This is a genomic window from Planotetraspora sp. GP83, from assembly GCF_041262585.1.
Classification (GTDB): domain Bacteria; phylum Actinomycetota; class Actinomycetes; order Streptosporangiales; family Streptosporangiaceae; genus JAOEGB01.
Genome location: NZ_JBGCBZ010000009.1, coordinates 168,066 through 224,900, shown reverse-complemented (window position 1 = coordinate 224,900; position 56,835 = coordinate 168,066). Strand labels below are relative to the sequence as shown.

Here is a 56,835-nt window from a genome sequence, read left to right as displayed (position 1 = left end):
CCCGGCGCGTGGGTGGCCGAGGCGAGCAGCGCGGGGAGCGTCTCGGCGCTGTCCGCGATGAAGTCGGCCAGTTCCCGCGGGACCAGGTTCAGCTCGCGCACCTTCTCCGGGCGCACCCGCTCGATCACGTGGACGCCGTTGCCGGGCACGAGGAACTCCGGCCCGCTGCGCCGCGTCAGGTCCATCCCGACCAGGCGGCACGCGTACGCGATGAGCTGCCTGCCCGGCTCCACGGCCGTGAACACCCGCAGCGCGGGCCCGGCCGTCGCGCCGAGTTCCTCGTCCAGTTCGCGGCGGAGGGTCATCTCCGGCGAGGTGTCGGTCGGCTCCACGCCGCCTCCCGGCGTGATCCAGTACGGCTCGAGCCCCGGCTTCACCCGTTTGAACAAGACGATGTCCTCGCCGTCGAAGAGGATGGCCCGGACGCTGTGCCGTACAGGATTCATGTGCATCATCCTGCTGTACGCCTTCCTGCCTGGGGGCCACCCTGGCGGCGCCCCTGGAAACAGGGAAAGGACAATGGCCATAGGGGGGTGGCAGATGCGGATAGCGGTGCTCGGGATGGGCCGGATGGGCCGGGCGCTGGCCCAGCGGCTCCTCGGTCAGCACTTCGCGGTCACGGTCTGGAACCGGACACCGGGCAGGGCCGCGGACCTGGTCGGCGACGGGGTCGTCGAGGCGTCCTCGCCCGTCGAGGCCGCGCGTGACGCGGAGGCCGTGCTGCTGTCGCTCGCCGACGACCAGGCCGTCCGCGAGGTCATGGGCCGGCTGGCCGCCCTGGAGCCCACCGGCGACTGGCCCATTGTGGCCGACATGAGCACCGTCTCTCCCGCCGCGTCCCGTGAGCTGCGCGATCTCGTCCCCGGCGGCCGGTTCGTGGCCGCGCCGATCGTCGGCGGGCCGCTTGCCGTCGTGGTCGGGAAGGCCACGGCCCTCCTTGGCGGAGATCGCGGGGCCGTCGAGAGGCTGGAGGCGGTCTGGCGGGACGCGTTCGCCGGCTACTCCTACTGCGGTGAGGATCCCGGCTGCGCCGTGACGTTGAAGCTGCTGAACAACTACCTGCTGATGTCCGGCGTGGCCGTCGTCGCCGAGGCCGTGGCCACGGCGCAGGCGGCCGGGTTCGGCGAGGACACGGTGCGCGACATGCTCTTCGCCTGGCCCACCGTGGCGCCCGCCCTGCACAACCGGCTCGACGACATCATCGGCGGCGATCACGAGGGCTGGTTCACGACCCGGCTCGGGGCCAAGGACGTGCGGCTGGCGCGCGAGGTCGCCGAAGCCGCCGGCCTGGACCTGCCGATCGCCCGTCTCGTCGAGCGGCGCTACGAGGAGGCGGCCGAGCGGGGCTGGGGCGACGCCGATATCGCCGCGATCGTGGAATTGCTCCGCGAGAGACGGCGCTAGCTTTATGCGGCTCGCCGTACGCGCCGAGGAACGGCCGCGGCGTGCCGTACACATGAGGAGCGTTTGACATGGGAGCTGTCGCGGAAGCCGGCACGAGGGTGCCGGGCAGCGCGGAGATGACCTATCGCCGGCTGGGGGACTCGGGGCTCGTCGTCTCGTCCGTCGGCCTGGGTGGCAACCAGTTCGGCCGCGTGATCGACCTGGACGCGACGCGGGCCGTGGTCGACGCCGCCTTCGAGGCCGGGATCACCTTGATCGACACCGCCGACATCTACGGAGAGTCGGAGGCGTTCCTGGGCGAGGTCCTGCGGGGTCGCCGCGACGAGGTGGTCCTGGCCACCAAGTTCGGGGGAGACACAGGCGGGGCCAACGGCCCGGACTGGGGGGCGCGGGGCTCGCGGCGGTACGTCCGCAAGGCCGTCGAGCGGTCGCTGCGCCGCCTGCGGACCGACTGGATCGACCTCTACCAGCTCCACTTCCCCGACCCCTCGACGCCGATCGAGGAGACTCTGTCCACCCTGTCCGACCTGGTCCGCGAGGGGAAGGTCCGCTATGTCGGCTCGTCCAACTTCGCGGGGTGGCAGGTGACCGACGCCGACTGGATCGCCCGGACCGAGGGATACGAGCGCTTCGTCAGCGCGCAGAACGAGTACAGCCTGCTGGACCGGCGGGCCGAGCGCGACCTGACTCCGGCGCTGCTGCACCACGGCATCGGCCTCCTGCCGTACTTCCCGCTGGCCAACGGCCTGCTCACGGGCAAGTATCACCGGGGCGCGGGAGCGCCGGAGGGCACCCGCCTGGCCGGTCGCCCGCAGTACCTCACCGACGAGCGCTTCGACGTGGTGGAGAAGCTGGAGGCGTTCGCCCAGCGCCAGGGCGTCAGCCTGCTCGACGTGGCGATCGGCGGCCTTCTCGCGCAGCCGGCCGTGAGCTCGGTGATCGCCGGCGTGACGCGGCCCGAGCAGGTCAAGGCCAACGCCGCCGCGGCCGCCTGGATCCCGGACGACGCGGCGCTGGCCGAGCTCGACGAGATCGCCCCACGCCCCGCCTGACTCGCGGTGATCACGCTGCCCCCACGCCGTGATCATGCACACACTCCCGAGGTCACATGCTGACCTGCGCGACCTCCATCCGTGATCATGCGCACCTTCCCGAACATCCCGCCTGCCTGCGGCTTCGCCGTACGTGATCATGCACTGGACGCTCGGCGCCGGGCCGGCAGCGGCCGGTCTGAGCAGGTCTGAGCAGGTCGGAGGTCAGCTCAGGGGCGGGGGAGGTTACGGAGGTTGCTGCGGGCCATGTTGACGACCTCGTCGGCCTCCCCCGCCAGGACGAGCTTCGTCATGGCCAGCGCGAACCCCCTGACCTGCTCCCCCTTGATCTTGGGCGGCATGGACAGGGCGTTCGGGTCGGTGAGCACGTCCACGAGCACCGGCCCGTCCGTCGCGAGCGCCTCCCGCAGGCCGTCGCGGACGTCGGCCGGGTCCTCGATCCTGATCCCCTTCACCCCGGCCGCGCTCGCCATGGCGGCGAAGTCGGGGTTCTTCAGGGCGGTCTGGTACGGCGGGTAGCCCGCGACGAGCATCTCCAGCGCGACCATGCCGAGCGAGCCGTTGTTGAAGATGACCACCTTCACCGGCAGGCCGTACTGCAGGAGGGTGAGGAAGTCGCCCATCAGCATGGCGAAGCCGCCGTCCCCGCACATGGCGATGACCTGCCGGTCCGGGTACGCGACCTGCGCGCCGATCGCCTGGGGCAGTGCGTTGGCCATCGAGCCGTGGACGAACGACCCGATCAGGCGCCGCCGCCCGTTGGGGTTGATGAGGCGCGCGGCCCACACGGTGGACATCCCGGTGTCGACGGTGAAGACGGCGTCGCCGGCCGCGAACTCGTCGAGCGTGGCGGCGACGTGCTCGGGGTGGATGGGGCGATGATCGCCCACCTCGGTGGCGTACGTGCGGAGCCGGCCGACGAGATCGTGGTGCCGGCGCAGCATCTTGTCGAGAAAGGCGAAGTCGGTCTTCTCCGCCACTCGCGGCAGCAGCGCCCGCACGGTCTCCCTGGCGTCCCCCCAGACGCCGAGGTCGAGCCGGGAGCGGCGGCCCAGGCGCTCACGGCGCAGATCCACCTGGACGATCTTCGGCTCCGACGGCATGAACTGGACGTACGGAAAGTCCGTCCCGAGCAGCACCAGCAGGTCGCACTCGTGCATGGCCTCGTAGCAGGCGCCGTAGCCGATCAGCCCGGACATCCCGACCTCGTACGGATTGTCATAGGCGACCCAGTCCTTGCCGCGAAGCGCGTACCCGACGGGGGCCTTGAGCCGCGCGGCCAGGGCCACCACCTCGTCGTGCCCCCCGGCGACACCGCGACCGCAGAACAGCGTCACCCGCCTGGCCGCGTCGATCATCTGGACGAGCTCCTCCAGCACGGCGTCGGACGGACGGGCGGTCGGTTGCTGTTCGAGCCGGTAGGAATGCTCCAGGTAGGCGCCGCCGGCCGGGAGGTCGGCCACGTCGCCGGGCAGGACCACGACCGCCACCCCGTCGTTGCCGATCGCCTCCTGGATGGCGATCTGCGTGACCCTCGGCAGCTGCTCGGGCCGGGAGACCAGCTCGCAGAAGTAGCTGCACTCCTGGAAGTAAAGCGTGGGGGTGGTCTCCTGGAAGTAGCTCGTGCCGATCTCGGTGCTCGGGATTTGGGCGGCGAGCGCGATCACCGGCGCCATGCTGCGGTGGGCGTCGTAGAGGCCGTTGATCAGATGGAGGTTCCCCGGGCCGCAGCTGCCCGCGCAGGCCGCGAGCCGGCCGGTGAGCTGGGCCTCCGCGCCCGCGGCGAACGCGCCGGCCTCCTCGTGCCTGACGTGCACCCATTCGATGCCCTCGTGGCGGCGGACGGCGTCCACGACGGGGTTGAGGCTGTCGCCCACCACCCCGTACATGTGCCGCACTCCCGCGGCGAGCAGGATCTCCACGAACTGGTCGGCGACCGTGCGTTTCGCCATCCCCGCGACCTCCCTCTGCGGCCTTCCCTCGCCTGCCGTACCGCGCCCGCCGTATTCCCGCCCGCCGTATTCCCGCCCGCCGTATTCCCGCTTGCCGTACCCCCGCCCGCCGTATGCCGGCGCGCTCGGGTACGGCGTCAGGCTCCGGCCGCCTTGACGTGGCGGTAGACCGGCTCCCACATCGCGTCCCGCACCTGCTGGAGGGTGTCGGGCAACTCGGCCCTGGCCAGCCCCTCCTTGGCCGCCCGGTCGGCGACGTCGGCCGCGACCGCGGCGGACACCGTGCGCAGCTCGTCGACCCGTGGCAGGAGCGACGCCCCGGGCGGGTGCACGTCGACCAGCCCGGCGATGGTCTCGGCGGCGGTCGAGAGCATCCCCGGGCTGATCCGGGTCGCCCGTGACACGATCGCGCCCAGCCCCAGACCGGGGTAGACCAGCGTGTTGTCCGCCTGGCCGATGGCGTAGGCGGCGCCGTCGTGCATGACCGGGCCGGAGGGCACGCCGGTGACGACGAGGGCCCGTCCGCCGGTCCACCGGATGAGGTCGCCGGGCATCGCCTCGATGCGATCGGCCGGATGCGACAGCGGGAAGATGACCGGCCGTTCGACGTGGGCGGCCATCTCGCGGACGATCGGTTCGGTGAAGGCTCCCCGCACGCCGGAGACGCCGATGAGCATGGTGGGCCTGACCCGCGCCACGACCTCGGCGAGGCCGATCCGGCCGTCCTCCTCGCGCCGCCACGACGCGACCTCGGCGGCCGGGCGGGCGTAGGACGCCCGGTCGGGGGGGATCCCGAACGGCGTGTCGTCGGTCAGCAGCCCGAACGCGTCCAGGGCCCAGATCCGCCGGGTCGCGGCCCGCCCGTCCACGCCGTCGCGGACTATCGCGGCGCGGAGCTGGTCGGCGATCCCGACGCCGGCCGTACCCAACCCGAAGATGACGATCCGCTGCTCGTGCAGCGGCGTGCCGGTGACGTGGGTGGCGCTCAGCGCCGACGCGAGCGTGATCGCGCCGGTGGCCTGGATGCCGGCGTCGAAGACGCACACCCGGCCGGCGTGCCGCTCCAGGATCCGCCTGCCGTTCTCCGGCGTGAGGCTCTCCAGGTGCAGCACCGCGTAGGGGAAGATCCGGGAGACGGTGGAGACGAAGGTGTCGATGAAGTCGTCGTAGCGCCGCCCCCGCACCCGCGAATGCCGGTTGCCGACATAGAAGGGGTCCGCGAGCAGCTGCTGGTTGCCGGTGCCGACGTCGAGCGCGACGGGGATGGCGCGCGCGGGGTCGATGCCGGCCGCGGCCGTGTAGAGGGCGATCGTGCTCACCGCGATATCGAGGCCGCCGCCGACGCCCCAGTCGCCGACGCCGAGGATGTCCTCCGCGTCGGAGGCCACGATCAGGTCGAGATCCCCGGCGCCCAGCCCGAGGTTCTCGAAGGTCCGCTGCACACTGTCCGGATGGTCGATCGACAGGGAGGCCCCGCGTGGCCGGCGGTACTCCCGGCTGTACTGCCTGATCGCCTCGCCCTCCGTCGGGTCGTACACGATCGGGAGCATCTCCCCGAGATGCTCGCCGAGCAGGCGGTGGAAGAGCACCTCGTTCCGATCGTGCAGAGCGGTCAGGTAAACGTTCCTGCGCAGGTCGGTGGGCTGGGCGCGATACTGGCCGTAGGCGAGGCGCGCCTGTTCGTCGAGCCCCATGACCAACGGCGGCAGGAGCGAGTCCAGCTCCAGCTCGGCACGTTCCTCGGGGGTGAACGCCGTTCCCTTGTTCAGGACCGGGTCGCGCAGAACGTCCATGCCCCGCGCCGACGTGACGTAGCTGCCGTCCGGTTCTTGCCGGAACTTCCGTCCTTGCTTTACCGCGGACATCTCTGCCCCCAAAGCGGTCGGCAGGCCGTACCGTGATCTCCTTTACAGTCTGCCACTTCTCCTGTTCCAGCACGTCAGTGACCCCGTGTCGTACGGCGGGGCGGCCCGGCCGTACATGAGGGAAACGTGCCGTTTCCTTGGTTCAGGACAGACCGGAAGCGGAATAGCTTGAGGAGATCCTGGGGGAGAGGGCCGACATGACAGGTATCTCGGAAATCAGCGGTATGTGGCCGGAAACTCAGCAATTTGGTCTTTCCGGCACTTCTCGGTATCTGCCGATCGCCGATCACGGATTGATCGGCGACCTCCGCACCGCGGCGCTCGTGGGCGTCGACGGCACGATCGACTGGTACTGCTGTCCGCGCTTCGACGCTCCCAGCGTGTTCGGGGCGATCCTCGACGCCGATCGCGGCGGGTCGTTCCAGCTCACCGCCGACGTGCCGGCGCGGACCAAGCAGTTCTACTTCCCTGACACGAATGTCCTGATCACCCGGTTCTACGCCCCGGACGGCGTGGGGGAGATCCAGGACTTCATGCCCATCATGGATGAGTCGCGCGAGATCGACCGGCACCGGCTGATCAGGCGCGTGCTCTGCGCCCGGGGATCGCTGCCGTTCCGAGCCAGGGTGGCTCCCCGGTTCGGGTACGCGACCGAGCCGCACACCGTGCGGGTCCAGGAGGGTCGGGCGATCTTCACGGCGCCGTCGCTCTCCCTCACCCTGACCGCGAGCGTGCCGCTGGAAGCCGACAACCAGGACGTGTGGTCGCAGTTCAAGCTTCATGAGGGCGAGTCCGCGGTGTTCGCCCTGGACCGGGTCGGCGACGGCGTCGAGATGAGGTCGTGCCCGCTGGCCGAGGCCGAGGAGCAGTTCGCCGCGACCGTGAAGTTCTGGCGGACGTGGCTGTCCTCGTCGCGCTACCGCGGCCGCTGGCGCGAGATGGTCCACCGCTCCGCCCTGACGCTCAAGCTGCTGACCTACGCGCCGACCGGCGGGATCGTGGCCGCTCCGACCACGAGCCTGCCTGAGCAGATCGGCGGGGAGCGCAACTGGGACTACCGCCACGTCTGGATCCGCGACGCCGCCTTCTGCGTGTACGCGCTGCTCAGGCTGGGCTTCACGGGCGAGGCCGAGGCGTTCATGGACTTCCTGTCCAGGCACGTCACGACCTGCGGCGTCGACGAATCGGGCCCACTGCAGATCATGTACGGCATCGACGGCCGGTGCGACCTCCCCGAACGCGAGCTCGGCCACCTGGAGGGCTACCAGGGGTCGGCCCCCGTGCGCACCGGGAACGCCGCGGTCGGCCAGCTCCAGCTCGACATCTACGGCGCGCTCATCGACTCGATCTACCTGTACGACAAGTGGGGGCAGCCGATCTCCAGCGACCAATGGGACCAGGTCTGCGTGCTGGTCGACTGGGTCTGCGACAACTGGGACCAGCCCGATGAGGGAGTCTGGGAGACTCGCGGAGGCCGCAAGGACTTCGTGTACTCCCGGCTGATGTGCTGGGTGGCGATCGAGCGCGCCACGCGGATGGCCATTCATCGTGGCCTCCCGGCGGATCTGTCGCGCTGGCGCGAGAACCGCGACACGATCTACCGGCAGATCATGCGACGTGGCTGGTCACGGGAGCTGCAGGCGTTCGTCCAGCACTACGACGAGGACGTGCTCGACGCCGCCGTCCTGATGATGCCGCTCGCCAAGTTCGTCTCCCCGACCGATCCCAAGTGGCTGTCCACCCTCGACGCCCTCGGCCGGGTGCTGGTGTCGGACTCGCTCGTGTACCGCTACGACCCCCGGACCAGCCCGGACGGGCTGCGCGGCGAGGAGGGCACGTTCTCGATCTGCTCGTTCTGGTACGTCGAGGCGCTGGCCCGCGCCGGCCGGCTCGACGAGGCCCGCCTGGCCTTCGAGAAGATGCTGACCTACGCCAACCACCTCGGCCTGTACGCCGAGGAGATCGGGCACACCGGTGAGCAGCTCGGCAACTTCCCGCAGGCGTTCACCCATCTGGCGTTGATCAGTGCCGCGTTCAAGCTCGACCTCGCCCTCGGTTAGCCGGGGGCATCAGGGGGCATCAGGGGGCCTCAGGGGCAGGGTGTGGGGCCGAGCATCTCCAGCAGGCGGGCCATGTACGGTGGCACGTTCCGCAGACGCATCCGATCTCCCGGCCGGCCGCCTGGCGCCGCCAGGGCACGTAGTCCCGCCAGGTCGATGAATCGCAGGCCCGCCGTGTCGATCTCGATCTCGCCGTGCGAGTCGCGGGCCTGGTTCAGCACGGAGGCGAGGGCGGCGCTGTTGGAGACGTCCACCTCGCCGGTCAGCACCACGGACGAACTGCCTGCCGTACAGCTCACGCGCAGGTGCCGGTCGGCGTAGAGAACCGTGTCCACGCTGTTCGCCGCGCTCGGGGTTGTCGCGGCGTTTCCCGTATTCGCCCTGTTCCCGGTCACGATGCCGAGCCGGTGATCATCGCCACGAGTCGCACCTTTCAACCGGTCAGGATCGAGGCACGCGTCGTGCGCCGCCGCCCACGACCACCCGTGGATCGATTCAAAAACAATGTTCGCCTTAGATTTACCGCATCCCGACCGGCTCAGGATAGGGATCAAAGAGCCGCGCCTCTCCATCTCGCGAGGCGAGTGCCTTACCGGCGTTCCGGCGTCGGCGTTCTCGCGAGCGAGCGCCCTCAGGCGGCCGTGGCATTCGGTCCCGTCAGGCGGCTGGCGGCCGCAGTCTCAGCGGCAGGCTTCCACCCGGGCCTTGGCGACGGTGAAGCCGGCCCAGACCGCCTTACCGAGGGGGCGCAGAGGCGTCCATCCCCACATGCGGCTCACTCCAGCGACCACCTGAAGACCGCGGCCGTTCTCCGCGACGTAGTCGGGCTCGCGCAGCACGGGAGGGTCGCTGCTCGGATCGGTCACCACGCACAGCAGCGAGCGGCGGGAGCGGAACATCAGCAACCGGACCGGATGGGGGCGGATGACCGGATAGCGCAACCCATGCCGCACGGCGTTGGTGACCAGCTCGCAGACCGCGAGAGCCGCGTCGTCGATGAGCTCCGACATCGTCCACGTCCGCAGCACACCGGCTGTGAAACGCCGGGCCGTACGGGCCGCGAGGATGTCGCGGTGGAACTCCTGGATCGCGACCTGAAGCCTGGCGTGTTCCTCGTGCCACTCGTCGTCAGCCCACGGCCAGGCGCAACCGTCCGGGAAGACCTGGTCGAGAGTGGTCAGCCAGCCATCCCAGCCCTCGCTATCGGCTTCTGCCACGGAAGCGCTGTCTGTCCGATAACCAGTCATTTGGGAGCCCTATGAGGTCGATGTCGGCCATGTGATGGGATGACTCGAGTTAGTCATACTGCCGCTAATGATGTTGCTGTGCAAGTACGGATGCACGTGCAAACGCACAACGCCGTAGTGTGACCGGTAAACCGGAAGTGAGGCGCAGATGACCGCCATCTACAACGGAATGCCGTCGTCTCTGCTGGGGCAGGTCGCCTGGCGGAAGAGCCGGCACAGCAATCCGAACGGCAACTGCGTGGAGCTCGCGGAGCTTCCCGACGGCCAGGTGGCCATGCGGAACTCGCGGCATCCCGGCGGTCCCGTGCTCGTCTACGCCCGGCAGGAGTTGGCGGCCTTCGTGCTGTCCACCAAGGACGGCGAGTTCGACGATCTCATCCGCGGCTAGAGGATTTGGTCCTTGACTGATCACGCCACTTGCGTGAAAGAGCCGTGCGAGTATCGTGAACCTGGCGTAAATCGTCGGTGCGCCCCATAAGGACTCATATGACTGCGGCCTCCACAGAGGGCGCGCCACGCCCCCACAATCTCCACACTCAGCCCCGTCGCAGCTCCACAGTCCTCCGGATCCTCCTGGGCACGCAGCTGCGCCGTCTGCGCGAGCACAGGAGCATCACGCTGGAGGAGGCCGGCCGGGCCATCCGCGCGTCGCACAGCAAGATCAGCCGCATGGAGCTGGGCCGCGTCAGCTTCCGCGTACGGGACGTCGCCGATCTCCTGACGTTGTACGGCGTGACCGGCGAGGCCGACTGTGAGGCGCTGCTCTCGCTCGTCTCCCAGGCCAACGCCCAGGGCTGGTGGCACAACTACGACGATGTCCTGCCGTCCTGGTTCGAGACGTATGTCGGTCTTGAGCAGGCCGCCGGAAGCATCCGGAACTACGAGGTCCAGTTCGTCCCGGGCCTCCTCCAGACCGAGGACTACGCGCGTGCGGTCATCCGGCTCGGGCATCCCGCCGCGCCCGCGGACGATGTGGAGCGCCGCGTCCGGCTGCGCATGGCCCGGCAGGAATTGCTGACCCGGCCGGACCCTCCGCACATCTGGGCGGTCGTCGACGAGGCCGTCCTGCGCCGCTCGCTCGGCGGCCCGGACGTGATGCGCCGTCAGATTCAGCGGTTGCTGGAGTTGGTCGCCCTGCCTCACGTGACCCTGCAGGTGGTGCCGTTCAGCGTCGGCGGCCACGCCGCGGCGGGCGGGCCGTTCAGCATCCTGCGCTTCTCCGAGGCCGACCTTCCCGACGTCGTCTACCTCGAACAGCTCACGAGCGCCGTCTACCTGGACAAACGCGAGGACGCCGACCGCTATCTCGCGGTCATGGAGAGCCTGTGCATCGACGCCGAACCGGCACAGGAGACCGGCAGAATCCTCGCCCAGATCATGACGGAGCTCTGACCTGTGTCGTAGCATCCTGACCAGCCTCGTTACCGCATGTCCGTCACCCTGTCGCGCGACTTCGGCGCACGCCGTACCAAAAAGACGTGTCAGGTGCGTATCGGGGGTTAAAGGAGTAGTACCACTGTGGCGAACGCGGGAAGGCGGTGATGACGTTGACGGGCAGCCTGCTGAGCCTGGAGTTCGATCGAAGTTCGATCACCCGGGTGCGGCATCTCGTCACGGAGTCGGCGCAGGACGCTGGGCTGAAGGGCGCCGCCCTCGAGGACTTCGTGCTCGCTGTGCACGAGGCGGTGACGAATGCCGTACGGTATGCCTCGCCGCCGCGCGGCATCGCGATGTGGACGGAGCCGGGGCGGCTCGTATGCGAGATCACGGACACGGGACCCGGCATTCCCACCCAGGTCCTGGAGCGAGAGGAGCCGGCCACCCGGTTCGACTTCGGGGGGCGGGGGCTCTGGCTGATGGAGCGCCTGGCCGGCGCGGTCGTCCGTACCAGCCCTGAAGGCACGACGGTCAACCTAAGCGCGGCTCTGCGCTGATCGCTTGGCGCGGCTTTGTTGACGTGTTTTGATCCGGTTTGATTCGGTTTCAAGGGCTTCCGCTTATAGCGGAGCCGAGGGCCGGGTGTCCGAAACCACGTCCCGCCGTCGGCTCGCCCGCTGCCCGTCCCGAGGGTTAGCGCCGGGCCGACCTGGGCACTTCTGATCTCATCCACCAGCCACGCGAGCCGTGCGGCAGGCCGGACAGGCCAGCCGTATCGGCAGATTCGGTGCGACCGATTTTCGAGCTATCGGGGCCACGCGCCGAACCCTTGCTAGGCTGCAGGGAACCGTAGAACCGGGCGTTGTCTCACCCGGCAGGTGAGACCGTTGAGAAGTGGGGTCACACCGTGAAGAAGCTGCTCGTTCTCGCGCTGGTCGCTCTCGGGGGGCTGCTGGTCTGGCGCAAGGTGCAGGCTGACCGCGCCGAGCTGGACCTGTGGACCGAGGCGACCGGTAGCGAGAACTGACCATCCGGGATGGGTCGTGATCGTGGAGAAGGTACGGGAATGACACCCGTCAAACTGGCCTGCCTGGACCTGGCGGGTACCACGATCGGTGACATCGCCATGGTCGAGAGGGCGTTCGCCGAGGCGATCGCCACGCAGGGCATCGTTCCCGGGACCAGTGCGTATGCACGTGCCATGGTGCATGTGCACAGGTCCCGGGGATTTCCCAAGATCGAGGTGTTCCGCGGCATCTTCCCCGGCAACGAGGCGCAGGCGCAGGCGGCGAACCTGACGTTCGAACGTTCCTATGAGGGAGCGATCGAGCGGGCGGGGCTCATCCCCCTGCCCGGAACCGTCGAGGCGCTCGACAAGCTCCACAGCGCCGGAGTGAAGATCGCCCTGATCACCGGTTTCAGCCGGTCCACTCTGGGCCGGGTCCTGAGCACGCTCCCCTGGGCCGACAAGCTCGATCTCGCCCTGTGTCCCCAGGACGCCGGGCGTGGCCGTCCCTATCCCGACATGGTCCTGACGGCGGGCCTGCGGGCGGGGATCGAGGACGTCCGGCACGTCGCCGTGGCCGGTGACTCGGAGAACGACATGCTCTGCGGCAGCCGCGCCGGCGCATCCATCGTCGCGGGTGTGCTGACCGGAGTCCACAGCCGCGAGCGGCTGCTGAGTGGCGGCGCCACGCACATCCTGGACTCGATCGCGGACTTCCCCACATTGATCCTCAGCAGCGAGCTCAGCACCCAGAAGGTGGCCACCTCCGTCTGGTGACCTCGTCGGGTGACCTCGCACCCCATGCGGCAGTACGGCGGGCCTTTACGGCCGTCGGCTTTCCCGGCGTCGCCGGTGGCCGGAGGGCCGTCACGAACTGGACCGCCGGCACGACATCCCCCGCTCGACGTCGAGCGGGGGACACCACGACCCCGGTCCGGTCGGTTTGCCGCGTGGCTCACCCGCATCCGGCGCGCCGGATGCGCCGAGTGGCGCGGAGACCGGGGGTGTTGCTACGGTGTACGGACCGAACAGCTGGCGATCTGTGCGTTCGCACAGCTCGTGTTCGCTCAGGGGCCTTAGCTCAGCTGGCAGAGCGCCTGCTTTGCAAGCAGGAAGTCAGGGGTTCGAATCCCCTAGGCTCCACCCACTAGAAAGCCCAGGTCAAGGATCGTTTCCCCGCCTGGGCTTTGGTCGTTACTCGGCCTTCTTCTACTTCCGTGCCCGTTGCGTGCCCGATCCACCCGGTCGGCCCAGCCGTCACAGTCGACCCGGACCAGGCGGGGCAGGTAGTCGCGGCCTTGGAGGTGACGGCCGAGGCCGGAGATGACCATGACGGGTTGCCAGTGCCGCCGGTAGGTCCAGAACCGCCGCCAGAAGGCCAGCAGCCGCCAGCCGACCCAGTGGGCGAACGATGCCCGGTCCGCGACCGCCCACCCGGTGAGCAGCGAGCCGGGGACGGTCACGACGGCCACCGCGACGGGCCAGCCGTACCGGACCCAGATCACGCTGGGGACGGCGAGTACGGCCGCGGCGATGGGGTGGACGACGAGGGTACGGATCAGGCCCGTGATGAACGCCGCGCGAGAATCAGCGGCATGATCGCGTGCCAGATCCGTGCCAGATCTCACGGGAAACAGGGGAGAATCACGGTCACTCAGGGGGCAAGAAACGAAGAAGCCCCCGACCCGCATTTCTGCTGGTCAGGGGCTCTTTTAGCTGCTGGTGGCAGGTGCAAGGTTCGAACTTGCGTAGGCTGAGCCGACGGTTTTACAGATCCCCTCCTCCTCGCTCGTCTCGCCCAGCGTGCGGTTCCTGCCACTCAAAAACGCCAGACAAGGGACAACGAGCGCTCACCGGCACAGTGCACAATTGATCAGCCCCAGCTACCTTGCTGTTGTGGCGGATACCTCCGACGAACCCGGGCACAAGCAGGGCCGCTGTGATGACGCATGGACGGGATGGTTCATTCTCATCGGCGGCCCCGTTGTCTTGTTCGTCTGCCTTCACGATCTGCTGGCCGGCGACGACTTCGTGGACGTGTCCAGCGGAGTGATCGGTGGCACCGCCGCCGCCTACATCTGGTGGCATCACTTCAAGATCCTCTGGCGCCATCTCAAGGAGAACCGATCTCGCGACCGCTCGTAGTAGGGCGGCGGCGATCCCGGAGAGGATCGCTGCAGATATCCGAGCGAACAGCTGGTCATGCAGGCACCTCTGCTCACGGGATATCTACGGGATGATCTTCGCTATCGTCTGTCCTTCATCACCCGGCTTGGCAGTTCAGAGGCCCTATGGCCCGCTAGACGAGTCGTTCACTTCTAATCCGATGGTCCTTCGTCCTCCTCGCTGCTCAAGTGTCCCGGCCGTGCCCGCCGAGTCAAGGGCGCCTACGGCGTCGCTTCGCGATCAACTTCGTTGACCCTTGACACGGCGGTCTCGTCCTGGGGGTCGGCAGCTACGAGGAGGACGGGGGAGACCAGGGGACGGGCGTGCTGCACCCTGCATGCCCGTCCCTCGAAGCCGTGCCCGTTGCGTGCCCGATAGGGCGGTGATCAAGGGGGAGTGGCGGGGGGTCACGGGGAACGCCATCGGCGGCGCGAGCAGCAACGACGCGGGCCACCCAAGATCCGCATGCGTCTTTGCAAGCAGGAAGTCAGGGGTTCGAATCCCCTAGGCTCCACCCACTCAGAAGCCCAGGCCAGGGACTGGTTTCCCCGCCTGGGCTTTGATCGTTATTCGGCCTTCTTGCTCTTCCGTGCCCGTTGAATCTTGGGCAGTCCCGCATCGGTGAGCGCCTTACCCCAGAAACGGCGGTTGAAGTTGCTGTTCCACAAGGGGCCGTCATTCGGGCCGACAAAGATCAGCCCGTCGTCTCCGTCCCTGGCGAAGTCCTTGATGTGCGCCCGCAGGTCCTTCGCGATCAGCTTGGGGAAGACGATCGTCCGCTTGCCGGCGGTGACTTGGGTTCAGTGAAGACCAAGCCCTGACCGGTGATCCTGATCAATTGGCGCTCCACCCGCACGGGTCCGGCGTCCAGGTCGACGTCTCGACGTCGCAGCGCGGTCAGTTCGCCCATCGGAGACTGCCGAAAGTTCCAAGGAGCACCAGGGCGCGAAACCGCGGTTCGATCGCATCGGCCAGGGCGTAGACCTGGGCCACGATCAGCACGGGGCGTTCCGGTGACTTCTCCTGGCCCGCTCCCTTGATCCGGCAGGGGTCACACTGTGCCGGCGGCGATGAACGTGCAGGTCGCCGCCGTGAGGATGAGCGAGTGCAAGATCATGTGCTCGAGGTTCGGGCGCGGTCGCTCGCCCCGCGCGGGCAGGACGATGATGGTCTTGGCGTAGGTCCGCGCGTGCAGGCCGGCCCAGCTCTCCCCGGTGCCCGCGGTCGCCCAGGGGACGGTCACCCCGGCCAGATAGGGCAGCCACCACAGCGCCAGGCCGCCCAGGAGGATGAGCAGTTCGAGGCCGGCGCCGGCGTAGGCGAACGCTTCCGTCTGCACGGCACCGGCGATGACGAGGAGCACGGCCGGGAGAAGCATGACCGGTGCGTTGACGGCCACCTCGGTGATCTTCTCCGATCTCTTTGCCTCTCGCACGTTGTTGAAGGGGAAGATGTCTATGAGCGTGGTGAAGACGAAATAGGTGTCGGCAAGGATTAGCAGGACGAGCGCGGTGAGGAACACGTCGCGATTCCTTTCGTTTCGGGGGTCAGTCGGCCGAGCTGTACCGCGCCTCGACTCCAGCGAGGAAAGTCGAGACGGCGATGTCGAACCAGGTGTCGTAGTAAGCGGCAGGCGCGGTGGGCGGCGCGGGAGCGTTGCCGAACTCCGCCAGAGCCAGACCGGTCACGAGGACATAGAGGGACTGCACGAGATGCAGCGCCTCTTCGTCGGTCACGCTCAGGCCCACCCGCATCGAGGACAGCACCAGGGGGACGGCCGGCTCGAACACCTCAGGTGAGGTGTCCTGAACGGCCACGACGGCGGCGGCGCCGGGATGGGTGCGCAGGGTCCCCCGTAGCGCGTGCGCCATGCCGTCCAGCAGTTCGCGCCAGCCCTGCCCGGGGGCCAGGGTCATGATCACCTGCCCAGCGACGCGGTCGGCGACTAGCCGGAGCAGCGCGGCCTTGTTCGGCACGTGGTAGTAGAGCGACGCGGCTTTCACCTGAAGGCGCGCGGCCAATGTGCGCATCGAGAGCCCGGCGTTGCCCTCCTGGTCGAGGACCTCGAACGTGGCGCGAAGGATCGCGTCGGTGTCGAGACGTGCTGCGGGCGACATGGCCGACCTCTTCTCTAACGATGTTAGATGGAATCTAACGCCGTTAGAAAAGAGGTGCAAGCACTCCCGCCCCCAGGCCCGTGGGGGTGGGCCGGTCGCCGCCGAGGTGCCATTCCGCGGCGGTCCGGCCTCACCCCTGTGGGTGAGGATCCCGGAGCAGACCCTGTACATGGCCGTCGTCCTCTGGGCGGTCAGATCGGCGGAAACGCCCCGGGACAGACGCGCGTCGGCCTCGCCGCGGTCACTCACCGGCGGTTTGAGCGCCACGGCGCACCATCAGGCGCCGACAAGGATCGTTGAACTCCGGAGCCAATGAGGGGCGAGATCCAGCCGTGCAGCGCGGGGGCCGCTCGGTCGGCCAGGTCGCCAAAGACTTCGATCTCTCCGAGACCGTGCCCGTTGCGCACCCGTTCGGTCAACGATCGGCGAGAAACAATGGAAGGCAATCGCTGCCAGCGCCGGACCGCCTAACTGATCGACGACAAAGGGAGCCACGGCGACTATGTCCGTCTTGATTGCGTGCCAGAACGGATGCCTGATCGTCGTGCAATCAGCATGCAATTAGACAGGGCGGCGAGGGGGTCCCCCGTGCGGGCCCGGCCCAGATCGCTGGGCCATTAGCGGGCCATTAAGGGCGGTCAACAGGGGTCAGTCACGGTCACTCGCGGGGAGCTCTCCGTCCTGCTCACGGCCCATACGATCCGCGATCGGACCGATTTGCAAGCAGGAAGTCAGGGGTTCGAATCCCCTAGGCTCCACCCACTAGAAAGCCCAGGTCAAGGATCGTTTCCCCGCCTGGGCTTTGGTCGTTACTCGGCCTTCTTCTACTTCCGTGCCCGTTGCGTGCCCGACCCACTCTTGAGTTGTCCTCGTGCCAGGCTGTCGAGCTGCTTGGCCACCTGGTGCCGTCGCTCGTCGGTCGCATGCTGATAGATGATCGCGGCGCGTCTCCGCAGGGCCGTAGATGGCTGGGGTCAGCCCGATCGTCCCGCCCGCCGTCGTCCCGGACAAGTCGAGCAGACAAGGGGCCGGGGGCGAAGGTCGTTCCTCCAGTTGGGGGCCCCACCTTCACCCGTGGCCCCTGGCCCGCTCCCCTACGGGCGGGACGACGGCAGACGGGACGATCAGTAGGGCGTAAGTGCGGGTCGCACGCACTTACGCAGAACCTTGCAGATCCCCTACTCTGACGCAGGCACCAATTGATCGTTGATCCGGCCCGGGAGTCGCAATGGGAGTCTTCTACGACTATTACCGGGCCGCGAGCAGAGACGCCGCCGTCGCGGAGCCGCTGGCCCCTCGTGCCGTACAAGAGCCCGAGCACCCGATGTTCGATGCCGTGGACGCCAAGTGGATTGATCCGCATCTGAAGCTTGGCGCGCTCGTCGCTCTGATCACAGATGTTCCCTACACTGTCGATCTCGTCGATAGCGTGTCCCTCTGCCCGCCTTCGGAAGGTGCTCCCAAAAGTATGGAGGAGTGGGAGTCGCTACCAGAGGATTCGCCATACTCGCAGGGGCCGTGGATCGAGGAGTTGCCCGTGCTGGTGCGCGATGCACTGGCCAACGTCGACGATTCGCGATTGCCGGAGATTGCGAGGCAGTGGGCGCAGGATGATGAGTTCAGGAATTGGAGCCCCGAGGACAAGGACTACCTCCTGACCTTGACCAAAGAACTCGTCGATCTTGCCCGCCGCGCCAAGTCCGACGATCAGATGCTCTACTGCTGGATGTCTCTGTAACGGCCCTCGATGGGTCCGGGGATTAGGACGCGCCTGAGGCGTGGAGTGCCAGCATGGTTTATCAACCGATGGACCAACAGAGGCGGAGCGTCGTGGAATCTCTCGGAAAGCTGGGCGGAAAGATCGCACTGGCCGGGGTCGGGGCGCTGGCGTTAGTGGCGCTTGCATTGGGCGGAATCGCCGCGACGAACCAGTTCAGCGGGCCAGAGGTGACCATGGTGAAAGAGACGAAAGCGGTCAGCGGTCCGGGAATGCTGTTAACGAACGTAGTGTGTGGAAAGGGCCTGAGGGCCGTAGGCGGAGGCTATGCCTTTCGGGGGACCCATGACCCGAGGAAGCCGGTGACGTTCCCGGTCAGCGCACCCAGCAGCACGAGCGACACTCCTGGTGCTGTTCAGAACGCCTGGGACTTTGTCGTGGTGAACGCCATGAGCGAGAAGATCAGCGTCGAACTGTACGCGATGTGCGTCCCCGCAGGTTGACCGTAGGTCCGTCCACTCCGACGGTTTCGTGCCGACCCCCTACGACGCACGGCCGAGCCGCTTGGCCACGATGGCGGCCGCGGGATGGGATCATCTGGGCTATTGGCCAAGCCGGTGGATCAACGGCGGCCCGCCTTGCTGTTGAGCCCTCCGGACGAGGCCCCTCCTGCGTGCCCGCTGCGTGCCCCGATGGGGCGGTCGCCAAAGGGAAGCGAGGGGGAGTAACGGGAACGCGATCAGCGGCCCGAACAGCGGGAACGCAGGAGAAGCCAGATCGGCTAACGTGCTTGCAAGCAGGAAGTCAGGGGTTCGAATCCCCCTAGGCTCTGGAAGTGCAGGCCTTAATGCCCATGACTCCTTGGATGGTGTTCGCGCGTGCCCGGGTTACGGCACCGTGTAGCCGCCGTCGATGGGCAGCGCTACGCCCGTGATGAATCCCGCCTTGTCGGAGCAGAGCCAGACCACGGCGTCCGCGATCTCGTTCGCGCTGGCGATCCGCCCCAGGGGGTGGGCGGCGATGATCGACTTCATGGGTTCCTCGTTCGGATCGACCGTTGCGATCATCGGAGTGTCGACCAGGCCGGGGCACAGAGCGTTGACGCGGATACCGTGCGGCGCGGCCTCGATCCTGCACCGCGGATTCGTCGGACACGTCGGTCACGACGTGGCGGGCCGAGCCGCCGTCGGCTTCGATCAGGCGCACGGTCTCCTTCAGGGGCTCCAGCGTGCGACCTGCGACGGTCACCAGCGCGCCCTCGGCTGCGAACGCCAGGGCAGTCGCGCGCCCGATACCGGATCCGCCTCCGGTGACGAGTGCGGTCTTGCCTGCGAACTGCTTCATCATCTCGATCTCTCCGTGTGTGCTATTGCGTCGTGTGGGGTTGGGTGCTCAGTAGCGGGCGTCGTTGACCTGCAGCAGCGGGGACACGATCGACGGGCGCCCGTCGACGGTGGCTCCGGCGAACTGGAGCATCGCCGACAACGTCCTGTTGTTGTGGGCTGGGAAGTTGAGCGTGGGAGCCGACACCTCATCCAGCGCGCCGCGCTGAGTGTCGGTGAGGGTCACGTCCAGGGCGTGCAGATTGGCCTCGAACTGGTCCATGCGGCGGGCGCCGACCAGGGTGGAGGTGATCCCAGGGCTGCCCTGCACCCAGGCCAGGGCCACCGCGGCGGGACTGGCACCCACCTCGCGAGCGACGGCGTTGAGGGCGTCGATCACCACATAGTCGGCCTCGCTGGGGGCTCCGACGAGTTGCGTGCGGGTGGTGTCGACCGGGCCGGTGGTGGTGCTGGAGTACTTGCCCGACAGGAACCCGCTCTTCAGCGGCCCCCACGCCATCACTCCCATACCCATGGCCTGGGCCATCGGGATCAACTCCCCTTCCGAGGTCCGCTCGAGCAGGGAGTACTCCAGTTGCAGCGCGATGATCGGAGCCCATCCGCGCAGGCGCGCGATGGTGGCAGCCTCGGCGGTCGCCCACGCGGGCACGTCGGAGAACCCGACGTAGCGGACCTTGCCGGCGCTGACCAGGTCATCCAGTGCGCGGAGGGTCTCCTCGACCGGCGTGGCCGGGTCGAAATTGTGCAGCCAGTAGATGTCGACGTAGTCGGTCCGCAGGCGCCGCAGCGAGTTCTCCAGCTGTTGCACGATCGCCTTACGGCTGGGTCCACCACCGTTGGGATCTTTTGCGTGGAGATTGCCGAAGAACTTGGTGCCGATCACGACCCGATCACGCAGTTCGTGCTGCCCGGCGAAGTAGTCGCCGATGATCTTCTCGGAGTGGCCGTTGGTGTAGATGTTAGCCGTGTCGATCGAGTTGCCGCCCCGGTCCAGATAGGCCGCGAGGATGCTCTTCGACTCGTCTGGGCTGCTACCCCACCCATGGTCCTCGCCGAAGGTCATCGTGCCCAGCGTGAACGGGCTGACACGCAGACCCGAGCGGCCGAGCGTGACGTAGGAATCGAGCGACATCGTGGAGCTCCAGTTGGTAGATCTTCGAGACGCCGCGGAGGGCGTCCTTCTGTGCTCCTCCAGCCAACCCCGATGCCCGATGATCTCCTAGACCGATGCGCGCGGATCGTTGCACGATCCGCGCAATCTAGCTCGGATCATGTTGGACTCCCGCACTCGTTCCTGGTTCACTGACGTGATGCGACACCTGAACGAACTGCGCAGCCGGATCGCCCGACTCGCCGCGGGCAGCCCGCGCCCGTCGTGGATCGAGGGAATGACGGTGTTCTCCACCGAGCGGGTGACCGAACCGCTGGGCACGGTCGCCGAACCCATGCTCTCCCTGGTCGCCCAGGGAGCGAAGCGCTCGGTGCTCGGTGACCGCATCTTCGACTACAACGCGGGCCAGTACCTCGTCGTCACCGTCGACCTTCCCCTGACCTCGCAGATCACCCACGCCACACCCACCGAGCCGTTCCTGGCGTTCGGGCTTCCGCTTCAACCCGCGCTCATCGCGCAACTGCTGGTCGAAGGCGGCCGGTTCGTCGCCCGCCCGCACGACGGACCGGGCATCGCGACCAGCGACGCCGACGACAGGCTGCTCGACGCCGTCGTCCGGCTGCTGCGTCTGCTCGACGAGCCACGTGACGTTCCGGTGCTGGCGCCCGGAGTGCGGCGCGAGATCCACTGGCGGCTGCTGAACGGACCCCAGGCGGCCCTGGTCAGACAGATCGGCCTGGCCGACAGCCAGTCGACCCTCGTCGCCCGCGCGATCGAATGGATCAAGACCCACTACGACCAGGTGATTCGCATCGACGACCTCGCCGACGACGTCGGCATCAGCGTCTCCTCACTCAACCGCCATTTCCGCGCGGTGACCGCTATGAGCCCGCTGCAGTACCAAAAGCAACTCAGGCTCCAGAAGGCCCGCCTCCGGCTCATCACGGCACCGCACGACGTCGCCGCGATCGGCCACGCCGTCGGTTACGACAGCCCGTCGCAGTTCAGCCGCGAGTACAAACGTATGTTCGGCGCCCCGCCCGGGCAGGACGCGGCACGCCTCCAGACCGTGGCGACCGTCCAGGAGCAAATGCTTGAGGGGAGCGGCCCGTAGCCACACCTGGCGAAGCGAAGCAGGAAGTCAGGGGCCCGAATCCCCTAGACTCCACCCACTCAAAAGCCCAGGCCAGGGACCGTGCTCCCCGCCTGGGCTCAGGCGCGCTCTCCGCCGGCCAAGAAGGCGGCCAGTGCGGGGGCCAGGGCTTCGGCGCTGACATTGTGCGTCTGGTCGGGCAGGTCGCGCAGGCCGGCCTCGGGGAGGAGACCGGAGATCGCGCGCGCGGCATTCACAAGCCAGGACTCGCTCGCCCCGCCGTACATCACGAGTGTGGGGACGGAGACGGAGGACCAGCGGTCGCGCGGGAGGGGGCGGCCGGTCATCGTGTCCGCCATGATGCGGCCATCGTAGCCGAGGGTCGGGGCGACGGCCTCCAACGCGGCCCAGCTCGAATCGGCCTTCATTCCGGCGACGAACTCCGCGGGGAAGTCGGCCGTCGTGGTGAAGAACAGTTCCAGGGCCTCGCCGCGGCGTCCCTCGGCCAGGAACGTGTCCAGGCGTTCCAGGTAGTCGTCGGGTACGGCCGGGCGGCTGTCGTCCACGACGAACGGGGGCTCGAACAGGGCCAGCCGGGTGATGGGCAGCCCGGCGGCGGCCGCGTCCAGGGCGAGCACCGCGCCCGAGGAGAAGCCACAGACGTGGGCCGTTCCGCCCGCCTCGGCGATGAGCGCGGCCAGGTCCTCGATCTCGCGCTCCACGCTGTAGGGGGCGGTGTCGCCGCTGTCTCCGCGCCCCCTGCGGTCGTACGCGTAGACCGTGTGGGACGCGCCGAGCAGATCGCCGAGCTGGGGTCCGAGTGGATTGAACGCCCGGTACGAGATGGCGCCGTCCACGAGGATCAGCGGCGTGCCCTCGCCGTGCCGTTCGAAGGCGATGGGGGTGCCGTCCTTGGCGGTGACGGTGGTCATGGCTTATCTCCAAATTCTCTGTCGGGGATGCGGTCTACTTGCGGGCGTAGGTCAGCGCGACCACGCCGGAGTCGAAGGCGCGGCTCTCGACCAGCGCCAGCTCGGTCTTGCCGGGTGATCCGGGGAACAGGCGCGCACCCGACCCCAGCACGACGGGGAAGACCATGAGCCGCAGCTCGTCCACGAGGCCCCGCTTCAAAAGCTCCTGAGCGAGCGAGCGGCTGCCGTGGACGAAGATGTGCCGGTCGCCGCCCTGACGTTTGAGCGCCTCGACCTCGCTGGTCAGGTCGCCTTTCAGCAGGGAGGCGTTCCACTCCAGCGGCTCGCGCAGCGTGCTGGACACCACGTACTTGGGCAGCGCGTTCATCCGGTCGGCGAACTCGCCCGTCATTTCCGGCCAGGCGGCGGAGAACCCCTCGTAGGTGACACGGCCGAGCAGCAGGGCCGAGGTCTCCAGCAGCTCCTCGTACCGGTAGGCGTCGTGCTCGGGGGCGAAGTGCTCCAGCACCCAGCCGGCGTGCCGGAAACCCGGCTCACCGCCCGGAGCCTGCATCACTCCGTCGAGTGAGACGAACTCAGACACGACCAGCTTCCTCACGACTGCCTCCTCGTTGAGTACCGAGTAGTGGAGGAGTAGCGAGCCGACCGGCGGGCTCCGTGCGGCATCCAGCTCCAGCACTCCATGACGATCTTGCGCACGAGGACGGCCTTCCCTTGCGGGCCGGCGCACTCCCCGTCATGTTCCAGGCGGTGCCTGGCCCGATGGCTGCGACTGGGAGGTTAGTGGGAACGAGCGCTCAGGTCTTGTACAGAAGCGACAGCGGCTCCGACGGATCCCGATCGCTCAACCGCGTGGCGGTCCGCCCGATGTAACGGGTCAGCGACCGCGCCAGGTGCGGTTGGTCGAAGTATCCGAGCCGGTGGATCACATCGCGGGCCGGCACACCATCCTGGATCAGAACCGCCGCTTGCCTGGCGCGATCGATCTGCCGGATGGCGCCGCGAGTAAGTCCGGTGGCCGCCACGAAGCGCCGCTGGATGCTGCGTTCGGACACGTCCGGCGACGTGCCACGAAGCACAGCGGCGACGATCGGGTCACGGTCCAGAACACCTTCACGCGCCATCCGCCGCACGAACGCCTCAGCGTTGTCGTAGTCGGGAAGGTGCCAGGCGGAGCCCTTCAGCCAGAACGATCTGCGCGTCGCATCGGGAATCTCCGCAGAACCGTCGACGAGCCGATCAATCGGAACATGGGGCATCGAAGTGCCGAGTGAGAAGCTGATCCCGAAGAACGTGGAGTCTTCGGGAACGGGGGCCGTGCTTGCCCTCGACTCCGGCCCTTGAACAGCCACGTTGACCTGACCGCGGCGCTTCCAGAAGACCAGATCCCAATGGGCTGTCGCAATCGACGTCATCCGGTCGACCTCATGGCTGCTGCTCCGCCACACCCGCTCGATATACGGCGAATCGGACGATCGACTCTCGACCTCCAAACTCATCTGAGTCATTCCCCTCGGCCCATTGGCGCTCAGCGGTCAACCTGTCCTGAGGAAATGCTCGAAGGCTTCTCGGGCCAGCGCGGAAACCGTCTTGCCCTCCTGCTCGGCGCGGGCCTTCGCGCGTTCGCGCAGCTCCTCGGGCATCCGGAAGGAGACCCTTGGTGAGTGCGTGCCCTCGCCCGTCAGTGACGGACGCCCGGCGCGACCCGTCGGTACGGGTACTCGGCCTTCGTTCCTCATGGCCACATTATGTCAGACATAACCTGGCTCGGTGGGCCGGTCGGCAGAGGGAGCAACCAGCACGTGCCCATGGCGTGCCCCATGGCCGGATACTTCTGCCCTCCTCCCGAAAGGTGATATCGGTCACACGCCTGTGGTCGGTGTCACGTTCTGGGGAGCGCTGGGGCTCTTAAGCGGTGACACAGCAGTACCTCACCGAATTCCGGAGCTGATGCATGGCGTTCCATCTCGCATACCGAAAAGACGGTTCAAGGCGTGTCACGAGCCGGATGCTGCTGACCACGGGGGCGGTCGTGGCAATGCTGGCCGTCACAGCGTCGCCGGCCTCCGCGCACTACTACTCCGGCGGTGGTTCGTCGCCGAGCTTCACCATCAAGCCCTACAGCTACAACAGTACGTGGATGACTCCGCTGAACCAGGCGTTGCTCAACTGGAACGCGTCTCCGACCGCGGCGTACATCACCAAGCCGAGTTCGTCCCCCTCATGGCTGGTGGCGGCGTCCTACTCCGCCACCTGGTACGGCCTGTATACGCCCTACAACACGCGGAGCAACCGATACTTCCGCATCCAGCTCAACGCGCGGACGATATCCCGTGACGCGAGCAACTGGTCGAACTTCGTCACCAGTTCGTTCACGCATGAGCTCGGCCACCGGCTCAGCCTCGACGACATCACCGACGGCTCCCACTGCACTGACGCGATCATGAGCTACTGCCGTAACCGGAACACCATGACCAAGCCGCAGTCCCACGACATCGACGACGTCAACGCTATTTACTAAAGAGAGGACCGATATGAAGACGATTTCGCGGCGATTTGTCGTGCCTCTCGCCCTCCTGGCATCGACGGTGATTTTAGGAGCCTGCGCGAACTCCAACGGCGACAAAGTCATCACGTACCATGCTGACTATCCCGCGTACGACTCGGCGGACAACCTGTTCAATACGGCCGACCTCATCGTCGAGGCCACCGTGAGCACTCAGCCGGTCAGCGTCCAGGAGTTGAAGCCTGACACGGCCGGCGACGATCCGAAACTCAACCCCGCGGCCGGAGCTCCGACGGCCGAGGTGGCCCAGCCGCCCGACCCGGTGGTGATCAGCGTCTACAAGGCCTCGGTGACGAAGGTCTACAAGGGCGCCGCGCAGGTCGGCCAGTCGATCGACATCCAGCAACTGGGTGGAAAGCTCAACGGCATCACCTATCAGGAGGAGGAGGCGCACGCCCTCCAGCAGAACCAGGGCTACGTCCTCTTCCTCCAGACGTATCCAGATGCTCCCGCGGCCCTGCTCAACCCGCTACAGGGCCAGTACCCCCTGAACGCCAAGGGCGAGCCCGCCCAACTGCAGGAGAACCCGGTCGCTCTCACGTCGGACGATCTGAACCGGCTCAGCGGCCACAGATGAGCCCGGCCTCCAACGCCCGGCCGCGCCGTACTGGCCGGGCGTTGGAAGCTCGGTGTGGCCAACGTGCAGAAGGAACGTGCAGAAGGTACGGCACGGCAGCCCCGCTCCCTCATCCCCTGGACCAGGCTGAGATGAAATCGGCGCCCGAAGTCCGTCAGACACGCTGTCCACTCGTGGTGACATGCATGGCGACCGGCCGGTAGACCAGGCCGTCGGTCCAAGTCACCGACTCGGGCGAAGTGGTCAGGCTGAGGGTGGGGCGCTGAGTGACCAGGGCTCTGATCGCCTCAGTGAGCTCGACCCTGGCGAGACTGGCGGCCAGGCAGCGATGCGGACCGTAACCGAATGCCACATGCGGGTTGGGATGGTGGTCGGTGAAGCGGTGGATGTCGAACCGGCCGGGTTCTGGAAATGCCTGCGGGTCGTGGTTGGCCGCGTTCAGGTTCGGCATGACGACCGTCCCCGCGCTCAGTGAGCCGCCGCTCGGGAGATCGGTGTCCGCGGTGATCCGGCGCATGAAGGCGCTGGCGGGCGGCCCGTCGAAGCGGAGGATCTCCTCGACGGCGGTGGCCGTCAGGGCCGGGTCTGCGACCAGCTCCGCCCACTGGGCGGGGTGGAGGAGCAGCCGGAAGACACCGCGGGCGATCATCGACGCCGTCGTCTCGTAACCGGCCGTGATGAGAGAGAAGACGGTGTTGACCAGCTCGCCCTCCGACAGCCGGTCGTCCTCGTCCCTGGCCTGGATGAGCAGGTCGATGAGGTCCTCGCCGGGCTCGGCGCGATGTTGCGCGACCAACTCGGCGGCATAGGCCATGAACTCGGTGTAGCCCTCGTAGCGCGCCTGCTCGGTGGCCGTGGAGGTGGTCAGGAACATGTCCGTCCACCGGACGAACTGCTCGTAATGGTCCATCGGGACGCCGAGCATCTCACAGATGACATGGCCTGGTAGCCGCAGCGCGTATCCCTGGACCAGGTCGAAGTCCTCGCCCAGGCGGTCGAGGAGTTCTTGGGCGATCTTCGCGATGCGGGGGCGCCACGGTTCGATCTGGCGCGGGGTGAATGTGCCGTGCATGATCCGGCGATAGCGCGTGTGCTCGGGCGGGTCCTGATTGATCAGCGCGTCTGGGTCGTCGTCGATGCCGATGCCGCTCACCAACCGCGGCAATCCCGGAATGCGCAGGTTGCGGCTGGAGTTGGGCGAGGCCAGCAGGGCGCGGACGTCCTCGTACCTGACGGCCAGCGGGACGCGGTCGCCGCTGGGCATGGTCGCCGGCTCCAGCGGCCCTGACTCCTGTCTGTGGGCGAACTCCGGTGGCGGCGTGGCAAGTGGGCCTGGCACGATGTCTGGCCAAGTCCCGTTCGGATCCAGCTCGGTGGTCATCGCAACCCCTTCCGCGTGGGCCCCCACGGGACGGCCCACGCGGAACGTACGAAATACCGTGCTGCGCGTCAACAGGCGAAGCGGTTCCGCTCTGGTACGCCGCCATCACCCGCGCCGGGCGGTGGCACGCTCGCTATGACGATGACCAGCGGCCGCCGGCGGAGGCGCGACCGATCGCGTACGCGGTGACGAACAGCACGACGCCGCGTAGCGCGGTGTCCGAGGAGCCGACCAGCAGCACGCTGCCGACGATGGTCAGGACGAGCGTGACCATGCGGTGCGGGGGCGGGGAGTAGGCCGCGACCGTGTAGATCGCCACGAGCCCGCCATACCAGATCGCGCGATCGAGACGCCCGGGACGGCCTGGACCCGGTCGAAGAGGACGCTCATGCCGGCGTGGTCGCCGAGAGAAGCGATATCGGGGCTCCCTCTCACGGAGGAGCGAGTCTCCCTCTTATCGGCGACATGCCCCAGTGCGTCGTCGAGTTGGTGCCCGCTGCACGTGCCGCGCGGGACGGTCCCGCCCGGGCATGGACTCCGACCTGACTGAGCGATTGACAAAGCGGACGGTGGTCCACGATTCTTCATTCCGAAAGTCCGATGGGGGCGGAGATTGGGTGGAATTTCACGTTCTCGGGCCGCTCAGCGTCTCCCGTGACGGCCGGCTGGTCGCTGTCAGCGGAGCCCCCAAGCTTCAGCTCACCCTTGCCGCGCTGCTGTCCAAGGCCGGCCAGCCGGTGTCGACCGACTGGCTGATCGCCGCCGTCTGGGGTGATCAGCCGCCCGCGTCCGCGCGGCGCAACATCCATCTCTACGTCCACCAGTTGCGGCGGGCGTTCGGCGCCCACGTCCTGCCTGGACGGCCGGGCGGCTATGCGATCATCACCGACGCGCTCGACGCGGCGCGTTTCCGCAGCCTCGCCGCGCAGGGGAGCGCGGCCCTGGACCGGGGAGATCTCGAACCGGCCCGTGACCGGCTGCGCGCGGCGCTGACCCTGTGGCGGGGGCCGGCGTTCGCGGAGTTCGGCGACTGCGCGGCCATCGCTGAGGAGGCCTGGCGGCTGGAGGAGTCGCGGCTCACCGCTCACGAGCGGTTGGCGGAGGCCGGGCTCGGTCTCGGACGGCACATTGAGGTGGCCGCCGAGCTGGCCGACCTCACCCGGGAGCATCCGTACCGCGAAAGCCTGCGCGCCCATCTCATGCTCGCGCTGTACCGGTCCGGCCGTCAGGTCGAGGCGCTGGAGGTCTTCCGCCAGACCCGCGACCTGTTGAACGCCCAGCTCGGCATCGAACCCGGCCCGGTGCTCCAGCGTCTGCACGAGGCGATGCTCCGCGGTGACGAGGACCTCCTTCCGGCCCTGGGCCCGCCGCCGCGGATGCCCGCCACGCCGCAGGAGGCGGAGGGATGGGCTGCGGGCGACTCCCCGTACCGGGGTCTGATGGCGTTCCAGCCGGAGGACGAAGCATGGTTCTTCGGCCGCTCCCAGCAGGTCGACCGGCTCCGCGAGCTGGTCGACCGGCTTCCGGTGGTCGGCGTGTTCGGGGCGTCGGGAAGCGGGAAGTCATCCCTCCTGCGAGCCGGCCTGCTGGGGACGATCTCCAGTGAGATCGGTACGGCCGAGCCGTGGCGGGGCCTGATCATGACCCCGGGCGAACACCCGCTGGACACGCTGGCCGACCTGGTGGCGAAGACGTCCGGCGGCGATCCCAAGTCGCTCCGCGACGCCCTGTCCGGCGATGCGCTGTCCGGCGATCCTGGGGATCCCGGCGATCCGGGCGCGTTGAACGCCGCCCTGGACATCGCGCTGCGCGGCGCGGCGAGCGGCGTAGCAGGTGGCGTGGCGAGCGGCGCGCAGGAGACCCGCCTGCTGCTGGTGGTCGACCAGTTCGAGGAGACCTTCACACTGTGCGCCGACGACGGAGAACGCCGCCGATTCGTCGAGGCCCTGCTGGGGCTGGCGCTCGGCGCCGACCGTCGCACCGTTCTCGTGCTCGGCATACGAGCCGACTTCCTCGCCCACCTGACCCAGCATCCAGGCCTGGTCGAAGCTCTGGGCGGCGAGGCCCAGATGCTCGTCGGGCCGGTGTCGCCGGCCGACCTTCAGGAGATCGTCGTACGGCCCGCCGCCCAGGCGGGGCTCACCGTGGAACCCGACCTGCTGGCCACGGTGCTGGCCGACGCCGCCGAGGAGCCAGGCAGCCTGCCGCTGGTCTCGCACGCGCTGCTGGAGACCTGGCGCAACCGCACCGGGCCGAGTCTCACGCTGCCGGCCTATCAGGCGGCCGGCGGCGTACGCGGGGCCATCGCGCAGAGCGCGGAACGGGTCTTCGACGAGCTCGCCCCCGCTGAGCAGCAGGCCGCACGCAGGATCTTCGTGAGACTGACCGCGCTGGGAGACGGCACAGAAGACACCAGACGTCCCATCTCCCGGGCTGAGCTCGTCGGCGTGGCCGACCCCGAAGTCACCTCCGCCGTGCTGGACCGGCTCGCGGCCGCACGCCTCGTCGTCCTCGCGGAGGAGACGGTGGACGTGGCGCACGAAGCGCTGATCCGGGCCTGGCCCCGGCTTCACCGCTGGCTCACCGACGACCGCGAGAACCTGTTCGTCCACCGGCGGCTCACCGACGCCGCGCAGACGTGGCGGGAACTGGAGCGCGACTCCGGCGCCCTGTATCGAGGCGCCCAGCTTCTCGCCGCCCGGACCTGGGCGGAGGATCACCCGCAGGAGCTGAACGACGTCGAAAGCGCCTTCCTGCGGGCCAGCCGTACGCTGGAGGAGAGCGAGCGCACCGCGACGAGACGCCGCACCCGGCTCCTGCAACGCCTCCTGGCCGGTATGGTCGCGCTCTTCCTGCTCGCCCTGCTCGGCGGAGGCGTGGCCGTACGGCAGGGCCAGGAGGCCGGCCACCAACAGCTGGTCGCCCTGTCCCGGCAGCTGTCCCTGAAGGCTCGATCACTCCTCGGCACCGATCCCGACCTGGCCGGCCTGCTGGCGATCGCCGCGTTCCGTCTCAATCCGGAGGCCGAGACGCGAGGCGCCCTGGTGAGCGTGTCGGCCGCGGCGCGCCGCCGGATCGAGCTCAACGCCGAAGGGCCGGCGACCTTCGGAGTGGCGTTCAGTCCGGACGGCTCACGGCTGGCCTCGGCCGGCACCGACGGAACGGTCGGCCTCTGGAACCTGCGCAGCCGCACCCGCGTCGCGACCTTCTCCGAGCACGTCGAGCTCGCGGGGGCGGGGGAGGTTCACGCCAGGGCGGTGGCGTTCAGCCGCGACGGCAGGCTGCTCGCCGCCATCGTCAGGGGAGCCGCGCTCGAGGCCACCAAGGGCACGATCGTCGTATGGGACCTGAGCTCCCGCCGGCCGGTGTTCCAGCGGCCACGGGAGAAGCTCACCGACGCGATGGCGCTGAGCCCCGACGGGACCAAGATCGCCGTTGGAGCCGGCAAGGGTGCGATCGAGGTGTGGGACCTGCTCAGCGGGAACAAACGAACACTGAAAGGACACCGGGAAGAGGTCGTGGCTCTCGCGTTCAGCCCCGACCAGGCATTTCTGGTGTCGGCCACGGGGGGAACGGAGGAACCCCTCGTGTGGGACGTCGCCTCCGGAGCCAAGGTCGCCGCTATTCCCGCCAAAGGCGTCCATAGGCTCGGCTTCGATTCCGCCGACGGCACCCTCGCCACGGGATCGGCATATCACGGGGTGCGGTTCTGGCGAATCGCTCACGACCGTGTGACCTCCCTGTCCGCGCTACCCGAGCAGTCGCCGTACACCTGGGACATGTCCGCGCCCGTCGCCGGCCGGATCGCCGTCACCGACGAGGACGGCCTGATCACCGTCTGGGACATCGCGCGGCGGCAGCCCGTCGAGACCTATCAGGACAGAAGCCGCACGGAAGCGCTGTCCCTCACCCTCAGCGCCGACGGCTCGATGCTCGCCTCGGCCGGATTGGGCCGGACCATCGTGATCCGCGAGCGTGCCGTCCCTCCGTTCAGCGGACACAGCCGGGCCGTGAACGACATCGAGATCAGCCCGGATGGCCGGGTCGTCGCGTCGGCGAGCAGCGACAAGACCGTCCGGCTGTGGGACGCGCACGGAAACCCGATCGCCACGTTGGGCGACCATCCCGATCACGTCCGGGCCGTCGCGTTCAGTCCGGACGGACACCGGCTCGCCACCGTCACCCGCAGCCACACGGTCACCGTCTGGGACGTCGACAGCAGGCGGAGGCTCACCACGATCACGTACAAGGGGCTCGGCGCCTCCACCGACGTCGGCTTCGATCCGCACGGGCGTTTTCTCATCGCGACCGCGCTCGGCCGGTTCCGCTGGGACATCCACGATCTGGAGAAACCGGCCGAGGCGCCGTTCCCGGGTCCTGGGTACCTCGTCTCCGCACTGGCGTTCAGCCCGCGCGATCCGCTGCTCGCCACCACCGGGCCCGCCGGAGACCTGGTCGTCTGGGATCTGGCCCACGACAGGGAGGTCCGCTCCCTCAGGACCAGGCAGGGCTCGGTGCTCGACGTCGCCTTCAGCCCGGACGGCAAGCTGATCGCCACGGCGGGTGCCGACCGGACCGTCAAACTCTGGGACACCCGGACCGGGGAGCAGCACGACACGCTGGCAGGCCACACCGCCCCGATCCAGGTGCTCGCCTTCAGCCGGGACGGCCGGGCACTCGCGTCCGCGGGCGACGATCGCACGATCATCGTCTGGGACCTCGTATCCAAGAGGCCGACGGTCACGCTCACCGGCCACACGGCCCCGATCAAGGGCCTGGCCTTCACCTCCGACGGAGACCTGATCTCCGGAGGAGACGACGGCAGGATCATCCGCTGGTCGCTCCAGCCCGATCCGCTCGTGGGGAAGCTCTGCAAAGAGATCGGCCGCAACCTCACCCGAGAGGAGTGGGCCACCTACCTCCCCTCCGTCGACTACCGGCCCACCTGCTGAAAGCCCGGAGTGACGGCGACGTCGCGTAGAGGTCGCCATAGGAGATGACGCCCTCGTAGAAGTCTCCGTTGTGGCGGGTCACGGTCTTCAGCAGCGCCGCTAGCGTCGTCGGCTCGACGACGAAGACCGGGTTCCCAAGGGGGTTGTACTCCTTTGGCCCCGCCCGCCAGATCTTCCCCTTGGGCAGGGAACGCACGATGGCCGGGCTGGTGCGGTAGGTGCACCGCGGCGGGGGACGTGGGCAGGCCGGTTCGTTCGTTCGGGAACGGCTGGTGGTGGGTCAAGTAGCCCGTTTCCCCGGCGGCCCCGAGGAGCCCGTCTCCCCGGCGGTCGCGAGAGCCGTACAAGAGGCGTTGGTAGCGTCGGGGCATGCGGCTTCATGTGGGATGCGCGATGTGGACGCACACGCCATGGCAGGGGCGTTTCCTCCCTCATCCGCTCCCTCCCGGGGAGCGCCTGCGGTCCTACGCCACCTGGTGCAACGCGGTCGAGGGCAACACGACGTTCTACGCGACTCCGGCGAGGACCACAGTGGAGTCGTGGGCGCGGCAGACCACTCCCGACTTCCGCTTCGTCGTCAAGCTGCCCAAGACGATCACGCACGAGCGCCGCCTTACCGGCATCGACGAAGAGCTCGGATCGTTCCTCGACGCGATCGAGCCACTCGGGCCGCGAGCCCACGCCCTCTGGGTCCAACTGCCGGGATCGTTCGGTCCGGCCGACCTCGGCACCCTGGCGGGCTTTCTGCACAGGCTCCCCCGGGCGTACAGGTACGCCGTCGAGGTTCGCCACCGGGCGTTCTTCGACGACGTTCGTTCCGCGGGGCTCCTCGAAGGAGTCCTCGCAGGCGTGGATGCCGAGTGGATCCCGTTCGACACGACCGCCCTCTTCCAGAGCCCTCCGACGAGCGACGCCGAACGAGACGCGTGGACGAAGAAGCCGCGCGTGGCCCGCCGGGCGGTCGCTCTGACCGACCGCCCGATCGTTCGCTACCTGGGCCGTGACTCCACGGCACGCACGATTGAGGGCTGGCGGCACTGGATCGGCGCGGTCACCGAATGGCTGCGCGAAGGGCGCTCGCCGACCGTGTTCATTCATACTCCCGACAACGCCGACGCGCTCACGCTTGCCCGTCGCTTCCACGACGACGTGCGGGCCCGGCTGCCCGAGGTCGATCCTATGCCCGAGCCCATGCCGGCCGAGCCGCTGACCCTCTTCTGAGTGACGAACCGGCAGCCGGTGTGCTGTCAGCGCTTCACGGCCCGCAGGACGACGAACTTGGGGTTGCTCGCGGCGATCTCGCAGTTGCCGAAGATCCGCCGCAGCTTCACGTGGTAGCCGAGGTGCCGGTTGCCGACAACCCACAGCTCGCCCCCGCGGCGTAGCGCGGCGCGTGATCCGTTGAACATGCGCCAAGCCGTGGCGTCGGACGTCGCGCGGTGCGAGTGGAACGGCGGGTTGTTGAGCACCAGGTCCACCGTTCCCGCCGGCACAGCCGACATGCCGTCGGCCGCCAGGAACTCCGCGGTCGTACCGGCTTCCACGTTCGCCCGGAACGTCGCCTCCGCCGAGGCCAACGCCTGATAGGACTCGTCGATGAACGTCACCTGAGCCTCACTGCCGGCCAGTGCCGCGGCGAGCCCGACCACCCCGTTGCCGCAGCCCAGGTCGACGATGTGTTCGCGTCCATCGTGCGGCGGCAGGTTCTGCAGCAGGAAACGAGTGCCGACGTCGAGACGGTCGGCGCAGAAGATGCCCGCGTGGTTGACGACGGTCAGGCCCGAGACGGCTCCGATGCCGGCAGGTAACGCGTAGCTTCGCGGCCACGGGTTCGTGCCCCGGGGGAGCCGAGTGTCCGGTGAGCAGAAGATGAGACGCGCCTTCTTCGCCGCCAGCGACGTCCTCGTCGGCCCGAGGATCCGTTCGAACAGCTTCAGCGTCGAGGTGTGGATCTCGGTGACCATCCCCGCGCCGACCACCACGGTTTCCGAGTGGACGTGGGGCGCCAGGCGATGCAACTGGTCCTCCAGGAGCGCGAGGCTCTTGGGCACCCGGATCAGCAGCACGTCGATCCGCTCCGGTGGCGTGTCCCTGGTCGTACGGAGCCGCACCGCGTCAGCGGCGACCCCGTTGCGCTCCAGATTCGCCCGGGTCGCCTCCTGGCCGAGGAAGGAGTCCGTGATCTGCACCGGACGGTGATCGGCGATCGCGGTCACCAGAGCGCCCCATCGATCTCCCAGCACGACTACGGTGCCGGACAGGTCCGCCGGTTCGCCGTCGATTCCGTCGAGGTGCCGCAGCAGGTACTCGTCGGCGGCGTCCCAGGCGCGAAGCGGGTCGCGGGGATCCTCGGGGAAGCGGGTGAGGTCGAACTCACCTCTCGACGTCGTCAAACGGTTCATCGCGCCTCAGGCTAGCCCCGTTTTCCGCACATGCCGCATCGTTGACACGGCAGCCCCGCCGGGACGAATGACCTGTGGTTCCCGAATCGGCGACGCCCCCGCCGTTCGACGGGGCCGGAGGCGTGATCGAGCAGGGTTATGGCCGGAACTGATCGGCGTGGTCGGCCGCCCACTGGGCGAACGTGCGCGGCGGGCGACCGGTGACCCTCTCCACGGCATCGGTCACGGTCCTGCCGCGCTCGTTGGACGTGCCGTACAGCCGGAGGAGCATTTCCACCAGCTCCGCGTCACCGATCCCGGGGGCGCTGGCGGTGAACGCCTGGAAGATGAGCCGCTCCGGCCGCCTGCCCTTCACGACCCACTCCTCTCGCGTCTCCTCGGGTGTGAGCTCTTCGAATCTCAGGTCGCGGCCGGTGGCCTCACCGATGATGCGGACCTTGTCGCGGGGAGTCAGCAATTCGGGCCCGGTGAGGTGGTAGGCCTTGCCCGCGTGGCCGTACTGGGTCAGAGCCACCGCCGCCACGGCGCCGATGTCGAACTCGTCGATCGAGGCGCCCTTCCGGTCGCCGTACGGCTCGCGCACGACGCCGTCGGTGCGTAGCGGCTCGCCCCAGTCGGCCAGCGTGTTGGACATGAACTCCACCGGCCGCAGGAGTGTCCACGCCAGGGAACTGGCCTGTACGGCGCGCTCCAGGCTGCCTTCCTCCCAGCCGCCCAGGACGGTGACGCTGCGAACCCCGGCCTTCAGAGCCAGGTCCACGATCTCCTGCCCGTTCGGCAGAGGCTGGTAGCCCCTGCCGAAATTGATCAGATGGGCGGCGGTGACGCCTTCGAAGGCGGGCGCGAGCCCGGCGACGTCGGTGAGGTCGCCGGCGACGACCTCCACGCCCTCCGGCAGATCGGCGGCGTCCGGGTTTCGGGTCAGCGCCCGCACCTTCCGGCCCGCACGCAGCAGGTGCTGGACAACGTGGCCGCCGACGGTTCCGGTGGCGCCGGTAACGAGAATGGTCATGCGATGCTCCTCGTGAAACTCAAGGGGATGGACCCCGCTCAGCGGCCACACAGGTGGATGCCGCCGCTTCGTCCGCGTGGCTGACGTGCCGCGTCCTTAGAGCCGCACAGGCCGCCGGAGTGTGACATCGATCCCGGTCCGCGTCTCCTGTACGGCTTCTCCGGCTGAGATCCGGGTCACACTTCGGGGGTGGGATGTCACACCTGGGCTCGTGTGCCGCTCTTAAGAGGCATCCACGACCAGCGAGGAGGCCCACGATGTCCGATGCCCCGCCGAACAGCGCGACGCAGGTGTTCGCCGACCATCGTGAGCTGCTGTTCTCCATCGTCTACAACATGCTCGGCAGCGTCGCCGACACCGAGGACGTGCTGCAGGAGGCGTGGCTGTCATGGGCGTCCAGAGATCCGGCGCAGATCGAGAACCCCCGCGCCTACCTCGTCAGGATCGCGGTGAACCAGGCGCTGGCCCGCCAGACCGTCCTCAGCCGCCGCCGCGAGACGTACTTCGGGCCGTGGCTGCCGGAGCCGCTCGTGACCTCCGACGACGACGCCGCCGGCGAGGCCCTCCGGTCGGAGTCGGTGTCGATGGCGCTGCTGGTGGTCCTGGAGACGCTGACCCCGCTCGAACGCGCCGTGTTCATCCTGCACGAGGTCTTCGGCTACGCCCACACCGAGATCGCCGACATGCTGGGCCGTAACCCGTCGGCGGTCCGGCAGCTCGCCCACCGCGCCCGCGAGCACGTCCAAGCGCGGCGTCCCCGCTACCAGGTCGACCCGGGCACACAGCGGCGGGTGACCGAGCGGTTCGTGGCCGCCGCGTTCGGCGGGGACCTCGACGCCCTGCTGGAGATCTTGGCACCGGAGGTCACCCTGTGGACCGACGGCGGCGGCAAGGCGGTGGCCGCCGGTCCGCGGCCCATCCACGGCCGCGACAAGGTCGCCCGGCTGCTCGTGGCCCGCACCGCCCGCCCCCTGGAGGGACTGGACATCCAATACCGGAGGATCAACGGCGAGCCGTCCGCGGTGGTGTTCGTCGCGAACTCGCCTTTCGCCGTCCTCGTGGTCGACCTGACGCCAGACGGCGAGAGCGTGCGGGGCATCTACACCGTCACCAATCCCGACAAGCTCGCCCGAGTCCACTGAACCTGTCACTGCCTGTCACTGCCAGGGGTTCTCGTGGTCTTGGCCGCCCCGTCGGCCGGGCGGAGCACCGGATGGGCGGCGCCCCGCTCGGGGAGGAGGATCAGAGCTGGCCGCTCTCGATCGCCTGCTTGATGGCCGCCTGCGTCTGCTGGTGCGAGGCGACACCGTTGGCCACGACGAAATCGATCAGCGAGTCGTCCGCGTCGAAGGTGAGGTTCTCGGTGACCTCGGTCGATCCGTCGCCCACCTCATCAAAGATGATCTTCTGGTGGGTGACGACGTTGGGCTGCGACCAGGTGTCGGTCTCGTAGAAGAAGCCGTTCTGGTGAATGCGCTGCTGCGCGTACGTCTTCAGGGTGACGAGCGTGCCCTGGTACGGGATCTCCTCGATGGCCGTGAAGTTGACGTATCGCGTGTTGTTCCGCGTCGAGTCGCTGTGGGTGACGACCCGCTTCAGGAACGCGGCCCTGCCGATGTGGTTGTTGATGTTCGAGTACGCGGCGAACACGTGCTCGATGGGGGCGTTGATTGTGACGGAGATGCTCGTCTTGGTCCGGGTCCGCCCCGAGTGCGGAAGGGGCGGCGGCGAGGCGTCGTAGAACTTGTAGGTGTCCCACGCGGCCTGCCACTCCTGAGCGATTTCGGCATCGCTTTGCGGGGTATCGGCGCTGGCCGGGCCGGAGAAGGCGGTGAGAACGAAGGCGGCCGCGAACAACTGTGCCGCGAGAAGTCGGAAGAGCTTCTTCACATATACCTCAAGAAGAGACAGTAGGTGCGACTGCTCTTCTATCGCATGTGGCCCCAATTGAGAACAGTCGTCACAGATCGCGGCGCCATCATCGTGGCCTCGGGGGGCCGGCCGGGCTCACACGGCTACAACCACTCGTCCACGTTAATGAGGTGTCCCGAGTTCCCCCGATCGCTAGGATCCCGTGCCATGACGGGCAACAGGACGGCCGGTTCCGGTGTCGCCGCACCCGCCCCGATGCAAGGGCCGCGATAGCTCTGGACGGCTTCGGCGAGCGGATCGAGGAGCACCGGCGAGAGCTGCACGTGCACTGCTACCGGATGCTGGGCTCATTCGACGAGGCCGAGGACCTGGTGCAGGAGACCTTCCTGCGGGCGTGGCGCCGGCGGGACACGCTCCGAAGCGACACCGGTCTGCGGGCCTGGCTGTACCGGATCGCCACGAACGCCTGCCTCGACCACCTCAGGGCACAGCCTCGGGAGCCGCAACCGCGCCCGGCGCCCGTCCTGGCCGATCCCGCCGTCGACCCGCCGGCCTCGAACGCGGTCCCCTGGCTCCAGCCGTATCCCGACGTGCTCCTGGACGCCGCCGACGCGGTGATCGAGCGCGAGACCATCGAGCTGGCGTTCCTGATCGCGATCCAGCACCTGCCTCCCCGGCAGCGCGCGGTGCTGATCCTGCGCGACGTCCTCGGCTGGTCGGCGCAGGAGACGGCCGAGTCGCTGGAGCTGACCGTCGCCGCGGTGAAGAGCGCCCTCCAGCGGGCCAGGCCGACGGTCAAGGAGCATCTGCCGGCCCGGCGGCTGGAGTGGACGGCGCCGGCCGAGCCCACTCCGGAGGAGCGCACCACGCTCCAGCGCTACATCGAGGCCATCGAGCAGGCCGATCCGGGCGCCCTCGCGGGGGTGCTACGGGCCGACGTGTGGCAGGCCATGCCGCCGCAGCCGATCTGGATCCTGGGGCGCGAGGCGTTCGTCGCCGCGTGGACGCCGGCCATGGTAGGCCCCGAGGCGTGGGGCGACTGGCGGATGCTGGCCACCCGGGCCAACCGGCAGCCCGCCGCCGCGGCCTACTTGCGCAAGGCCGGCGAGTCCGGCTACCGGCCCTCGTGGCTGGCCGTCCTCAGGGTCGAGGACGGCCTGGTCACCCAGATCACGACGTACGGCGAGGACGTGTTCCCCCGCTTCGGACTCCCCACCGCGCTCTGAAGCTCTGAAGCTTCCCGGGCGCTGGCAGACGGACCGATTCCTTTTCCGCGCGTCCCTCGTCTTACGGGCGGCATCCGAGAGAGAGGAACCATCATGGCTGATCTTCAGAAGGACGTACGGGCCGCCATCGACGAGCTGGTCGAGTCGGGAGCCGAGCGCGGCGTGCAGGTCGCCGTCTACCGGCGCGGCGAGCTCCTGGTGGACGCGGTGGCGGGCGTCGCCGATCCCGAGACGGGCCGTCCCTTCACTTCCGGCACGCCGGCCTACAGCACCTCCACCGGCAAGGGCGTGACCGCGACGGTCGTCCACGTGCTGGCCGAGCGCGGGGCGTTCGACTACGACACCGTGATCGCCGACCTTTGGCCGGAGTTCGCCGCCCACGGCAAGGACAAGGCGACCGTACGGCACGCGCTCACCCATGCGACCGGCGTGCCGGGTGTCCCCGTCGGCACCACCCCGGAGGATCTGTGCGACTGGGACAAGATGTGCGCCGTCATCGCCGGCGCCGCGCCCTGGTGGGAGCCGGGCACCCGGTTCGGCTACCACCCGCAGACCTTCGGCTACATCCTCGGCGAGGTCGTCCGCAGGGCGACCGGCAAGGGCATCTCGCAGGTGCTCCGGGAGGAGCTGACAGGGCCGCTCGACCTGGACGGCGAGCTGTTCTTCGGAGTCCCCGAGTCCGAGCTCGGCCGGCTGGCCAGGATCGAGGACGCCGCGCCCGCGATGGAGCTGCCCGAGGAAATGCTGGCGGCGATCCCGTTCTTCAGGGAGGTGGACGGCTACACGGCCGCGCCCAGGGCCGCACTGCCGGACGCCGCCTTCAGCAACCGCACCGACGTGCTGACCTCCGACATCCCGGCGGGCGGCACGATGACCGCCCGCGCGGTGGCCCGCATGTACGACGCGCTGCTGCAGGGCGAGCTGGTCTCCCCCGACCGGTTGCGGGAGCTGTCCTCTCCGGCTGTGACGGGGATGGACGAGGTCGTCGGAGGCCCGGCGACCTGGGGGCTGGGCTACTCGATCGGCCTCGTGAGCCGGCCCACCGTGTTCGGGATGGTCGGCAGCGGGGGCACCGCGGGCTTCGCCGACACGGCCACCGGCATCTCCGTCGGTGTGATCAAGAACCGCGCCTCAGCCGGTGATTTCACCACCGTCGAGCGGATCGGCCGGATCCTGTTCCAGTAAGAGGCCAGTGAGCGGCGCGGAGGCCGGGGGCGTCGCCCACCCCCCGGCCTCCGCGATCAGGCCGGCACGAAGCTCAGCCGCCGCCGGTCACAAAGGGGCGCGGGGCCGTACGGCAGGGGGCTCGGCCGGCGTGGCAGCATGGCCTTCTCCGGCGCGGAAGGTGGACTCATGGGTGTGACTCGCGTGCTGACCGGCCTCTGGAGGCCCCGTGGCTGAGCGGAGGCACGGCTCGCCCGCGCCGGACACTGAGACGACCGTCGAGTTCGAGGACTGGGGCGGGGACGACCTGTCGGGGCAGAGCCACACGCGCGTGGCGTTCGTCGACGTGGACATGACCGAAGTGACGAACGAGGGCGCGGTCTTCACCGACTGCGCTTTCCGCGGGGTGCGGTTCAACGCTTCCGCGCACTCGGACGCGGCGTTCGTCAACTGCACCTTCACGCGGTGCGCCTTCTTCGACGCGACCTTCACCCGGTGCAAGTTCGTCGGCAGCATGTTCGTCGGCTGCTCCTTCGATCTGCTGAAGGTCGTGGGCGGCGACTGGTCGTTCGCCGGGCTGCCGGGCGCGAACCTGGGCAGGGCGTCCTTCAACGGCGTCCGGATGCGCGAAGCCGACCTCACGGGCGCGCGCTGCGAAGGGGCCACGCTCCGCGATGTCGACCTGTCCGGGGCCTGGTTCCGCGGTGCCACGCTCTCCCGGTGTGACCTCCGCGGCAGCGACCTGTCCTCCCTCGACCCGCTCACCGTGGACCTGAAGGGCGCCGTGATCGACACCTACCAGGCCGTCGTCATCGCCACCGCGCTGGGGCTGACGGTGTCCTGACAGTGATCGATGGCGCAGTGTCAGAGGGCGCGGACGGAAACTTTATCCTTGCGATGGAAGGTAACGTCAGGGAAGACATGTGAGTGCGACTCCCGGGCGGCCTCTCCGAGTAGGTGATGGGTCCAGCCACGAACGGAGCGTGTGCGGCCTATGGATGGGAGTGATCGCATTCTGCGGGAGATCCGTCCGGACGGCCGGCCAGAGCCGGTCGGTGAGGAGCCAGGGCCGTTGGGCCAGGACACGCCGTTGAGCCAGGAGACAGCGCCGGTCGGCAGGGACTCGGCGCCATCCAGCCGGCAAGCCGCTGCGGCGATGACCGATGCCGCGATGACCGATCCGGCGGTCGCCGATGCGGTCACGGACGTGCAGGCCATGCTGGACGTCATCTCGGTCCAGGCGGTCTGGTGCGTGGCCATCCGGAACGAGCTCGGCGAGACCGTCGACTTCGAGGTGGGGGCCGCCAGCCCGGAGGCGACGGACGTGCACGGCCGCTCAGGCAAGGAGCTCATCGGGGTGCGGACCCTCGGGACATACCCCTCCGTGCTGGACACCCCGCTCTGGGAAAGCTATCTCCGCGTCCTGAGAACGGGTGAGCCCGAAGAGGTCATCCGCTACGAGCACATGGAAGCCGTGCAGGGCATCCCGCGCCGCTCGATCTACACGGTCAAGGCATCGCGGCTCCGCGACGGCCTGCTGCAGGTCTGGACCCGCCACGACGACGAGGAGCGGCTGGCGGCCCGGCAGGCCCACACCGAGCGTCTGGGCAGCCTGGGCTGGGGCCGCTGGGACTTCGTCACCGGCGAAGTCGAATGGTCGCCGCAGCTCTATCTCATCCACGGCCGCGACCCGGCCGACGGGCCTCTCGGGCTGGAGGACTACCGCGCGATCACGCACCCCGACGACTACTCCGTCATCGAGGACGCCGTAACGGCGCTGACCACAGACGACGGGCCCCATGAGTTCGAGTTCCGGATCAGGGTCGGCGGCGCGTACCGGTATCTCCGGGCAACGGCTGAGCTGAGCCGCGACGCGATGGGCCGGCCCATCGAGATGCACGGGGTGCTCCAGGACGTGACGGACTGGCGGCGGACCGCCGACCAGCTCATGACCGTCCGGCAGAGGCTGGAGGAGGAGTCTCAGCTCACCTCGCACCTTCAGCACATCATCATGCCCGTGCAGGACGAGCCCGTCGCGCTGCCGGGGATGCGGGTGGCCGCGCGGTACGACCCCGCCGAGACGGCGCCTCTGGGCGGCGACTGGTACCAGGTGATCGCCCTCAACGACGACGAGGTCCTGCTCGCCATCGGCGACGTGGCCGGGCATGGCGTCGCCGCCGCGTCGGCCATGGCCAAGCTTCGCCACGCGATCACGGGCCTCGCCTTCGCCCACCACGACCCGGCGGAGACCCTCGTGGCGCTCAACCGGCTGCTGCGCCGGATGCGTCCCGATGTGCTCGCCACCGCGATCGTGGCCCGCTACCAGCCCCGCAGCCGCATGCTCACGTGGACGCACGCGGGTCACCCTCCGATGCTGCTGGTGCGGGGCGACGAGGTGCGGCGGCTGCTCCATCCGGGCGTGCTGCTCGGCGTCTTCGAGGAGGTCGCCTACACCACCGCGTCCGTACGGCTGGAGCCCGGCGATCTGCTCCTGATGTTCACCGACGGCCTCATCGAGCTTCCCGGCCGCGATCTGTTCGACGGTCTCGACATCCTCAGCGGCACCATCGAAGAGACGATGAGGACGGCCCCCCGCGACCGGCTGGCGGCGGTGATGGACGTCCTGACCCCCAGCAACACCAGCGACGACACGTGCATCCTCGTCGCCCGCATAACGCCGAACAACTTGGAAGTGTCTTGATGTCAGATCTGCACATCACGACTGCCACGACTGAGTTCGCCGCCGTGAGCAGTCAGAACACCGGAGTGTTGACCGTACGAGGGACGCTTGACTACACCACCCACCAGCACGCCGCCGAGTTCTTCGACGTGGCCTTCGACCGGTTCGGCCCGCACCTGGTGGTGAACCTGCTGGAGCTGGACTTCCTCGACTCCCGGGCGACGGGTCTGCTGGTGAGTTGCTGGAAGCGCGCCGTCGACGACGGCGGGTGGTTGGCGCTGGTCGCTGTGGAGCGCGGCGCGGCGCGGGTCCTGTGGATAACCGGCCTGGCGTCCCACGTCCCGATCTTCTCCACCGTTGACGACGCACTGGCGGCCGCGCCCGAGCGGGACTGAACGGCGCACAGCGCGCACGGCGCTCGGCTTCCGCACAGGACTGAACGGCCTGGCGCTGGGCGGCGCTCTCAACCGCAATCTCCGCACATGTCCACGGACGTCCTATCGGCGACCGGCCAGGGTCAGCCCCTCGCCAACTCCTGCTCAGGCGACATCGGGGAGAGATAGCCGAGCCCAGGGTGTGGGTAGCCCTTCGAGTGAGGAATCCGGTCAAGGGGGGCGAAAACGATGAAACGTGTCGTTATCGGCGCGGCGACCCTGGCGGGGGCCGGAGTGGCGATGGCGCGATGGCTCGCGTCACGGCATCGCCCGCCAACCCCGGTCAAAGACCCGCATGAGCACACCCGGTGGCTCGGGGTCACGATCAATCGCCAGCCGGAGGACATCTCACGGCAGGGCCGCCTGCCGCAGCCGCTGGCCGGTCTCGATATCGAGGTGCGGATGAACAAGGCCGCCGGTGACCGCGGCACCGAGCTTTACGCCCGGCCGCGCGAGCCGATGCCGAGCGGCGCCGCCGCCGTCATGGCGCGTCTCCGCGGTGACGACCCCCGCCAGATGGTACGGAAAGCCCTTCGCGAGGCGAAGTGCATCATCGAGACCGGAGAACTGCTGGAGCCGGACCGGCCGTTCGCGACGACGCGGCCCACCCTGCCCGGCCGGGTGTTCGATCTGGCGGCGGGGCGCGCACCAGGGGAGGGCCGGCTGTGAAGGCACTGTGCTGGCAGGGCGTCAACGAACTGTCGGTCGAGCGCGTGCCCGACCCGGAGATTCTCAACGCCCAGGACGCGATCGTCAGGGTCATCGCCACCACCACGTGCGGGTCCGATCTGCACCTGCTGGGGGGTTACATCCCGGCCATGCGCGCGGGCGACGTCATCGGTCACGAGTTTCTCGGCGAGGTGGTCGAGGTCGGCTCGGAGGTTCGCCGTCACAAGGTGGGCGACCGCGTCGTGGTGTGCTCGGTCATCGGCTGCGGCCGGTGCTGGCAGTGTCAGCACGACATGTGGTCGCTGTGCGAGAACAGCAACCCCAAGCCCGGCATCACGGACGAGCTCTGGGGAGGCAGCACCGCCGGGATCTTCGGTTACTCCCACGCCATGGGCGGGTTCAGGGGCAGTCACGCCGAGTACGCCCGGGTCCCCTTCGTCGACTACGGCGCGTTCCCCGTGCCCGACGGCGTGGACGACATCAGCGCCATGTTCACCTCCGATTCGGCGCCCACGGGCTGGATGGGCGCCGACCTCGGTGGGGTGAAGCCGGGCGACGTGGTGGCCGTGTGGGGGTGCGGCGCGGTCGGCCAGATGGCCGCGCGCGCGGCCATGCTCCTCGGCGCCGAGCGGGTCATCGCGATCGACCGGTTCCCCGAGCGCCTCGCGATGACGTCGCGCCACGTCGGGGCCGAGGTCATCGACTACACCACCACCGACGTCACCGCCGAGCTCCGCGAGCGGACCGGCGGCAGAGGACCCGACGTCTGCATCGAGGCCGTCGGCATGGAGGCGCACAGCCCGGGCCCGGAGTATCGCCTGGAAAAGGCCAAGCAGCAGCTCCGGATCGAGCTGGACCGCCCCTTCGCCGTACGCGAGGCGATCTTCGCATGCCGTAAGGGCGGATCGGTGTTCATCCTCGGCGTCTTCGCGGGAGCGGTCGACAGGTTCCCGCTCGGCGCGATGATGAACAAGGGCCTGACGGTGCGCGGGGCCCAGCAGCACGGGCACCGGTACATCCCGATGCTGCTCGACCGGGTGGCGAGGGGCGACCTCGTGACGTCCCACCTCGCGACGCACGAGATGTCGCTCGACGACGCGCCCCTGGGCTACGACCTGTTCAAGAACAAGAGGGACGGCTGCGTCCGCGCGGTGTTCCGGCCGGGCATGTGACGGACATCCGCGGCCGATGTCCTCGGCTGACGCCCTCTCGGTTGATGCTCGCGGCGTGCCGCGCGCCCGCGTGGCTCGTGCCTGGCGGGAAATCGCCCGCCACCTCCCCGTCAGGGAGGTGGCGGGCCTCTTGGTGTGTCAGCGGGCGGCTGGGGCGGCCAGCCGTTCCGCCTCTTCGTGCAGGGCCTCTACGAGGAGCAACTCAAGCCGGAGTTCCTCGTCCACAAGGCCGTCTAGGACGTCCATCCGGGCCTCCTTGACACCAATGACGCCCCGGGAGTCACAGCGGTTCACCGAAGACGGCTGTGAATTCTGATATATCCCCAGACGGTTGGTCTCAGCCCAAATGCGGAGGGGTCCCCAAGAGTGCCACCGTGCCGACCCCGATGAAAAAGCTCCCGGTCGTCGCGACCAGGAGCGTATGCCGGCTCGCCGACACGAGCCATTGAGTTTCGCAGGCGGAGATCGGGGTCTTTGCCCTATGCTGGAGAACTCTGCTTAGGCATTGCAGGGTCATAAGTAACCCTATGCTAGGAGTTTACCACAGCGATGGAGCGACGTCAATCCGGAACCGCCCGTGCCGACGCCATCGAGGCGGAGCAGTCCTACGTCTCCAAGCTCTACACGCGACTCGACACCGCGCGGGAGCGCACGGAACAGGCGCTTCGATCAGTCCAGGCCAGGGGCGCCTCGGGCACTCGGCAGGCCACCGTCGAGCGGGAGGTGTCGGCCGGTGAGCACGCGCGACGCCTGTCGCAGCTCTCGGCGGTGGAGCGCGGCCTGTGCTTCGGACGCGTCGACGACAGCGCCGGCGGCACGCTGTACATCGGCCGGATCGGCCTGCGCGACGACGACCACGAATCACTGCTGATCGACTGGCGCGCCCCGGCCGCGCGCCCGTTCTACGTCGCCACGCCCGGCGACTCCGAGACGCTCGTACGGCGACGCCACCTGCACACCCGGAACCGTACGGTCGTGGACATCGACGACGAGGTCTTCGACCTGGACCGGATGAGCGAGTCCGATCGCCGCACGCTGGTCGGCGAGGCCGCCCTGCTGGCCGCCCTCCGGCGCGGGCGGACGGGCCGCATGGGCGAGGTCGTCGCGACCATCCAGATCGAGCAGGACCGGGTGATCCGTTCGGGTCTTCCGGGAGTGCTCGTCGTCCAGGGCGGCCCCGGCACGGGCAAGACGGTGGCCGCGCTGCACCGGGCGGCCTACCTGCTCTACGCCCACCGCTCCACGCTGGAACGGCGCGGCGTGCTCGTGATCGGCCCGAACTCGCTGTTCTCCCGCTACATCGGCCAGGTCCTCCCCTCGCTCGGCGAGACCGAGGTGGTGCTGTCCAGCGTCGGGGAGCTCCACGCGGGCCTGCACGCCACGGCGGAGGACGGGCCGGCCGCGGCGGTCGTCAAGGGCGACCTCCGGATGGCGGAGGTCGTCGAGGCCGCCGTCCGCGACCGTCAGCGCGTACCCGACGGTGACCTGGAGGTGGCCATCCCCATCCGGACGTCGCTGCGAGGCGGCGTCGAGGTGGTGGTCGAGGAGATGACCCTGCGGATGGACCACGCCTCGTGCGTCCGTGCCAGAGAGCGCGCCCGCGACCTCCGCATGCCCCACAACCTGGCGCGCCAATCCTTCGTCGGCCAGGTGCTCCGCGCTCTCGCCCGTGACGAGGCCAGGCAGCTCGACCTGCCGAGGGACGAGGAGGATCCGCGATACGCCGCCACGGTCCTCTGGCGGCATCAGGCGGTTCGCGAGGCCGTCGAGTGGCTCTGGCCGCATCTCACGCCAGAGCGGCTCATCTCTGAGCTGCTCTCCGACGAGGACCTGTTGCGGTCGGCCGCCACGCCGTACCTGTCGGAGCGGGAGATCGCGGCGCTGCTGCGCCCGCGCGGGACGGCGTGGACGGTGGGAGACGTCCCGCTGCTCGACGAGGCGGCGGAGCTCCTCGGAGAGGACGACACCGAGGAGCGGGCCCGGGCGGTGGGCGCCGAGAGGGAGCGGCGTGAGGAGGAGCTCTACGCCAGGGAAGTGCTGGAGATCACCGACCTCGCCGAGCTGATGGAGGAGTCCGCGGACCCGGCCGCGTTCGTCGCCGAGCGGCACCGTGACGGCGGGCCGTACGTGACCACGGCGCAGCGCGCGGCCCGGGACCGGCACTGGGCATACGGGCACGTCATCGTGGACGAGGCGCAGGAGCTTTCGGCCATGGCGTGGCGCGTGGTGATGCGACGGGTCCCGAGTCGCTCGCTCACCGTTGTGGGGGACATCGCGCAGACAGGCTCGGCGGCGGGCGCCAGGTCATGGGGCGAGATGCTCGACCGCTACGTGAAGGGCCGCTGGCGGGAGGAGCGCCTGCTGGTGAACTACCGGACACCGGCCGAGATCATGGCGGTGGCCGCCGACGTGCTGAAAGCGGTGGCCCCGGACCAGGAGCCTCCTGAATCGGTCAGGTACGGCGAGGCCTCGCCGCGCGCCCTCCGCGCCGCCGAGACCGACCTCCGCACGCTGGTGGAGTCCGAACTGGCCGCGATCGGGGAAGGCCGCGTCGCGGTCGTGACGTCCGACGCCCGGCGCGCGGAGATCGCCGCGCTGTTCCCGGAGATGCCGGATCCGCTCGACTCCCCGGTGGCCGTGCTCACCGTGAGCCGGTGCAAGGGGCTGGAGTTCGACGCGGTGGTGGTGGTCGATCCGGGAGGCATCCTGGGACAGTCGCCCAAGGGCGGCCAGGACCTTTATGTGGCGATCACCAGGGCGACCCGCCGCCTGACCGTCGTCCACGAGGGCGAGCTGCCCGAGATGCTCGCACGGCTCGCCTGACCCCCCACCCCGGGGTGGGGGGTACGGGGGACAGGTCAGGCGAGCCGGATGACGCCCTTCTTGATCGTGATCTTCTTCCGGGGGAGCGAACGCGTGGCCGGGCCCTTCACGACGTGGCCGTCGGCGATCGAGAACCGGCTCCCGTGGCACGGACAGTTGATGGTGCCGCCGCTGATGGTCGCCACCGTGCAGCCCTGATGCGTGCACTTGGCGGTGAAGCACTTGAAGACGCCCTTCGAGGGCTGGGTCACCACGTACTTGCCCTTGAGGATCTTGCCGCCGTGCAGCGGGATGCTCTTGGTCTTGGCGAGCACCACACCCTGGGCCGTCTCCTCGCTCTCCTCGGAGGCCTCGGCGGGGGCGGCGACCGCGACGCGGGTGAACAGTGCCACCGTGCCGGCGAGCACCGCCTTGGAGAAGAGCGCCCGGCGGCTCGAGCGAGGAGTCGCCGGAGCGGCGGTGCCGGGGGTGGCCGTTGCAGGGATGGCCGGGTCGGGCAGGGGGGACTCTGACATGACGGGCTGGGACATGCCGTGCCTTTCGCGTCGCAGACGGATCCATCTACGAGAACGGATCACCGTGGCGACCGGTTCACGGCAGATTGCCCGGAAATAATCTAAATCACGTCATAGCCGTTCCTGGCGGGGGAGCACGACCTCTCTCAGCAGCAGGAGGATGGCGGCGGCGAGCGGGATGCCGAGCAGGGCCCCCACGATGCCGAGCAGCGCGCCGCCGAGCAGCGCGCCCACGATGGTGGCCACCGGCGGCACGTCGACCGACGACTTGAACACGCGGGGCGAGATGACGTAGTTCTCGATCTGCTGGTACACGATGAAGAAGATCACGCACGCGATGCCGGCCTGGGATGATGTCAGGAACCCCACGCCGGAGGCCACCACGGCCCCCAGGACCGCGCCCACCATCGGGATCAGGTCGGTCACCGCGACGAAGATGGCGAGCGCCAGAGCGTACGGCACCTTGAAGATGGCCAGGAAGATGAAGGTCACCACACCGGCGATCAGCGAGATGATCAGATTGCCGGCGACGTAGCCGCCGATCTGGTTGATGACCTCGTCGGTGAGCAGCCGGACCCGGGTGCGCCGGGACCGCGGCACGAGGCGGTAGCCCGTCTCCTTGATCGAGCTCAGCGATCCGAGGAAGTAGAGGGTGAGAACCAGCACGGTGAGGCCGCTGAACAGCGCGCTGATCACGACGCCCGCGACGCCGAGGAGGCCGCCGAACATCTGCGTGGCGAGGCTGCCGCTGGAGACGTACTGCTGGAGCTTCTCCAGGAGCTGGTAGCGCTCGTCGACCGAGCGGATCAGCGGATGGTTCTGCATCTGCTGCACGAACTCGGGAAGGTGCTGGACGAAGCCCGTGGTCTGCTCGGTGAGCGGGGGGACGATCGCGATCCCGAAGGCCACGAAGAACGCGATGACCGAGCCGAACACGATCGTGATGGCGAGCCTCCGGGAGAGGTTGCGCCGCTGGAGCGCCTCGACGGCCGGGTTGAGGCCGATGGCGAGGAACAGCGAGACGACGATCAGCACGATGGCCGATCCCGCGCTGGCGACCGCCTGGACCAGCAGCCAGGCCGTGAGCACGCCCAGCGCGGCCGTCAGGCCGAAGAGAAAGGGATTGCTCCGCAGTGGACGGCCGGGCCGCCCGAAGGGCTGCTCCTCGTCCCGCTGCGGCTTGTCATGCCCAGGCTTGTCCCGCTGAGGCCCGTCCTGCTCAGGCTCGTCCGCTTTGCTCCCGGGCCGGTCGGCGGTCCTGCCTTCGTGGGTCACCGCGGCCGGGCCGTACGGCCTGACCGGGTCTTCGTCGCCGGCCACCCCCGGGGGCCTGCCGTTCTGGATCAGCTCAGGGGAAAGCACGCCGAACGCATCGACGCGGTGGGAATCGCCAGTCTCGGGCACGCCTCCACGGCTGCCCGAGAAATGACCAATTAGTCCTATATATGCGCTTGAAGGGGGGAGAAAGGTCACCCCTACATGCGTGTACGGCCGGCGCTTGGCGGCGCCGGCCGTACACAGGCCATGTCGTGCATGCGCTCATGTCGTGCATGTCGCGCATGTCGTGTCAGGAGAGCTTGCCCGAGATGTCGTTACTCTTCTTGCTCACCGTGTCGGCCTTCTCATTCACCGTGCCGGCGGCTCTGTTCACCTTGTCGGCCGTCTCCTCGGCCCGGTCTCCGACCCACTTGCTGGCGTCGGCGCCGGTGTGCCGCAGGCTGTCCTTCATGGTGTCCGTCCACCGCTGGGCGTTGTTGCGGTACATCGCCACGCCCACCGCACCGATCGCGGCACCGGCGAGCAGCGCCAACACCGGCCAGCGGCGCCGGGCCTTGACCCTCGGCGGCACATCCACCTTCCTGGCCAGGTCGGTCAGGAACGCGCTCAGCATCGGCGCGACCTGGTCCTCGACCGAATGAGCGGCCTGGTCAAGCTTCGGCGCCGCCCAAACCCGGGCATCCTCAACGCGGTGCGTCGCGACGTCGCGGGCGGTCTCCGCTACCGGACCCACCTTGTTGCCCGCCTTTCTGGCCTGGACCTTCACCTGGCCCAGCCACGTCCGCGGAATGATCACCTCGGCGCGGCGCCTTTTCTTCATTGTCAGGGACACGATCAACCTCCCCTGTAGACGGGGCCCCGTGACGACCCCTTCCCGTGTGGTTGCGGCTCAACCATGGGCGGTGCTTAGAGTCATGCTCGATACCCTGTTCACCGGACAACTAACACCCGTACATAAGGGGGCGGCCTCCGTGGCTGAGAACCTCATCGCGAATCTGCGGACCAACCGCGGCACGATCCGCGTCAAGCTCTTCCCGAACCAGGCGCCGAAGACGGTGCGGAACTTCGTCGAACTCGCCGAGGGAACCCGGGAGTGGACGCACCCGGAAACCGGCGCCAAGACGACCGACAAGCTGTACGACGGCACGATCTTCCACCGGGTCATCGGCGGCTTCATGATCCAGGGCGGTGACCCGCTCGGCCAGGGCATCGGGGGCCCCGGCTACGACTTCGACGACGAGATCCACCCTGAGAACCAGTTCAACCGGCCCTACCTGCTGGCCATGGCCAACGCGGGGAAGCGGTTCGGCCGGGGCACCAACGGCTCCCAGTTCTTCATCACGGTCTCGCCGACCCCGCACCTCAACCAGGGGCACACCATCTTCGGTGAGGTCATCGAGGGCACCGAGGTCGTCGACGCGATCGCCAAGACCGAGACCGACGGCCGCGACCGTCCGGTCAACGAGGTGGTCGTCGAAGAGGTCACCATCGAGCGTTCCTGAGCCCGGGTCGTGAGAGGGGCGGCCGGGGCGTCATCGGCTTATAGGCTGGGAGCCGTGGAAATGCCACTTGGAAGGACTCCATGACCTCCCAGCCCCCGCCGCCGACCCCTCCCCCGGCGGAGCCGCCGGCGCACCCCGGGCCGGAGGCCGTGCCGACCTGCTTCCGGCACCCCGACCGCGAGACCTATGTGCGCTGCCAGCGCTGCGAGCGCCCGATCTGCCCTGACTGCATGCGCGACGCGGCGGTGGGCCACCAGTGCGTCGAGTGCGTCCGCGAGGGCAACCGCGCCGTACGGCCGGCGCAGGCAGTGTTCGGCGGCGCCGCCGTCGCGGCCCCGCGGGTCACCTGGACGCTGCTCGTCATCAACGTGCTGGCCTACGCCGCCGAGTTCGTCCAGCCGGCCCAGGTCCTCCGCCAGTTCGAGATGTGGTCCTTCGGGGTCTACCAAGGCGAGTGGTGGCGGCTGATCACGAGCGCGTTCCTGCACGCGCCGCCTCCGAGCCTGTGGCACATCGTGTTCAACATGTGGGCGCTCTACGCCATCGGCCCGGAGTTGGAGCGGCGGCTCGGCTCTGTCCGGTTCGCCACGCTGTACCTGCTCGCGGCGCTCGGCGGATCGGTCGGCATCTACCTGTTCGGGCAGGAAGCGGTCGGCGCGTCCGGTGCGATCTACGGATTGTTCGGCGCGCTGTTCGTGGTCGCCAGAAGGCTCGGCTACGACGCCCGCGGCGTGCTCTGGCTGATCGGGATCAACGTCGTGCTGACGTTCGTCGTGGCGAACATCAGCTGGCAGGGCCACCTGGGCGGTCTCGTCACCGGGACACTGGTCGCGGCGGCGTTCGCGTACGCTCCGTCACGGAACCGCACCGTCGTCCAGTTCGGCGCGGCCGCCGCCATCCTCCTGGTGCTGGTCCTGCTCGTGATGCTCCTCCCGCCCACGGCATACCCGGGGTTGCCTGCGATTACGGGCTGAGATCGGCGCTGCCCACAGGCTGTGGATAAAGGCTGTGGAAAGATTGGGCCGAGGAACCGCCGACGTGGAAGCGGCGGTAGGGCAGGACCGTTATCCGCCCGCTCGCCTGCGGCCGGTCAGCGCCACTTCGTCGACAGCACCACGCCGAAGATGATGAGGCCGAAACCGATCAGCAGGTTCCAGTTGGCCAGCGCCTGGATTCCCGGCGTGTGCGGCGCGATGTAGTACACCGCGATCCAGATGATGCCGATCAGCCACGCGGCGACCATGACAGGGGCGAGCCAGCGCGGGCTGACCTTCACCGTCTGCGTCTTCTGCGGCGGCGTGTAGACGGCCTTCTTGCGGGTCTTGGGCTTGGGCACTGGAGTTCTCCTGGTGGGCACCCGCGCGGAATGCGGGTTCTGTCAGTAGCGTAGTCGTTGTTCGGGCGGAGTCCGGAGCAAGGATAGTGGGCGCGGCCGTTCCGCCGCGATCCCCCGAAAGAGTGACCCCGCTGACCAGGGACGATGCCCGCTTACTCGCGGCAAGACGCCCGAATTGCCGTATTCTGGTGTGTCGGCTTCTTCGGGGGAGGCCGCTCTTCTTCTCGCCATGGTTGGACGCATGACCGGTATTCGCGTGCTCGTCGTGGACAATCACGACAGTTTCGTTCACACGATCGTCCAGTATCTCCGCGAGCTGGGCGCCGACTGTGACGTCCGGCCGCGCGACCATGTCACCGTGGACGACGCCGGCGGGTTCGACGGGGTCCTCATCTCTCCCGGGCCGGGAAGTCCCGAGGCCGCCGGGGTCAGCGTCCCCCTCGTCCGTCACTGCGAGGAGCGTGGCATCCCGCTGCTGGGCGTATGCCTCGGCCACCAGGCGATCGCCGTGGCGTACGGTGGGACCGTCGCCCGCGCCCCCGAGCTGATGCACGGCCGTACGAGCCCGGTCGCGCACGACTCGCGGGGCGTGTTCACGGCCATCCCCTCACCGGTGACGATGACGCGTTACCACTCGCTCGCCGTCGTTCCCGATACGGTCCCCGAAGCCCTGGAAGTCAGCGCCATCACGCCGGACGGCGTCATCATGGGCCTCCGTCACCGGACCGCGCCCATCGAAGGCGTACAGTTCCACCCCGAGTCGGTCGTATCCGAACACGGTCATCGACTTCTCGGCAACTGGCTCACCCAGATTGTGTAACGCTTCCCCCTTCCCGTACGACTACCAGATGAGGGCCTCCGCCATTGCCCCCGAGTGGCGGAGGCTCTCTTCGTGCCGAGGCAATGGCGGCCATTGCCCACGTGTCTCCCTGGGGCTGGCGGAGGCCTTCTCTTCGTGCCCAGGCAATGGCGGCGTGCCCAGGCAATAGCCGGCCGGGAGATGCCAAGAGGGCCCCTCCGGGTGGAGGGGCCCTCTTAGGGGCGGGTCGAGGAGACGCCTAGTTGCCGAAGGGGTTGTCGCCGTCGCCGATGTCCACGCCGCCGTCACCGCCGTCGCCGCCGTCACCGCCGTCGGTGGGCTGGTCCGTCGGCGTCGGGTCGGTGGGCTGGTCGGTCGGCTGTTGCTGCGGCCCGCTGGACACCTTCAGCGTGATCGTGGTGTTCGGCGGCAGCTTGGCGCCCGCCGCCGGCGACTGGTCGATCACATTGCCCGGCGCCACCTGGTCGCTCGGCTCCTCGACCACCTTGACCTTGAAACCGGCCCCTACGAGGGTGTTCTTGGCGTCATCCAGTGTCTGGCCGATGACGCTCATGAGCTCGATGGTGGCCTTGGGCACATAGAGCCGGACGAGGGTGTCCTTCGAGACCTCCTCGCCCACCTTCGGGTTCGTGTCGTAGACCTTGTTCTGCGGCTTGCTCGAGACCTTTGGCACGATGCTGACCTTGAGACCGAGGCCCTCCAGCTCTGCCTTGGCGTCCTCCGGCGACTTCCCGAGGACGTCGTCGGGGATCTTGACCGTCTCGGGACCCTTGGACAGGACGACGGTCACGGTGGAGCCGGGCGCGACCTCGGTGTCGGCCACGGGGTCGGTGCTGACGACCGCGCCCTTCGGCACGTCGGCGCTGAACTCCTCCGGGCCGAAGGCGACTTTGAGTTTCGCGTTCTCGAGCGCCTTCTGCGCCGCCTCCTTCGTCTGGTTCGTCACCGGCGGGACCTTGACGTTCGTGGCGCTCGTCGACCCGCCGGGGCTCAGGAACGCGTAGCCCACGCCGATGAAGGCGCCGATGACCAGGAGCGGGACCAGGATCCAGGCCGCGGTCTTCAGCGCGGTGTTGCCGCCTCCGCCGCTCCGCCGCCGCCCGTCGTAGCGCCCGCCGCGCTCCTCGGGGCCATAGTCGTACTGCGGGATTGACCGGGTGCCCTGGGTCGCCGGGCCGCCGGCCGTCGTCATCGTCCGCGTGCGGTCCGCTCCGCCGTACGCCCCGTAGTTGTTGGCCATCGCCATCGTCTGGGGGTCGACCGGCATGCCGGACATCGCCCGCTGGATGTCGCCCCGCATCTCGGCGGCGCTCTGGTAGCGCTGGACCGGGTCCTTCGCCATGGCCTTGAGCACGATGGCGTCGGCCCACTTGGGGATCTCGGGGTCGATCCGCGACGGCGGGATCGGGTCCTCACGGACGTGCTGGTACGCGATGGCCACGGGGGAGTCGCCGGTGAAGGGCGGCTGACCCGTCAGCAGCTCGTACAGCACGCACCCGGTGGAGTAGATGTCGCTGCGGGCGTCCACCCGCTCGCCGCGGGCCTGCTCGGGGGAGAGGTACTGGGCGGTGCCGATCACCTGGGCGGTCTGCGTCATCGTCGCCGCGGAGTCCGCCATCGCTCGCGCGATGCCGAAGTCCATGACCTTGACCTCGCCGTTGGTCGTCAGCATGATGTTCGCCGGTTTGATGTCCCGGTGGACGATGCCGCCGCGGTGGCTGTAGTCGAGGGCCCGCAGGATCCCGTCCACGAGCTCCATCGCCCGCTCGGGCAGCAGCCGCCTGTCGGCGCGCAGCAGGTCCCGCAGGGTCCGCCCGTCGACGAACTCCATCACGATGTACGGCACGGGCGTGCCGTCCATCATGTCCTCACCCGTGTCGTACACGGCGATGATGGAGGGATGGTTCAGCGAGGCGGCGGACTGAGCCTCCCGCCGGAAGCGCGCCTGGAAGGTGTGATCTCTCGCGAGGTCCGACCGGAGCGTCTTGATCGCGACAATACGGTCCAGCCGGATGTCCCGGGCGCGATACACCTCGGCCATACCGCCACGCCCGACGACGCCGTCGAGCTCATAGCGTCCGCCGAGAAGTCGTGGCTGAGTCATTTCCTGCACTGTCCCTTGCCGTTCATCTTGGGGTGCCGCCGGTGTCCATCATCGACCCCTTTCCCCATCACGTCCCCTCATTCGGAGGGTTCGTCTCGGTCGGGGACTCCGTGGGGGCCGGAGTCTCACTTGGCGTCGCGGTCGGGGTGGGCGTCGGAGTGGGGGTAGGAGTCGGGGACGGAGCCGGTGTGGGCTTCCTGGTGGATGGTGCCGACGTGCTTACGGTAGCCGACGGCGGCGCGGAGGGCAGGTCCGACGTCACCGGAGCCGTGTGACGCGGCGCCTTCGGAGTCGGTGTCTTCGACGGCCGGGCCGAGGGAGACGCGGGAGCCTGCGTCGCGGTGTCACCCGTGTCCTGCGTCGTGTTCTGCGTCGTGTCCGCGGACCGCGTCGCGATCAACGCCAGCACTCCGAGGCCCACGGCGGCGGCGCATCCCGCGGTGGCTAAGAACACGGTCGCCGGGCGGCGGCCACGCCTGGGAGGCGAGGGAGGGCCGGGACGCCGGGGACCCGCCGGTCCCGAGGTCGGCGCCGCCCCAACGCTGTATCCCCGGTCGTAACCCTCACCGGATGCCGTGCCGTACCGGCTGGTCGCGGCTCCGATGCCGGCCCCGGAGCCGGCCCTGGTGTCGCTGTCGAAAGAGGACAGGGCGGCGGTGGCGGGTCCGGACGCCGTCTTAGGGCGCGCGTCGCCGACGGTGAAACCCGTGGGGTCGGTGAGGGTGCCCAGTGCGGTGGCGCCGGTCCCCGCGAGGGCGTCCCGCAGCATGAGTGTCCGGTCCACCAGTTGGGGGCCGGTCGCCGGGCGCGTCCCGGGGTCCTTGGCCAGCATGGCGAAGACCAGGGCCTGCACCGGCGCGGGCACGCTGTCCGGAAGCGGCGGTGGCGCGTCGTTGAGGTGGTGGAGCGCCAGCGCCACCGGTGTCTCCCCCGTGAACGGAGGACGGCCCGCGAGGCACTCGTACGCGACGACGCCGAGTGAGTAGATGTCGGTCGCGGAGGTGAGGGCGCTGCCGGACGCCTGCTCGGGGCTGACGTACTGCGCGGTGCCGAGCACGGTGCCGGTCTGCGTCATCCGCGCGGCCTCGAGCGCCCGTGCGATGCCGAAGTCGGTGATCTTGGTGTTGCCGGCCTCGGTGATGAGGAGGTTGCCCGGCTTGATGTCGCGGTGGATGACTCCGGCCTGGTGGGCGGCGTGCAGGCCCCTGGCGGTCTGGTGGATCACATCCAGCGTGACCGCCGGGTTCAGCGATCCGTTGCGGGCCAGGATGGCCGACAGCGGCTCACCGGTCACCAGCTCCATGACGAGGTAGGCGAGGCCGTCGCTCTCGCCGTAGTCGAAGACCTGGGCGATCCCGGGGTGGGTCAGCCCCGCGGTGATGCGCGCCTCGGACCGGAACCGCTCCCGGAACGCCGGATCGGCGGCCACGTGGCGGCGCAGCAGCTTGACCGCGACCTCCCGGCCCAGGAGCTCGTCGGCGGCCCGCCACACCTCGCCCATACCGCCCGCGGCGATGGGCGAGGTGAGCCGGTAGCGGCCGCCGAGGACCGAGTTAGGCGAGGTCACTGCCCGAGCACCGCCTGCATGACGTCGTGCGCGATCGGGGCGGCGATCTGGCCGCCGGTCGCGTCGCTCCCGGCGCTGCCGGACTCGACGAAGACCGCGACCGCGACTTTCGGGTCCTCGACCGGGGCGAAGGCGATGAACCAGGCGTGCGAGGGCTGGCCCGGCGCGGTCTCCGCCGTACCGGTCTTACCGGCGACCGTAATGCCCGGAAGCTGGGCGGCGGTGCCGGTGCCATGCTGCACCACGTTGGTCATCATCTTCGTGAGCTCGGCGGCGACCTCGGGGGTGACCGCCTCGCTCAGCTCGTCCGGACGGGTCGAGTCGATCTCGCCGCCGTCCGG

54 protein-coding genes, 1 tRNA gene and 1 pseudogene (2 of these 56 running past the window's edge) are annotated in these 56,835 nt (G+C 68.8%); 29 read left to right on the top strand and 27 right to left on the bottom strand.

The features are described from left to right. A protein-coding gene (locus tag ABH927_RS15590; protein ID WP_370022067.1) for an NUDIX domain-containing protein crosses the window boundary here: on the bottom strand, positions 1-446 show its beginning. It extends 1,009 nt beyond the left edge of the window; only the first 446 of its 1,455 coding nucleotides appear in the window; it begins with the start codon at positions 444-446; the stop codon falls past the left edge of the window. Positions 447-519: 73 nt separating this feature from the next. Here ABH927_RS15590 and ABH927_RS15585 point away from each other — a divergent pair, with 73 nt between their 5' ends. Together ABH927_RS15585 and ABH927_RS15580 are read left to right on the top strand one after the other, a co-directional pair. Beyond that, positions 520-1,404, top strand: coding sequence for an NAD(P)-dependent oxidoreductase (locus ABH927_RS15585; protein WP_370022065.1), 885 nt, complete (start codon positions 520-522; stop codon positions 1,402-1,404). 68 nt (positions 1,405-1,472) lie between these two features. Further along, the gene (locus tag ABH927_RS15580) at positions 1,473-2,456 is read left to right on the top strand and encodes an aldo/keto reductase (protein ID WP_370022063.1); all 984 of its coding nucleotides are present in this window, start codon (positions 1,473-1,475) and stop codon (positions 2,454-2,456) included. 209 nt (positions 2,457-2,665) lie between these two features. Here ABH927_RS15580 and ABH927_RS15575 read toward each other — a convergent pair whose 3' ends face one another. Further along, the gene (locus tag ABH927_RS15575; RefSeq protein ID WP_370022061.1) at positions 2,666-4,408 is read right to left on the bottom strand and encodes a pyruvate dehydrogenase; all 1,743 of its coding nucleotides are present in this window, start codon (positions 4,406-4,408) and stop codon (positions 2,666-2,668) included. A 137-nt stretch (positions 4,409-4,545) separates the two neighbouring features. Then, complete coding sequence (locus tag ABH927_RS15570; protein WP_370022059.1) at positions 4,546-6,273, bottom strand: NAD-dependent malic enzyme; 1,728 nt, start codon at positions 6,271-6,273, stop codon at positions 4,546-4,548. Between the two features lie 197 nt (positions 6,274-6,470). Between ABH927_RS15570 and ABH927_RS15565 the strand changes: the two genes are divergently transcribed. Further along, a complete protein-coding gene (locus tag ABH927_RS15565) occupies positions 6,471-8,333 on the top strand; it encodes a glycoside hydrolase family 15 protein (RefSeq protein WP_370022058.1) in 1,863 nt (620 codons plus the stop codon). A 29-nt stretch (positions 8,334-8,362) separates the two neighbouring features. Here ABH927_RS15565 and ABH927_RS15560 read toward each other — a convergent pair whose 3' ends face one another. Continuing rightward, a complete protein-coding gene (locus ABH927_RS15560; RefSeq protein ID WP_370022056.1) occupies positions 8,363-8,728 on the bottom strand; it encodes an STAS domain-containing protein in 366 nt (121 codons plus the stop codon). A gap of 285 nt (positions 8,729-9,013) precedes the next feature. Beyond that, positions 9,014-9,550: an ATP-binding protein gene (locus ABH927_RS15555; protein ID WP_370022055.1), complete on the bottom strand. Its 537-nt coding sequence runs from the start codon at positions 9,548-9,550 to the stop codon at positions 9,014-9,016. A gap of 178 nt (positions 9,551-9,728) precedes the next feature. Between ABH927_RS15555 and ABH927_RS15550 the strand changes: the two genes are divergently transcribed. The 6 genes from ABH927_RS15550 (at position 9,729) to ABH927_RS15525 (ending at position 13,106) form a co-directional block, all read left to right on the top strand. Then, complete coding sequence (locus ABH927_RS15550; protein ID WP_370022054.1) at positions 9,729-9,968, top strand: DUF397 domain-containing protein; 240 nt, start codon at positions 9,729-9,731, stop codon at positions 9,966-9,968. A gap of 98 nt (positions 9,969-10,066) precedes the next feature. Beyond that, positions 10,067-10,972, top strand: coding sequence for a helix-turn-helix domain-containing protein (locus ABH927_RS15545; RefSeq protein WP_370022052.1), 906 nt, complete (start codon positions 10,067-10,069; stop codon positions 10,970-10,972). 149 nt (positions 10,973-11,121) lie between these two features. Continuing rightward, the gene (locus tag ABH927_RS15540) at positions 11,122-11,514 is read left to right on the top strand and encodes an ATP-binding protein (RefSeq protein ID WP_370022050.1); all 393 of its coding nucleotides are present in this window, start codon (positions 11,122-11,124) and stop codon (positions 11,512-11,514) included. Positions 11,515-11,864: 350 nt separating this feature from the next. Further along, a complete protein-coding gene (locus ABH927_RS15535) occupies positions 11,865-11,984 on the top strand; it encodes a DLW-39 family protein (protein ID WP_211264163.1) in 120 nt (39 codons plus the stop codon). Positions 11,985-12,023: 39 nt separating this feature from the next. Further along, entirely contained in the window at positions 12,024-12,740 is a 717-nt protein-coding gene (locus ABH927_RS15530) for an HAD family hydrolase (RefSeq protein ID WP_370022047.1), read from the top strand. A gap of 293 nt (positions 12,741-13,033) precedes the next feature. After that, a tRNA-Ala gene (locus ABH927_RS15525) sits at positions 13,034-13,106 on the top strand. On the opposite strand, the gene ABH927_RS15520 is transcribed toward ABH927_RS15525, so the two are convergent. Further along, positions 13,097-13,591 (bottom strand): hypothetical protein, encoded by a 495-nt coding sequence (locus ABH927_RS15520; protein ID WP_370022046.1) that lies wholly within the window; start codon positions 13,589-13,591, stop codon positions 13,097-13,099. The two genes, ABH927_RS15525 and ABH927_RS15520, sit on opposite strands and share 10 nt — an antisense overlap. Before the next feature lie 241 nt (positions 13,592-13,832). Between ABH927_RS15520 and ABH927_RS15515 the strand changes: the two genes are divergently transcribed. Next, on the top strand, positions 13,833-14,108 hold the full coding sequence (locus ABH927_RS15515; RefSeq protein WP_370022044.1) for a hypothetical protein: 276 nt from the start codon (positions 13,833-13,835) through the stop codon (positions 14,106-14,108). Between the two features lie 1,072 nt (positions 14,109-15,180). On the opposite strand, the gene ABH927_RS15510 is transcribed toward ABH927_RS15515, so the two are convergent. Both ABH927_RS15510 and ABH927_RS15505 read right to left on the bottom strand, forming a co-directional pair. Beyond that, positions 15,181-15,651: a hypothetical protein gene (locus tag ABH927_RS15510; protein WP_370022042.1), complete on the bottom strand. Its 471-nt coding sequence runs from the start codon at positions 15,649-15,651 to the stop codon at positions 15,181-15,183. Between the two features lie 25 nt (positions 15,652-15,676). Then, on the bottom strand, positions 15,677-16,246 hold the full coding sequence (locus ABH927_RS15505; RefSeq protein WP_370022040.1) for a TetR/AcrR family transcriptional regulator: 570 nt from the start codon (positions 16,244-16,246) through the stop codon (positions 15,677-15,679). A 1,228-nt stretch (positions 16,247-17,474) separates the two neighbouring features. On the opposite strand from ABH927_RS15505, the gene ABH927_RS15500 reads away from it, so the two are divergent. Together ABH927_RS15500 and ABH927_RS15495 are read left to right on the top strand one after the other, a co-directional pair. Then, complete coding sequence (locus tag ABH927_RS15500) at positions 17,475-17,984, top strand: hypothetical protein (protein WP_370022038.1); 510 nt, start codon at positions 17,475-17,477, stop codon at positions 17,982-17,984. Positions 17,985-18,076: 92 nt separating this feature from the next. Further along, positions 18,077-18,466 (top strand): hypothetical protein, encoded by a 390-nt coding sequence (locus tag ABH927_RS15495; protein WP_370022037.1) that lies wholly within the window; start codon positions 18,077-18,079, stop codon positions 18,464-18,466. 384 nt (positions 18,467-18,850) lie between these two features. Here ABH927_RS15495 and ABH927_RS15490 read toward each other — a convergent pair whose 3' ends face one another. From ABH927_RS15490 to ABH927_RS15480, 3 genes and pseudogenes are all read right to left on the bottom strand, one after another. Further along, the gene (locus ABH927_RS15490) at positions 18,851-19,030 is read right to left on the bottom strand and encodes an SDR family oxidoreductase (RefSeq protein ID WP_370022035.1); all 180 of its coding nucleotides are present in this window, start codon (positions 19,028-19,030) and stop codon (positions 18,851-18,853) included. 121 nt (positions 19,031-19,151) lie between these two features. Next, positions 19,152-19,307: pseudogene (locus ABH927_RS15485) on the bottom strand (SDR family NAD(P)-dependent oxidoreductase); the annotation flags it as partial. A gap of 48 nt (positions 19,308-19,355) precedes the next feature. Continuing rightward, on the bottom strand, positions 19,356-20,438 hold the full coding sequence (locus ABH927_RS15480) for an aldo/keto reductase (protein ID WP_370022033.1): 1,083 nt from the start codon (positions 20,436-20,438) through the stop codon (positions 19,356-19,358). 178 nt (positions 20,439-20,616) lie between these two features. Here ABH927_RS15480 and ABH927_RS15475 point away from each other — a divergent pair, with 178 nt between their 5' ends. Beyond that, positions 20,617-21,531, top strand: a complete 915-nt coding sequence (locus ABH927_RS15475; protein ID WP_370022031.1) for an AraC family transcriptional regulator N-terminal domain-containing protein — start codon at positions 20,617-20,619, stop codon at positions 21,529-21,531. Between the two features lie 98 nt (positions 21,532-21,629). Here the strand turns inward: ABH927_RS15475 and ABH927_RS15470 are convergent, their stop codons facing one another. From ABH927_RS15470 to ABH927_RS15455, 4 genes are all read right to left on the bottom strand, one after another. Next, complete coding sequence (locus ABH927_RS15470) at positions 21,630-22,442, bottom strand: alpha/beta fold hydrolase (RefSeq protein WP_370022029.1); 813 nt, start codon at positions 22,440-22,442, stop codon at positions 21,630-21,632. Between the two features lie 34 nt (positions 22,443-22,476). After that, entirely contained in the window at positions 22,477-23,040 is a 564-nt protein-coding gene (locus ABH927_RS15465) for a dihydrofolate reductase family protein (RefSeq protein ID WP_370022027.1), read from the bottom strand. 199 nt (positions 23,041-23,239) lie between these two features. Further along, positions 23,240-23,941, bottom strand: coding sequence for a helix-turn-helix domain-containing protein (locus tag ABH927_RS15460; protein ID WP_370022025.1), 702 nt, complete (start codon positions 23,939-23,941; stop codon positions 23,240-23,242). A gap of 36 nt (positions 23,942-23,977) precedes the next feature. Next, positions 23,978-24,181 (bottom strand): Arc family DNA-binding protein, encoded by a 204-nt coding sequence (locus ABH927_RS15455; protein WP_370022023.1) that lies wholly within the window; start codon positions 24,179-24,181, stop codon positions 23,978-23,980. Between the two features lie 269 nt (positions 24,182-24,450). Here ABH927_RS15455 and ABH927_RS15450 point away from each other — a divergent pair, with 269 nt between their 5' ends. Beyond that, a complete protein-coding gene (locus tag ABH927_RS15450) occupies positions 24,451-24,963 on the top strand; it encodes a hypothetical protein (RefSeq protein ID WP_370022021.1) in 513 nt (170 codons plus the stop codon). A gap of 13 nt (positions 24,964-24,976) precedes the next feature. Beyond that, positions 24,977-25,585: a hypothetical protein gene (locus ABH927_RS15445; RefSeq protein ID WP_370022019.1), complete on the top strand. Its 609-nt coding sequence runs from the start codon at positions 24,977-24,979 to the stop codon at positions 25,583-25,585. 154 nt (positions 25,586-25,739) lie between these two features. On the opposite strand, the gene ABH927_RS15440 is transcribed toward ABH927_RS15445, so the two are convergent. Together ABH927_RS15440 and ABH927_RS15435 are read right to left on the bottom strand one after the other, a co-directional pair. After that, positions 25,740-26,966 carry a cytochrome P450 gene (locus tag ABH927_RS15440; RefSeq protein ID WP_370022018.1) on the bottom strand — a complete coding sequence of 409 codons (1,227 nt, stop codon included), beginning with the start codon at positions 26,964-26,966 and terminating at the stop codon, positions 25,740-25,742. A gap of 133 nt (positions 26,967-27,099) precedes the next feature. After that, the gene (locus ABH927_RS15435; RefSeq protein ID WP_370022016.1) at positions 27,100-27,285 is read right to left on the bottom strand and encodes a hypothetical protein; all 186 of its coding nucleotides are present in this window, start codon (positions 27,283-27,285) and stop codon (positions 27,100-27,102) included. 298 nt (positions 27,286-27,583) lie between these two features. Between ABH927_RS15435 and ABH927_RS15430 the strand changes: the two genes are divergently transcribed. After that, entirely contained in the window at positions 27,584-31,918 is a 4,335-nt protein-coding gene (locus ABH927_RS15430; RefSeq protein ID WP_370022014.1) for a BTAD domain-containing putative transcriptional regulator, read from the top strand. A gap of 369 nt (positions 31,919-32,287) precedes the next feature. Continuing rightward, positions 32,288-33,139: a DUF72 domain-containing protein gene (locus ABH927_RS15425; protein WP_370022012.1), complete on the top strand. Its 852-nt coding sequence runs from the start codon at positions 32,288-32,290 to the stop codon at positions 33,137-33,139. Positions 33,140-33,165: 26 nt separating this feature from the next. On the opposite strand, the gene ABH927_RS15420 is transcribed toward ABH927_RS15425, so the two are convergent. Further along, positions 33,166-34,320 carry a methyltransferase gene (locus tag ABH927_RS15420; RefSeq protein ID WP_370022010.1) on the bottom strand — a complete coding sequence of 385 codons (1,155 nt, stop codon included), beginning with the start codon at positions 34,318-34,320 and terminating at the stop codon, positions 33,166-33,168. A 136-nt stretch (positions 34,321-34,456) separates the two neighbouring features. Further along, positions 34,457-35,332, bottom strand: coding sequence for an NmrA family NAD(P)-binding protein (locus tag ABH927_RS15415; RefSeq protein ID WP_370022009.1), 876 nt, complete (start codon positions 35,330-35,332; stop codon positions 34,457-34,459). A gap of 257 nt (positions 35,333-35,589) precedes the next feature. Here ABH927_RS15415 and ABH927_RS15410 point away from each other — a divergent pair, with 257 nt between their 5' ends. After that, positions 35,590-36,474: an RNA polymerase sigma-70 factor gene (locus ABH927_RS15410; RefSeq protein WP_370022007.1), complete on the top strand. Its 885-nt coding sequence runs from the start codon at positions 35,590-35,592 to the stop codon at positions 36,472-36,474. A 100-nt stretch (positions 36,475-36,574) separates the two neighbouring features. Here ABH927_RS15410 and ABH927_RS15405 read toward each other — a convergent pair whose 3' ends face one another. Then, positions 36,575-37,222 (bottom strand): hypothetical protein, encoded by a 648-nt coding sequence (locus ABH927_RS15405; RefSeq protein WP_370022005.1) that lies wholly within the window; start codon positions 37,220-37,222, stop codon positions 36,575-36,577. A gap of 152 nt (positions 37,223-37,374) precedes the next feature. On the opposite strand from ABH927_RS15405, the gene ABH927_RS15400 reads away from it, so the two are divergent. The 8 genes from ABH927_RS15400 (at position 37,375) to ABH927_RS15365 (ending at position 47,372) form a co-directional block, all read left to right on the top strand. Then, complete coding sequence (locus ABH927_RS15400; protein WP_370022003.1) at positions 37,375-38,430, top strand: RNA polymerase subunit sigma-70; 1,056 nt, start codon at positions 37,375-37,377, stop codon at positions 38,428-38,430. 93 nt (positions 38,431-38,523) lie between these two features. Beyond that, on the top strand, positions 38,524-39,615 hold the full coding sequence (locus ABH927_RS15395) for a serine hydrolase domain-containing protein (RefSeq protein ID WP_370022001.1): 1,092 nt from the start codon (positions 38,524-38,526) through the stop codon (positions 39,613-39,615). Between the two features lie 208 nt (positions 39,616-39,823). Beyond that, positions 39,824-40,438 (top strand): pentapeptide repeat-containing protein, encoded by a 615-nt coding sequence (locus ABH927_RS15390; RefSeq protein ID WP_370021999.1) that lies wholly within the window; start codon positions 39,824-39,826, stop codon positions 40,436-40,438. Between the two features lie 312 nt (positions 40,439-40,750). After that, entirely contained in the window at positions 40,751-42,295 is a 1,545-nt protein-coding gene (locus tag ABH927_RS15385) for a PP2C family protein-serine/threonine phosphatase (RefSeq protein WP_370021997.1), read from the top strand. 44 nt (positions 42,296-42,339) lie between these two features. Further along, positions 42,340-42,669 (top strand): STAS domain-containing protein, encoded by a 330-nt coding sequence (locus tag ABH927_RS15380; RefSeq protein ID WP_370021995.1) that lies wholly within the window; start codon positions 42,340-42,342, stop codon positions 42,667-42,669. Between the two features lie 228 nt (positions 42,670-42,897). After that, positions 42,898-43,377: a hypothetical protein gene (locus ABH927_RS15375; protein ID WP_370021993.1), complete on the top strand. Its 480-nt coding sequence runs from the start codon at positions 42,898-42,900 to the stop codon at positions 43,375-43,377. After that, positions 43,374-44,549, top strand: a complete 1,176-nt coding sequence (locus ABH927_RS15370; protein ID WP_370021991.1) for a zinc-dependent alcohol dehydrogenase — start codon at positions 43,374-43,376, stop codon at positions 44,547-44,549. The genes ABH927_RS15375 and ABH927_RS15370 overlap by 4 nt, the downstream gene beginning before the upstream one ends. A gap of 549 nt (positions 44,550-45,098) precedes the next feature. Then, a complete protein-coding gene (locus ABH927_RS15365; RefSeq protein WP_370021990.1) occupies positions 45,099-47,372 on the top strand; it encodes an ATP-binding domain-containing protein in 2,274 nt (757 codons plus the stop codon). A gap of 35 nt (positions 47,373-47,407) precedes the next feature. Here ABH927_RS15365 and ABH927_RS15360 read toward each other — a convergent pair whose 3' ends face one another. The 3 genes from ABH927_RS15360 to ABH927_RS15350 all read right to left on the bottom strand — a co-directional run bounded on the left by ABH927_RS15360 (position 47,408) and on the right by ABH927_RS15350 (position 49,997). After that, the gene (locus tag ABH927_RS15360) at positions 47,408-47,887 is read right to left on the bottom strand and encodes a Rieske (2Fe-2S) protein (RefSeq protein ID WP_370021988.1); all 480 of its coding nucleotides are present in this window, start codon (positions 47,885-47,887) and stop codon (positions 47,408-47,410) included. Between the two features lie 111 nt (positions 47,888-47,998). Continuing rightward, positions 47,999-49,291, bottom strand: coding sequence for an AI-2E family transporter (locus ABH927_RS15355; protein ID WP_370021986.1), 1,293 nt, complete (start codon positions 49,289-49,291; stop codon positions 47,999-48,001). A 163-nt stretch (positions 49,292-49,454) separates the two neighbouring features. Further along, positions 49,455-49,997, bottom strand: a complete 543-nt coding sequence (locus ABH927_RS15350; protein ID WP_370022119.1) for a DUF5324 family protein — start codon at positions 49,995-49,997, stop codon at positions 49,455-49,457. Between the two features lie 139 nt (positions 49,998-50,136). Here ABH927_RS15350 and ABH927_RS15345 point away from each other — a divergent pair, with 139 nt between their 5' ends. Then, positions 50,137-50,667, top strand: coding sequence for a peptidylprolyl isomerase (locus tag ABH927_RS15345; RefSeq protein WP_370021985.1), 531 nt, complete (start codon positions 50,137-50,139; stop codon positions 50,665-50,667). A gap of 80 nt (positions 50,668-50,747) precedes the next feature. Continuing rightward, positions 50,748-51,641 carry a rhomboid family intramembrane serine protease gene (locus ABH927_RS15340; protein ID WP_370021983.1) on the top strand — a complete coding sequence of 298 codons (894 nt, stop codon included), beginning with the start codon at positions 50,748-50,750 and terminating at the stop codon, positions 51,639-51,641. A gap of 116 nt (positions 51,642-51,757) precedes the next feature. Here the strand turns inward: ABH927_RS15340 and ABH927_RS15335 are convergent, their stop codons facing one another. Further along, positions 51,758-52,003: a cell division protein CrgA gene (locus ABH927_RS15335; RefSeq protein ID WP_261584661.1), complete on the bottom strand. Its 246-nt coding sequence runs from the start codon at positions 52,001-52,003 to the stop codon at positions 51,758-51,760. A gap of 241 nt (positions 52,004-52,244) precedes the next feature. Between ABH927_RS15335 and ABH927_RS15330 the strand changes: the two genes are divergently transcribed. Beyond that, positions 52,245-52,823, top strand: a complete 579-nt coding sequence (locus ABH927_RS15330) for an aminodeoxychorismate/anthranilate synthase component II (RefSeq protein WP_370021980.1) — start codon at positions 52,245-52,247, stop codon at positions 52,821-52,823. A 238-nt stretch (positions 52,824-53,061) separates the two neighbouring features. On the opposite strand, the gene pknB is transcribed toward ABH927_RS15330, so the two are convergent. The 3 genes from pknB to ABH927_RS15315 form a co-directional block, all read right to left on the bottom strand. Next, the gene (pknB, locus tag ABH927_RS15325; RefSeq protein WP_370021978.1) at positions 53,062-54,927 is read right to left on the bottom strand and encodes a Stk1 family PASTA domain-containing Ser/Thr kinase; all 1,866 of its coding nucleotides are present in this window, start codon (positions 54,925-54,927) and stop codon (positions 53,062-53,064) included. A 67-nt stretch (positions 54,928-54,994) separates the two neighbouring features. Further along, a complete protein-coding gene (locus tag ABH927_RS15320) occupies positions 54,995-56,494 on the bottom strand; it encodes a protein kinase domain-containing protein (RefSeq protein ID WP_370021976.1) in 1,500 nt (499 codons plus the stop codon). Further along, a protein-coding gene (locus ABH927_RS15315; RefSeq protein ID WP_370021974.1) for a peptidoglycan D,D-transpeptidase FtsI family protein crosses the window boundary here: on the bottom strand, positions 56,491-56,835 show its final stretch. 1,113 nt of this gene lie beyond the right edge of the window; only the last 345 of its 1,458 coding nucleotides appear in the window; the start codon falls outside the window, past its right edge; it ends in the stop codon at positions 56,491-56,493. The genes ABH927_RS15320 and ABH927_RS15315 overlap by 4 nt, the downstream gene beginning before the upstream one ends.

Coding starts and splice junctions, on each gene's coding strand:
- ABH927_RS15585 (WP_370022065.1), top strand. CDS start 520: ATGGCCATAGGGGGGTGGCAGATGCGGATAGCGGTGCTCGGGATGGGC.
- ABH927_RS15580 (WP_370022063.1), top strand. CDS start 1,473: ATGGGAGCTGTCGCGGAAGCCGGCACGAGGGTGCCGGGCAGCGCGGAG.
- ABH927_RS15575 (WP_370022061.1), bottom strand. CDS start 4,408: ATGGCGAAACGCACGGTCGCCGACCAGTTCGTGGAGATCCTGCTCGCC.
- ABH927_RS15570 (WP_370022059.1), bottom strand. CDS start 6,273: ATGTCCGCGGTAAAGCAAGGACGGAAGTTCCGGCAAGAACCGGACGGC.
- ABH927_RS15565 (WP_370022058.1), top strand. CDS start 6,471: ATGACAGGTATCTCGGAAATCAGCGGTATGTGGCCGGAAACTCAGCAA.
- ABH927_RS15550 (WP_370022054.1), top strand. CDS start 9,729: ATGACCGCCATCTACAACGGAATGCCGTCGTCTCTGCTGGGGCAGGTC.
- ABH927_RS15545 (WP_370022052.1), top strand. CDS start 10,067: ATGACTGCGGCCTCCACAGAGGGCGCGCCACGCCCCCACAATCTCCAC.
- ABH927_RS15540 (WP_370022050.1), top strand. CDS start 11,122: ATGACGTTGACGGGCAGCCTGCTGAGCCTGGAGTTCGATCGAAGTTCG.
- ABH927_RS15530 (WP_370022047.1), top strand. CDS start 12,024: ATGACACCCGTCAAACTGGCCTGCCTGGACCTGGCGGGTACCACGATC.
- ABH927_RS15505 (WP_370022040.1), bottom strand. CDS start 16,246: ATGTCGCCCGCAGCACGTCTCGACACCGACGCGATCCTTCGCGCCACG.
- ABH927_RS15500 (WP_370022038.1), top strand. CDS start 17,475: ATGGGAGTCTTCTACGACTATTACCGGGCCGCGAGCAGAGACGCCGCC.
- ABH927_RS15490 (WP_370022035.1), bottom strand. CDS start 19,030: ATGATCGCAACGGTCGATCCGAACGAGGAACCCATGAAGTCGATCATC.
- ABH927_RS15480 (WP_370022033.1), bottom strand. CDS start 20,438: ATGTCGCTCGATTCCTACGTCACGCTCGGCCGCTCGGGTCTGCGTGTC.
- ABH927_RS15475 (WP_370022031.1), top strand. CDS start 20,617: ATGCGACACCTGAACGAACTGCGCAGCCGGATCGCCCGACTCGCCGCG.
- ABH927_RS15470 (WP_370022029.1), bottom strand. CDS start 22,442: ATGACCACCGTCACCGCCAAGGACGGCACCCCCATCGCCTTCGAACGG.
- ABH927_RS15460 (WP_370022025.1), bottom strand. CDS start 23,941: ATGAGTTTGGAGGTCGAGAGTCGATCGTCCGATTCGCCGTATATCGAG.
- ABH927_RS15455 (WP_370022023.1), bottom strand. CDS start 24,181: ATGAGGAACGAAGGCCGAGTACCCGTACCGACGGGTCGCGCCGGGCGT.
- ABH927_RS15450 (WP_370022021.1), top strand. CDS start 24,451: ATGCTGCTGACCACGGGGGCGGTCGTGGCAATGCTGGCCGTCACAGCG.
- ABH927_RS15445 (WP_370022019.1), top strand. CDS start 24,977: ATGAAGACGATTTCGCGGCGATTTGTCGTGCCTCTCGCCCTCCTGGCA.
- ABH927_RS15440 (WP_370022018.1), bottom strand. CDS start 26,966: ATGACCACCGAGCTGGATCCGAACGGGACTTGGCCAGACATCGTGCCA.
- ABH927_RS15425 (WP_370022012.1), top strand. CDS start 32,288: ATGCGGCTTCATGTGGGATGCGCGATGTGGACGCACACGCCATGGCAG.
- ABH927_RS15420 (WP_370022010.1), bottom strand. CDS start 34,320: ATGAACCGTTTGACGACGTCGAGAGGTGAGTTCGACCTCACCCGCTTC.
- ABH927_RS15415 (WP_370022009.1), bottom strand. CDS start 35,332: ATGACCATTCTCGTTACCGGCGCCACCGGAACCGTCGGCGGCCACGTT.
- ABH927_RS15410 (WP_370022007.1), top strand. CDS start 35,590: ATGTCCGATGCCCCGCCGAACAGCGCGACGCAGGTGTTCGCCGACCAT.
- ABH927_RS15395 (WP_370022001.1), top strand. CDS start 38,524: ATGGCTGATCTTCAGAAGGACGTACGGGCCGCCATCGACGAGCTGGTC.
- ABH927_RS15385 (WP_370021997.1), top strand. CDS start 40,751: ATGACCGATGCCGCGATGACCGATCCGGCGGTCGCCGATGCGGTCACG.
- ABH927_RS15375 (WP_370021993.1), top strand. CDS start 42,898: ATGAAACGTGTCGTTATCGGCGCGGCGACCCTGGCGGGGGCCGGAGTG.
- ABH927_RS15365 (WP_370021990.1), top strand. CDS start 45,099: ATGGAGCGACGTCAATCCGGAACCGCCCGTGCCGACGCCATCGAGGCG.
- ABH927_RS15360 (WP_370021988.1), bottom strand. CDS start 47,887: ATGTCAGAGTCCCCCCTGCCCGACCCGGCCATCCCTGCAACGGCCACC.
- ABH927_RS15340 (WP_370021983.1), top strand. CDS start 50,748: ATGACCTCCCAGCCCCCGCCGCCGACCCCTCCCCCGGCGGAGCCGCCG.
- ABH927_RS15330 (WP_370021980.1), top strand. CDS start 52,245: ATGACCGGTATTCGCGTGCTCGTCGTGGACAATCACGACAGTTTCGTT.
- pknB (WP_370021978.1), bottom strand. CDS start 54,927: ATGACTCAGCCACGACTTCTCGGCGGACGCTATGAGCTCGACGGCGTC.